At 71.3% G+C, this 57,319-nt stretch carries 50 protein-coding genes and 1 pseudogene; 20 read left to right on the top strand and 31 right to left on the bottom strand.

Annotated elements, in window-relative coordinates; translation table 11 throughout:
* The 3 genes and pseudogenes from ACFHW1_RS23435 to ACFHW1_RS23445 form a co-directional block, all read left to right on the top strand.
* A pseudogene (locus ACFHW1_RS23435) lies at positions 1–98 on the top strand (RidA family protein); the annotation flags it as partial.
* Between the two features lie 5 nt (positions 99–103).
* The gene (locus tag ACFHW1_RS23440; RefSeq protein WP_416616082.1) at positions 104–628 is read left to right on the top strand and encodes a 3-hydroxyanthranilate 3,4-dioxygenase; all 525 of its coding nucleotides are present in this window, start codon (positions 104–106) and stop codon (positions 626–628) included.
* Positions 598–1,653: an amidohydrolase family protein gene (locus ACFHW1_RS23445; protein ID WP_416568882.1), complete on the top strand. Its 1,056-nt coding sequence runs from the start codon at positions 598–600 to the stop codon at positions 1,651–1,653. Before ACFHW1_RS23440 ends, ACFHW1_RS23445 begins: the two co-directional genes overlap by 31 nt.
* Here ACFHW1_RS23445 and ACFHW1_RS23450 read toward each other — a convergent pair.
* The 4 genes from ACFHW1_RS23450 to ACFHW1_RS23465 form a co-directional block, all read right to left on the bottom strand.
* Complete coding sequence (locus ACFHW1_RS23450; RefSeq protein ID WP_416616084.1) at positions 1,583–2,170, bottom strand: hypothetical protein; 588 nt, start codon at positions 2,168–2,170, stop codon at positions 1,583–1,585. The genes ACFHW1_RS23445 and ACFHW1_RS23450 overlap by 71 nt on opposite strands.
* Before the next feature lie 86 nt (positions 2,171–2,256).
* A complete protein-coding gene (locus ACFHW1_RS23455) occupies positions 2,257–3,591 on the bottom strand; it encodes a hypothetical protein (RefSeq protein WP_416556742.1) in 1,335 nt (444 codons plus the stop codon).
* Positions 3,588–4,325, bottom strand: a complete 738-nt coding sequence (locus tag ACFHW1_RS23460; protein ID WP_416556741.1) for an ATP-binding cassette domain-containing protein — start codon at positions 4,323–4,325, stop codon at positions 3,588–3,590. Before ACFHW1_RS23460 ends, ACFHW1_RS23455 begins: the two co-directional genes overlap by 4 nt.
* Positions 4,326–4,394: 69 nt before the next feature.
* A complete protein-coding gene (locus ACFHW1_RS23465) occupies positions 4,395–4,829 on the bottom strand; it encodes a MarR family winged helix-turn-helix transcriptional regulator (RefSeq protein WP_416556740.1) in 435 nt (144 codons plus the stop codon).
* A gap of 97 nt (positions 4,830–4,926) precedes the next feature.
* Between ACFHW1_RS23465 and ACFHW1_RS23470 the strand changes: the two genes are divergently transcribed.
* Positions 4,927–6,186, top strand: a complete 1,260-nt coding sequence (locus ACFHW1_RS23470) for a hypothetical protein (protein ID WP_416591398.1) — start codon at positions 4,927–4,929, stop codon at positions 6,184–6,186.
* 72 nt (positions 6,187–6,258) lie between these two features.
* On the opposite strand, the gene ACFHW1_RS23475 is transcribed toward ACFHW1_RS23470, so the two are convergent.
* From ACFHW1_RS23475 to ACFHW1_RS23490, 4 genes are all read right to left on the bottom strand, one after another.
* Entirely contained in the window at positions 6,259–6,459 is a 201-nt protein-coding gene (locus tag ACFHW1_RS23475) for a DUF397 domain-containing protein (protein WP_289206738.1), read from the bottom strand.
* Entirely contained in the window at positions 6,450–7,214 is a 765-nt protein-coding gene (locus ACFHW1_RS23480; RefSeq protein WP_416556738.1) for a helix-turn-helix domain-containing protein, read from the bottom strand. The genes ACFHW1_RS23475 and ACFHW1_RS23480 overlap by 10 nt, the downstream gene beginning before the upstream one ends.
* Positions 7,215–7,394: 180 nt before the next feature.
* Positions 7,395–7,787: an MmcQ/YjbR family DNA-binding protein gene (locus ACFHW1_RS23485; protein ID WP_289206736.1), complete on the bottom strand. Its 393-nt coding sequence runs from the start codon at positions 7,785–7,787 to the stop codon at positions 7,395–7,397.
* 117 nt (positions 7,788–7,904) lie between these two features.
* Complete coding sequence (locus ACFHW1_RS23490; RefSeq protein ID WP_416616086.1) at positions 7,905–8,417, bottom strand: hypothetical protein; 513 nt, start codon at positions 8,415–8,417, stop codon at positions 7,905–7,907.
* A gap of 182 nt (positions 8,418–8,599) precedes the next feature.
* Between ACFHW1_RS23490 and ACFHW1_RS23495 the strand changes: the two genes are divergently transcribed.
* Entirely contained in the window at positions 8,600–9,130 is a 531-nt protein-coding gene (locus ACFHW1_RS23495) for an RNA 2'-phosphotransferase (RefSeq protein WP_416616118.1), read from the top strand.
* On the opposite strand, the gene ACFHW1_RS23500 is transcribed toward ACFHW1_RS23495, so the two are convergent.
* From ACFHW1_RS23500 to ACFHW1_RS23510, 3 genes are all read right to left on the bottom strand, one after another.
* Positions 9,115–10,083 carry an aldo/keto reductase gene (locus ACFHW1_RS23500; protein WP_416568886.1) on the bottom strand — a complete coding sequence of 323 codons (969 nt, stop codon included), beginning with the start codon at positions 10,081–10,083 and terminating at the stop codon, positions 9,115–9,117. The two genes, ACFHW1_RS23495 and ACFHW1_RS23500, sit on opposite strands and share 16 nt — an antisense overlap.
* Before the next feature lie 137 nt (positions 10,084–10,220).
* Positions 10,221–10,400, bottom strand: a complete 180-nt coding sequence (locus tag ACFHW1_RS23505; RefSeq protein ID WP_416568887.1) for a hypothetical protein — start codon at positions 10,398–10,400, stop codon at positions 10,221–10,223.
* A gap of 156 nt (positions 10,401–10,556) precedes the next feature.
* Entirely contained in the window at positions 10,557–10,706 is a 150-nt protein-coding gene (locus ACFHW1_RS23510) for a hypothetical protein (protein WP_416556733.1), read from the bottom strand.
* A gap of 146 nt (positions 10,707–10,852) precedes the next feature.
* On the opposite strand from ACFHW1_RS23510, the gene ACFHW1_RS23515 reads away from it, so the two are divergent.
* Complete coding sequence (locus tag ACFHW1_RS23515; RefSeq protein WP_416616088.1) at positions 10,853–11,968, top strand: cellulose binding domain-containing protein; 1,116 nt, start codon at positions 10,853–10,855, stop codon at positions 11,966–11,968.
* A gap of 399 nt (positions 11,969–12,367) precedes the next feature.
* On the opposite strand, the gene ACFHW1_RS23520 is transcribed toward ACFHW1_RS23515, so the two are convergent.
* Both ACFHW1_RS23520 and ACFHW1_RS23525 read right to left on the bottom strand, forming a co-directional pair.
* On the bottom strand, positions 12,368–16,975 hold the full coding sequence (locus ACFHW1_RS23520; protein WP_416568889.1) for a S8 family serine peptidase: 4,608 nt from the start codon (positions 16,973–16,975) through the stop codon (positions 12,368–12,370).
* 367 nt (positions 16,976–17,342) lie between these two features.
* On the bottom strand, positions 17,343–20,300 hold the full coding sequence (locus tag ACFHW1_RS23525) for an AAA family ATPase (RefSeq protein ID WP_416616090.1): 2,958 nt from the start codon (positions 20,298–20,300) through the stop codon (positions 17,343–17,345).
* 301 nt (positions 20,301–20,601) lie between these two features.
* Here ACFHW1_RS23525 and ACFHW1_RS23530 point away from each other — a divergent pair, with 301 nt between their 5' ends.
* The gene (locus tag ACFHW1_RS23530; RefSeq protein ID WP_416616092.1) at positions 20,602–21,117 is read left to right on the top strand and encodes a hypothetical protein; all 516 of its coding nucleotides are present in this window, start codon (positions 20,602–20,604) and stop codon (positions 21,115–21,117) included.
* A 151-nt stretch (positions 21,118–21,268) separates the two neighbouring features.
* Here ACFHW1_RS23530 and ACFHW1_RS23535 read toward each other — a convergent pair whose 3' ends face one another.
* The 3 genes from ACFHW1_RS23535 to ACFHW1_RS23545 all read right to left on the bottom strand — a co-directional run bounded on the left by ACFHW1_RS23535 (position 21,269) and on the right by ACFHW1_RS23545 (position 24,022).
* Positions 21,269–21,808 carry a hypothetical protein gene (locus tag ACFHW1_RS23535; protein ID WP_281554381.1) on the bottom strand — a complete coding sequence of 180 codons (540 nt, stop codon included), beginning with the start codon at positions 21,806–21,808 and terminating at the stop codon, positions 21,269–21,271.
* An 89-nt stretch (positions 21,809–21,897) separates the two neighbouring features.
* Positions 21,898–23,334: a sensor histidine kinase gene (locus ACFHW1_RS23540; protein WP_416556728.1), complete on the bottom strand. Its 1,437-nt coding sequence runs from the start codon at positions 23,332–23,334 to the stop codon at positions 21,898–21,900.
* The gene (locus tag ACFHW1_RS23545; RefSeq protein ID WP_282230290.1) at positions 23,327–24,022 is read right to left on the bottom strand and encodes a response regulator transcription factor; all 696 of its coding nucleotides are present in this window, start codon (positions 24,020–24,022) and stop codon (positions 23,327–23,329) included. Before ACFHW1_RS23545 ends, ACFHW1_RS23540 begins: the two co-directional genes overlap by 8 nt.
* A gap of 201 nt (positions 24,023–24,223) precedes the next feature.
* On the opposite strand from ACFHW1_RS23545, the gene ACFHW1_RS23550 reads away from it, so the two are divergent.
* Positions 24,224–25,342 (top strand): hypothetical protein, encoded by a 1,119-nt coding sequence (locus tag ACFHW1_RS23550; protein WP_282230291.1) that lies wholly within the window; start codon positions 24,224–24,226, stop codon positions 25,340–25,342.
* A gap of 55 nt (positions 25,343–25,397) precedes the next feature.
* On the opposite strand, the gene ACFHW1_RS23555 is transcribed toward ACFHW1_RS23550, so the two are convergent.
* Complete coding sequence (locus tag ACFHW1_RS23555) at positions 25,398–27,806, bottom strand: Tex family protein (RefSeq protein WP_416568890.1); 2,409 nt, start codon at positions 27,804–27,806, stop codon at positions 25,398–25,400.
* 181 nt (positions 27,807–27,987) lie between these two features.
* Complete coding sequence (locus ACFHW1_RS23560) at positions 27,988–28,674, bottom strand: GOLPH3/VPS74 family protein (protein ID WP_416556726.1); 687 nt, start codon at positions 28,672–28,674, stop codon at positions 27,988–27,990.
* A gap of 216 nt (positions 28,675–28,890) precedes the next feature.
* On the opposite strand from ACFHW1_RS23560, the gene ACFHW1_RS23565 reads away from it, so the two are divergent.
* A complete protein-coding gene (locus ACFHW1_RS23565) occupies positions 28,891–30,510 on the top strand; it encodes a deoxyguanosinetriphosphate triphosphohydrolase family protein (protein ID WP_416556725.1) in 1,620 nt (539 codons plus the stop codon).
* A gap of 39 nt (positions 30,511–30,549) precedes the next feature.
* Here ACFHW1_RS23565 and ACFHW1_RS23570 read toward each other — a convergent pair whose 3' ends face one another.
* From ACFHW1_RS23570 to ACFHW1_RS23580, 3 genes are all read right to left on the bottom strand, one after another.
* Positions 30,550–30,882, bottom strand: coding sequence for a zinc ribbon domain-containing protein (locus ACFHW1_RS23570; RefSeq protein WP_416556724.1), 333 nt, complete (start codon positions 30,880–30,882; stop codon positions 30,550–30,552).
* A 105-nt stretch (positions 30,883–30,987) separates the two neighbouring features.
* Complete coding sequence (locus tag ACFHW1_RS23575; protein WP_416556723.1) at positions 30,988–31,386, bottom strand: PaaI family thioesterase; 399 nt, start codon at positions 31,384–31,386, stop codon at positions 30,988–30,990.
* A gap of 45 nt (positions 31,387–31,431) precedes the next feature.
* Positions 31,432–32,604 carry an acyltransferase family protein gene (locus ACFHW1_RS23580; protein WP_416556722.1) on the bottom strand — a complete coding sequence of 391 codons (1,173 nt, stop codon included), beginning with the start codon at positions 32,602–32,604 and terminating at the stop codon, positions 31,432–31,434.
* A gap of 222 nt (positions 32,605–32,826) precedes the next feature.
* Between ACFHW1_RS23580 and ACFHW1_RS23585 the strand changes: the two genes are divergently transcribed.
* A complete protein-coding gene (locus tag ACFHW1_RS23585; RefSeq protein ID WP_416568892.1) occupies positions 32,827–35,184 on the top strand; it encodes a putative bifunctional diguanylate cyclase/phosphodiesterase in 2,358 nt (785 codons plus the stop codon).
* Here the strand turns inward: ACFHW1_RS23585 and ACFHW1_RS23590 are convergent.
* Positions 35,160–35,711: a hypothetical protein gene (locus ACFHW1_RS23590; protein WP_416568893.1), complete on the bottom strand. Its 552-nt coding sequence runs from the start codon at positions 35,709–35,711 to the stop codon at positions 35,160–35,162. The genes ACFHW1_RS23585 and ACFHW1_RS23590 overlap by 25 nt on opposite strands.
* Positions 35,712–35,914: 203 nt before the next feature.
* On the opposite strand from ACFHW1_RS23590, the gene ACFHW1_RS23595 reads away from it, so the two are divergent.
* On the top strand, positions 35,915–37,102 hold the full coding sequence (locus ACFHW1_RS23595; protein WP_416616094.1) for a hypothetical protein: 1,188 nt from the start codon (positions 35,915–35,917) through the stop codon (positions 37,100–37,102).
* Positions 37,103–37,107: 5 nt separating this feature from the next.
* Here ACFHW1_RS23595 and hrpA read toward each other — a convergent pair whose 3' ends face one another.
* From hrpA to ACFHW1_RS23610, 3 genes are all read right to left on the bottom strand, one after another.
* On the bottom strand, positions 37,108–41,082 hold the full coding sequence (gene hrpA, locus ACFHW1_RS23600; protein WP_416616096.1) for an ATP-dependent RNA helicase HrpA: 3,975 nt from the start codon (positions 41,080–41,082) through the stop codon (positions 37,108–37,110).
* A gap of 66 nt (positions 41,083–41,148) precedes the next feature.
* Positions 41,149–42,315: a phosphotransferase gene (locus tag ACFHW1_RS23605; protein WP_416616098.1), complete on the bottom strand. Its 1,167-nt coding sequence runs from the start codon at positions 42,313–42,315 to the stop codon at positions 41,149–41,151.
* 558 nt (positions 42,316–42,873) lie between these two features.
* Positions 42,874–43,314, bottom strand: a complete 441-nt coding sequence (locus tag ACFHW1_RS23610; RefSeq protein ID WP_416556716.1) for a hypothetical protein — start codon at positions 43,312–43,314, stop codon at positions 42,874–42,876.
* Between the two features lie 157 nt (positions 43,315–43,471).
* Here ACFHW1_RS23610 and ACFHW1_RS23615 point away from each other — a divergent pair, with 157 nt between their 5' ends.
* From ACFHW1_RS23615 to ACFHW1_RS23630, 4 genes are all read left to right on the top strand, one after another.
* Positions 43,472–44,290 (top strand): helix-turn-helix domain-containing protein, encoded by an 819-nt coding sequence (locus ACFHW1_RS23615; RefSeq protein WP_416616100.1) that lies wholly within the window; start codon positions 43,472–43,474, stop codon positions 44,288–44,290.
* On the top strand, positions 44,250–44,441 hold the full coding sequence (locus ACFHW1_RS23620; RefSeq protein ID WP_416556714.1) for a DUF397 domain-containing protein: 192 nt from the start codon (positions 44,250–44,252) through the stop codon (positions 44,439–44,441). The genes ACFHW1_RS23615 and ACFHW1_RS23620 overlap by 41 nt, the downstream gene beginning before the upstream one ends.
* A gap of 265 nt (positions 44,442–44,706) precedes the next feature.
* On the top strand, positions 44,707–44,985 hold the full coding sequence (locus ACFHW1_RS23625; protein WP_416556713.1) for an SDR family NAD(P)-dependent oxidoreductase: 279 nt from the start codon (positions 44,707–44,709) through the stop codon (positions 44,983–44,985).
* Positions 44,982–45,305: an SDR family oxidoreductase gene (locus tag ACFHW1_RS23630; RefSeq protein ID WP_416568909.1), complete on the top strand. Its 324-nt coding sequence runs from the start codon at positions 44,982–44,984 to the stop codon at positions 45,303–45,305. The genes ACFHW1_RS23625 and ACFHW1_RS23630 overlap by 4 nt, the downstream gene beginning before the upstream one ends.
* Positions 45,306–45,396: 91 nt before the next feature.
* Here the strand turns inward: ACFHW1_RS23630 and ACFHW1_RS23635 are convergent, their stop codons facing one another.
* Together ACFHW1_RS23635 and ACFHW1_RS23640 are read right to left on the bottom strand one after the other, a co-directional pair.
* Entirely contained in the window at positions 45,397–46,242 is an 846-nt protein-coding gene (locus ACFHW1_RS23635; RefSeq protein WP_416556712.1) for an RluA family pseudouridine synthase, read from the bottom strand.
* A gap of 82 nt (positions 46,243–46,324) precedes the next feature.
* A complete protein-coding gene (locus tag ACFHW1_RS23640; RefSeq protein ID WP_416616120.1) occupies positions 46,325–47,005 on the bottom strand; it encodes a hypothetical protein in 681 nt (226 codons plus the stop codon).
* A gap of 212 nt (positions 47,006–47,217) precedes the next feature.
* Between ACFHW1_RS23640 and ACFHW1_RS23645 the strand changes: the two genes are divergently transcribed.
* The gene (locus ACFHW1_RS23645; RefSeq protein WP_416616102.1) at positions 47,218–48,063 is read left to right on the top strand and encodes an alpha/beta fold hydrolase; all 846 of its coding nucleotides are present in this window, start codon (positions 47,218–47,220) and stop codon (positions 48,061–48,063) included.
* 40 nt (positions 48,064–48,103) lie between these two features.
* Positions 48,104–48,622, top strand: a complete 519-nt coding sequence (locus ACFHW1_RS23650) for a hypothetical protein (RefSeq protein WP_416616104.1) — start codon at positions 48,104–48,106, stop codon at positions 48,620–48,622.
* 113 nt (positions 48,623–48,735) lie between these two features.
* Here ACFHW1_RS23650 and ACFHW1_RS23655 read toward each other — a convergent pair whose 3' ends face one another.
* Positions 48,736–51,255 carry a DEAD/DEAH box helicase gene (locus ACFHW1_RS23655; protein WP_416616106.1) on the bottom strand — a complete coding sequence of 840 codons (2,520 nt, stop codon included), beginning with the start codon at positions 51,253–51,255 and terminating at the stop codon, positions 48,736–48,738.
* Positions 51,256–51,657: 402 nt separating this feature from the next.
* Positions 51,658–52,341 (bottom strand): tRNA (guanosine(46)-N7)-methyltransferase TrmB, encoded by a 684-nt coding sequence (trmB, locus tag ACFHW1_RS23660; RefSeq protein ID WP_416616108.1) that lies wholly within the window; start codon positions 52,339–52,341, stop codon positions 51,658–51,660.
* A gap of 99 nt (positions 52,342–52,440) precedes the next feature.
* Here trmB and ACFHW1_RS23665 point away from each other — a divergent pair, with 99 nt between their 5' ends.
* The 3 genes from ACFHW1_RS23665 to gndA all read left to right on the top strand — a co-directional run bounded on the left by ACFHW1_RS23665 (position 52,441) and on the right by gndA (position 55,227).
* Entirely contained in the window at positions 52,441–52,938 is a 498-nt protein-coding gene (locus tag ACFHW1_RS23665) for a hypothetical protein (RefSeq protein ID WP_416556707.1), read from the top strand.
* Positions 52,939–52,968: 30 nt separating this feature from the next.
* On the top strand, positions 52,969–53,586 hold the full coding sequence (locus tag ACFHW1_RS23670; RefSeq protein ID WP_416591415.1) for a class F sortase: 618 nt from the start codon (positions 52,969–52,971) through the stop codon (positions 53,584–53,586).
* Positions 53,587–53,793: 207 nt separating this feature from the next.
* Positions 53,794–55,227 carry an NADP-dependent phosphogluconate dehydrogenase gene (gene gndA, locus ACFHW1_RS23675; RefSeq protein WP_416556705.1) on the top strand — a complete coding sequence of 478 codons (1,434 nt, stop codon included), beginning with the start codon at positions 53,794–53,796 and terminating at the stop codon, positions 55,225–55,227.
* A gap of 85 nt (positions 55,228–55,312) precedes the next feature.
* Here gndA and ACFHW1_RS23680 read toward each other — a convergent pair whose 3' ends face one another.
* Both ACFHW1_RS23680 and ACFHW1_RS23685 read right to left on the bottom strand, forming a co-directional pair.
* Positions 55,313–56,080 carry an exodeoxyribonuclease III gene (locus ACFHW1_RS23680; RefSeq protein WP_416556704.1) on the bottom strand — a complete coding sequence of 256 codons (768 nt, stop codon included), beginning with the start codon at positions 56,078–56,080 and terminating at the stop codon, positions 55,313–55,315.
* 77 nt (positions 56,081–56,157) lie between these two features.
* Entirely contained in the window at positions 56,158–57,075 is a 918-nt protein-coding gene (locus ACFHW1_RS23685; RefSeq protein ID WP_416556703.1) for a proteasome assembly chaperone family protein, read from the bottom strand.
* Positions 57,076–57,319 lie beyond the last annotated feature (244 nt).

A 57,319-nucleotide genomic window follows, 5' to 3' on the forward strand; every position in this document is an offset into this window, starting at 1 on the left:
CCACCGTCGCCGTCCACCAACTGCCCCACCCGCACCTGCTCATCGAGATCCAGGCCGTCGCGGTCGTGCCCGCCGACGCCCCCACCCGGAAGGAGTGACACCCGTGAGCGACATCGCCGAACCGGTCAACTTTCCCAACTGGGTCAGTGAGAACGAGCATCTGCTCAAGCCGCCGGTGAACAACAAGCAGCTGTTCCCCACCGGCGACGATTTCATCGTGCAGGTCGTCGGCGGGCCGAACCAGCGCACCGACTTCCACGTCGACCCGTACGAGGAATTCTTCTACCAGGTCAAAGGCAACATGCACGTCAACCTGATGACCGACGACGGGCCGCAGACCGTACACATCCGGGAAGGCCAGATGTGGGTGCTGCCCGGCTACGTGCCGCACTCGCCGCAGCGCCCGGAGGCCGGTTCGATCGGGGTGGTCATCGAACGGGTCCGCGAGGAGGGCACCCTGGAGAAGTTTCAGTGGTACTGCCTCGACTGCGGCAACCTGGTGCACGAGGTGGAGCTGCAGGTGCGCGACATCGTCGCCGACCTGCCGCCGGTCTTCACCGCCTTCTACGGCGACGAAGCCGCGCGTACCTGCGACAAGTGCGGTGCCCTGCACCCGGGCAAGGGCTGATCGTCGCCGTGACCGACGCCGGGCAGACCATCGACGTCCACACCCACCTGGTGCCCAGGGGCTGGCCGGATCTCGCCGCCGCCTGCGGCGGAACCGGCTGGCCGTGGCTGCGGGTTGACTCCGAACGCGCCGCCATGATCATGGTGGGTCAGACGGAGTTCCGGCCGGTCGGCCCGCAGACCTGGGATCCGGCCACCCGGCTGTCCGACATGGATGTCGACGGGGTCGACGTGCAGGTGGTCTCGCCGACGCCGGTCTTCTTCGCCTACGACCGACCGGCCGACCAGGCGGTCAAGGTGGCCCGGATCTTCAACGACCTGACCCTTGAGGTCACCGCCGCCGGTGGTGGCCGGCTGGTGCCGTTCTGCCAGGTGCCGTTGCAGGACCCGGACGCCGCCTGCGCCGAGCTGGACCGTTGCCTGGCCGCCGGCCACGCCGGGGTGGAGATCGGCAACCACGTCGGCGACCGTGACCTCGACGACGCCGGCATCGTCGCCTTCCTGCGACACTGCGCCGACGTCGGCGCGCCGGTGTTCGTCCACCCGTGGGACATGCCGGACGGGCCACGGCTGGACCGGTGGATGGCCCGCTGGCTGTCCGGCATGCCCGCCGAGACCCACCTGTCGATCCTGGCGCTGATCCTCGGCGGCGGCTTCGACCAGCTGCCCCGTACGCTGCGGATCTGCTTCGCGCACGGCGGCGGCAGCTTCCCGTTCTGGCTGGGCCGCGCCGACAACGCCTGGCACCGCCGGGGCGACGTGGTACGGGGCCGGTCGGCGCACCCGCCGAGCCACTACCTGGACCGGTTCTACGTCGATTCGGTGGTGTTCGACCCGGCGGCGCTGCGGCTGCTGGTCGACACGATGGGTGCCGACCGGGTGCTGCTGGGCAGCGACTACCCGTACCCGCTGGGGGAGCGGCCGGTCGGCGCGGTGGTCGACAAGGCGGACTTCCTCACCGCCGACCAGCGGGTCGCCCTGCGCGGCGGCAACGCCCACCGCTTCCTCGAGTCGGGGGCGGGCTGAGTAGCGCCTGCAGGATCGTGCCTGAGCCGAGAGCGGTTGTGGCCACGAGCGCGGCGCTGCCGCCGATCTCCACGTTGTAGACGATGTTGAGGTGCCAGGGTACGAGTCCCGGTGTGCTGAATCCGGCGAGCACGATGAACGTACAGATTAGGGCGAGAACCGTCGGCCCGATACGGGTGATGGCCCACCAGAGGCCCAGTACGGTGCACCAGGTCGTGAAGAAGCCGACAATGTCGATGGACGGATGGATCAACGGGGAGGCGAGCCATGGGCTCAGCAGACCTACACCGGTGATGCCGACCACCCAGATCGCGTGTGCGGGCTGACTACTGCGGGACCGGGTCGCCTCCAGGTGCGGTGTCCGGGAGGTCAACGTGCCGGCGAGAACACCGGCTGGCAGGAGCAGGAGAATCACGGCGACCGTGTCCAACGCCGCGCTGCCCGGCGGGGCGAACTGCAGGCCGGTGGCCGAGACCGTGAACCGTGATGCGGTTGCGATGAACAGCCAGATCAGCACGTAGCTGACGAGCCCGCGGACGGTAACGCCCCGCGCCGTCGCAAATGCGCGGAGAGCGAACGCAGCTGAGGTTCGGTGCGGACGGCTCACCGGGCCGGAACGGCCGTGCAGGTCAGAACCGACTCGGTCGACTCGCTGAACCATTCCTGTCGTTCCTCCTCGACCAACCGGACGAAGCTGCCGGCGGTACGCGCCGCCTCCTCGTTCTCGATCAGGATCGAGTCGAGGCTCGGCTCGCCGGGAAAGTTCGTGCCGTCGGTCGGCAGACCGTGGCTGGTGAGCCACCAGTGGTAGAGCGCGGCGGCGGTGGTCAGCCCGACGTCTTCGGCTGCTGTCGGCCTCGCCATGCAGGGCGCAAGGAAAAGTGCGAACCCGACGTTGGCGGTGAGCGTCGCAGAGTCGATCTCATGCGCGGGCGAGGTGTTGCGCTTCACGATGGGCACGATGACCCGCCGCGCGTCGGGACCGGACCCGGGAAGGTCCGCCCCTGGGACGGCGAGGTGTTCGTCCATCACGACGACCATGGCGGACAGATCCAGACCTTGCACCGGCTGTACGGATGTGACGATCTCCCGTTGATACTCGGGCAGAATGTGGTCGTGTGCCCGGTCGACGCAGACCCGTGGCTGTTCACCCGAGCAGGCAGCGGCGTACGCCGCCGGCACTTCGATCCGCGTACCGACGGAGAGTAGCGCCACGGCGGCGGACAAGCTGGCTACGACGGCGCTGGCGTAGGCGAGGCGTAACGCGTGGAGCGACAAGCCGAGCAGAGCGACACCGAGCATCATCCAGAGCACTGCACGGGACACCAGAAGCTCAGCCGGAAGCCTGAGGTAGGTGCGATCCACCTGATCTGTCCACAAAAGATCCATGTACGCGATCTGGCCGCTGTACGCCTCGGCGTACACCACAGCCATGTAGATCAGGTACGGGGCCACGGCCGCCGCGACCGGAGCGATCCTCGGCGGGGCCAGCCGCCCGAGGAGGGCGCCGATTCCCACCGCCAGCGGCACCGACGCGGCAGTCGGGAGCAGTTCGACGATGTCGAGTCCACCGTGTGTCGCGCTCGTCGCGGTCGCTGCGGCAACGTATCCAGTCACCACGGTGTAGCCGGCCAAACTCCCGGCCGCGACCGTGGCCAGGCCGGCGAGGTGGATCCGAGCCTGGGATCGGGACGACGCACGCAGCAGGTCGTCGTACCCGCGGCTGCGGGGTGCCGCGAGGATCAGGGCGGTGGCTCCGGCAGCGATGCACGCGCCCCACACCCCTGCCCAGCCGATCACGACGCTGCTGTTCGCCCAATGGCCGGACCACCGTTGCGACTTCGACGCCACCGAGGCGATGCCCTGGATGATGGTGATCCCCGCGACGCCGAGGAAGAGGGCGATCCGTCCCGCTGCGAGACGGCGGGAGACGATCACGACACGGTCCGGTCGAGTATGATCTGAAACCCTTCGCGGAGCGCCGACAGGCCCTGCTGCTGCGACAGTCCGGCCAGATCGTCGATGGTGCCCGTCCACTGGACGCTACCCCGGTCGATGACGACGACCCGGTCAGCCAGCGCCTCCACGTCCTCCAGCAGGTGGGTAGCGATCACTACCACCCGCTCCGATCGAATGCGTCGGACCAGGCCGTGGAACGCGTCCCGCTGTTCGGGATCCAGGCCGGCCGTGGGCTCGTCGAGGACGAGAACCTCAGGCTCGGCGACGAGTGCCGCTGCCAGCCCGGCCCGACGTAGCTGTCCACCGGAGAGCGTCTGTAGAGGATTCCGTGCCTGCTCGCTGAGGCCCGTGGTCGCCAACGCGTCAGCCACCTGCCTGGTCAGCTGTCTGCCGGGTACCTCTTTCAGCCAGGCCGCGTACGCCACGAACTCTGCGGTGGCCATTCGGGGCGGGAATCCGAACGTCTGCGGGAGCCACCCGATGCGCCGCAGCGCGGCGCGGGTTGCCCGGCTGTGGCTGCCCTGAGCCGAGCCGTTCAGCCGGACCTGCCCGCCGCTGGGGGCGGCGGCGCCGGCCAGGATTCGGATCAGGGTCGTCTTGCCGGCGCCGTTCCTGCCGAGGAGCACAGTCGCCCCCGGCTCGAAGGTCGCGCTGACGCCCCTGAGTACTGGCTTGGAGCCGTACCGGAACCCGACCTGATCAACCTCGAGCATGCTGCCCCCGAATAGTGGTGCTGGCCGGATCTGTTTGAGCTGTGCGGAGACGTGGCGCCTCGGTCGGAGTCAGGTTGCTGCCGGCGGGTGCCCGGCGGCGACCTGCTGGAGCAGGGTGGCGAGTTCGTGCAGCAGCTGTGGCGGGCAGTCGGCGAAGGGGCTCGCCTCCAGCGTCGACGCGATGATCTCCTGGCGTACCTGTCGGCCCTTGTCGGTGAGGGCGAGCACCCGGCCGCGTCGGTCGATGGGGTCGACGCTGCGCTCGACCAGTCCGCGCTCGATCAGCTGGTTGGCGATGAAGCTGAGGTTGGGGGCGTTGCAGTACAGGCGCTCGGCGAGCGCCTTCATCGACGGGGCCGGTCCGGTCGGGTCGATCGCCCACAGCGCCTGCGCGGTCGCGTTGGTCAGCCCGTGGGCGGTCAGGGCGGGTTCGAGCCGGTCGCTGGTCGTCATGAAGATCTCGTGGTTGGCGCGGATGGCGTCGACGAGGTCCCGGTGGTCCACCGGCTGACGGTACCACTTGCGCTTCGAGTCTCGAACTATTACGGTCTGGAATGCTTCGAGTCTCGAAGTATGTCGTCGGAGCCGAGGAGCCCACAGCATGTCCCAACTGGCCGAACCGCTCGAACTGCCCAGCGGGCAGGGCCTGCCGAACCGGATCGCCAAGGCCGCCATGGAGGAGTTCCTGGCCGTCGACGGCCAGCTGCCCGGCACCGAGCTCGCCACGCTCTACCAGCGCTGGGGTGCCGGCGGAGCCGGGTTGCTGATCACCGGGCACGTCATGGTCGACGAGCGGGCCCTCGCCGACCCCTCCGACGTCGTGCTCGCGGACCGTACCCCGCTGGAGCCGTTCCGGCGCTGGACGGCGGCGGCGACCACCGGCGGTGCCCGCGTCTGGATGCAGATCAATCACCCGGGCCGGGTCGTCAACGCGGACATGCCGGGCGTGGCCTGGTCCGCATCGGACGTACCGGTCGACGCCGGGCGCTACTCCCGGTTCTTCGCCCGGCCCACCGCGATGACGCCCGAGCAGATCGACGAGGTCGTCGCCCGGTTCGGCCGTACGGCGTACCGGGCGGTCCAGGCCGGGTTCGACGGAGTGCAGATCCACGCAGCGCACGGCTACCTGCTCAGCCAGTTCCTCTCACCGCTGACCAACCGGCGTACCGACCGCTGGGGCGGCGACCTGGGCAACCGTGCCCGACTGCTGATCGACGTGGTCACCGAGGTCAGGCGCCGGCTACCCGACGGCTCGGCGGTGGCGGTCAAACTCAACACCGCCGACTTCCAGCGCGGCGGCTTCGACCCGGACGACGCCAGGCAGGTGGTCGGTATGCTCGCTGACGCCGGTGTCGACCTGGTCGAACTCTCCGGCGGCTCGGTGGAGAGCCTGGCGACCCACGGTCACTCCGCCGACGGGCGGACCCTCGCCCGCGAGGCGTACTTCCTCGACGCCGCCGCGACGATCATCCCGCAGGCCCCGGTGCCGGTCATGCTGACCGGGGGCGTGCGACGCCGCGCCGTCGCTGAGCGGGTACGTGCCCAGGGCGCGGGGGTCGTCGGAGTGGCGACGGCGCTCGCCGTGGATCCGGAGCTACCGCAGCGCTGGCTGCGCGGTGCGGAGGCGGCGGTGCCCGTGCCGGGCCCGCGCTGGAAGGACAAGCATCTGGCGGCGGCGGCTACCCAGTCCGTCGTCCGCTGCCGGCTCCGGCAGGTCGGCCGGGGTGCTACCAGTGCCGGCCGCGTACATCCGGTCGTCTCGCTCGCCAACGAGCGGCTGCGGCGAGGCCGGTCGCTGCGGCGCTACCGCCGGTGGCTGGCAGAACCAGCGACGATGGCGGGTGCGCCCGCCGCGCGATGACCCGCCGCGCGATGACGCGACCATCGACCGTGGATCGGAGCCGGCCCGACCTGGGCACGGTCGTGGCGCCGGTCAGCGTACGGACGTGGTCTTGGCCAGGGTGACGAACGCGGACCAGGCGGCGGGGGCGAAGGTCAGGGTGCCGCCGTCGCGGTCCTTGGTGTCGCGGACGTGGACCCGGCCGGGCACGTTGTCGGCGACCTCGACACAGTCGCCGCCAGCGGGGTTGCTGCGGGTCGACTTGCGCCAGCGAGGGGTGGTGCTCAGCTCCATGTCTGCACCGCTTTCAGGATCATGTCGTGGGATTCCTCGACAGGCAGAGCATAGCTGCGGACACCTTCCCAGGACCGCTCCAATGTCTGCACGTCGGCCGGGTTGCTCACCACGTCACCGCCGAAGTGGGAATCGACGTAGCCGAACACGTGGTCGTCCACGGTCGCCAACGCGAACGATCCGTTGAGCCCGTGGTAGGCGTCGGCGCTACCGGGCACCACGTGCACCCAGACGTTGGGGCGCGCCGCCACCTCGGCGAGACCGCGCAGCTGCTCGGCCATCTGCTCCGGGGTCCCCACCTGGCGGTGCAGCACGCTGCGGTCGATGACGGCGATGAACTCGGCCGGGTCGTCCGCGCGGGTGAGCACCTGCTGGCGGGTGAGCCGGTTAGCCAGCCGGGTCGGCACGTCGTCGACCGGGCCGACACGCAACAGTCGTTCGGCGTACTCCCGGGTCTGCAACAGGCCCGGGACGACCGCGAGCTGAAACGACCGCAGCAGGGTGGCCCGCTCCTCCAACTCGGCCCACGGGCGCAGGAAACCGGCGAAGGACATCCCGCGCGCCTCGGCGGAGGCGCGCTGCACGCGGTCGCCGCTGCCCAGCACATCGTCGAGGATCTTCGCGTTCTGCTGCACCGGGACCAGGCGGCCGTTCTCGTAACTGCCGATCGACGACGCGCTGAGCTGGATCAACGCGCCGAGCTGCTGCTGGGAAAGCCCGCGCTCGGTGCGCAGGGTGCGAATGATGCGGTGCACCTCGTGCATTGTCGGATCCCCGATCTGCTGATGGTGGGGCGGTGCGTCGAATGCCACCCCTACCTCTATCAGTACGACGGATCGGAGTCCATGATGGAGATAGGATAAATTCCGGATAGTTTGTGTGATCGATATCGGGTTCTGTCGGATGGGGTTCTGTCGACCTGTTGACCCGTCGACCTATCGGGCGTCGAGCCGAGCGACCCGACGGGGTCCGGCGGTCCGCCGGTAGCTGGCGTCGAGCAGCTCGCCGATCTCCGCCCAGTCGGTGTCGTCGGCCAGGTCCACCCCGACCCAGCCGGAGCTGGCCAGGTACGCCGGGGCGTAGCAGCGCGGCTCGGCCAGTAGCGCCGCCCGCTCGTCCGGGTCCACCAGCACCAGTACGGAGTGATCATGCTGCTGGTAGACCCCGTCGACCTTCACCGAGCCGCCGTAGTAGGCGAACACCTTGGTGGTGTAGAACGCCGGATGCCCATGCGAGATCTTCTCGGCGGCGTCGGGGAAGGCCAGCGCGAGCCGGCGTACCTCGGCGAGCAGCGGGTCGGCGTCGTCGAACATGATCGGATGCGGCATAGCGGTAGGTAATCACACCCGGCTGACACTTCGGCCCCTTGATCACCGATCCAGGCAGGCTCCGACGGAATCACGTACCACGTAGGTTCCTCCCCCGGAGCGGCAACGCGGGTCACTTCAGCTTGTCTTCTCCCGGATGATGAGGATGAGCAGACCGGCACCGGCGACTGCCGCGACCAGGCAGAGCGGGATCGTGGTCCAGGACATCAGGAACGACAACGAGCCGTCAGTGTGCCCGTTCTCAGCCAGGAACCTCTGCGGATCGGCGGGGTCCACCAGGACCGGCATCTCCCGCTCCGGCGTACTGCGACACCCGGTCACACCAGCACAGGGAATCCACGCGCCGTACTGCGCCCCGTCGTACAGGTAATGGACCTCGATCCGGTCGATTCCGGTACCGCGCCCGCCACCGGCCCGGTCGGTGATGTATGCGGTGACCGGAATACCCACACCACGCAACCGGTCCGCCTCGGCCGAGACCTGCCAACGGTAGGCAAGCGAACCACCGAACAGCCCCAGCCCGACCACGAGCAAGGCCACTGCGAGCGCGGCTATCTCCCGCCGGGCCCGACGGGCGTCAGCGGCCCTCGTGGCGCTACGGGCCTTCCGATTGCGCTTGCCCTTGCCCATCACAACCTCCATCGACGACGGAGAGCGAGGGCTGGGACAGCCCGGCAACGTCGCCGACCGATGGTAGGGCCGCTGGGCCAGTGAGCATCCGCAGCCGGGCATCGTGGCACACGGGCGTCGGGTGGCAGCAAACGCCGATGCGGGCGGGTGCGCCGTACGGCGACAATGCCGGTGTGAACGACATGGTATTGGTCAAATTGAGCAAACGGATGTCGCTGGCGCTGCGTCACGCGCCCGACCGGTTCGATCTCGAACTGGACCCGGCCGGGTGGGTCCCGGTGGCGGACCTGCTCGACGCGCTACGGATCACCCGACTGGAGTTGGACGCCGTCGTCAAGCGGGACAGCAAGCAACGGTTCGCGCTGCGCCGCGACCCCGACGGCACCGAGCAGATTCGGGCGAACCAGGGGCATTCGGTCCCGATCGACCTGGGGCTGGTCGCGCTGCCTCCGCCGGAGCGGCTCTACCACGGCACCACCGCCGCCGCGCTCGACTCGATCCGGGCCACCGGGCTGCACCGGGCCCGGCGGCACCACGTGCATCTGTCGGCGGACACCGACACGGCCCGCCGGGTCGGTGCCCGGCGAGCCGGTGGCGTCGTAATCCTCACCGTCGACGCGGCGGCGATGGCCCGCGATGGTCACCTGTTCTACCGCAGCGCCAACGGGGTGTGGCTGACCGACGCGGTGCCGTCCCGCTACCTGGATATCTGAGCGCCGACGCGGGCCTCGATGGTCGCCATCAGGTCGGCCGGAAGCAGACCGGCGGCTGCCGCCGCGAGGCATTCCCGCAGCTCGGTGCGGTTCTTCACGCCGAGGACAACGGTGTCGACGCCGGGCATCGACAGCGTGTACCGGTGGGCCAGCGAGGCGGCCGACTCACCCAGCTCGCCGGCCAGCTCGCGCAGCGGCGCGGCCCGCCGGAAGTCGACCATGGTCGGATGCTCCGGCGGCAGGTCCCGGTCGACGGCGTCGGTGAACGCGCCGGCCGCGACCGCGCGGATGCCCATCACTCCGACGCCGTGCCGGCCGGCGGCCGTCAGGATGTCGCGTGGCCGGGAGCCCCCGCTGCCGGGCATCAGCAGATCGCCGGGGGAGTCCAGCAGGTTCGTCACACACTGGGCGACCGCCGGGGACGGCTGATCGCCGAGTACGCGGATGATCACGTCCGGCTCCTCGACAGCGGTGATCCCCCAGGCGCCGATCCGGCCGCGCCGGACCAGGTCCTCGAACGCCGGCCGGACGGCTTCGGTGAACAGGTCGGCGGAGGTCACCCCGGTGGTGCCCGGCGCGGCCTGTGCCACGATCGGATTGTGCAGCAGTAGCGCGTCGACGAACGACAGTCGCATCCGCTGCAGGCTGTCGTCGAGGGACTTCTCCAGCAGGGCCGCGACGTCACCGGCGGCCGGGTTGCCCAGCCCGCATTTGGTGACGACCCGTACGCCGGCCGGCAGGTTGCCGTCGAAGGCCGCGCCGACCACCCGTTCCGCTTCGCCGTCGCCGTAGCCGGGAGCGACGTCGAGCAGGTCGATGCCGGCGTCGACCGCCTCCCGTACGGTCGCCACCGCCTCGTCCCGGTCGGTGACGCCCCACACCTGGCCCAGCCCGCCCCCACCGAGGGTGAGGACGCTGACCGGTCCGACGCTGCCGAGAGGTCGCTGTTCCATCGTCATGTGCTCCTTCCGATGATCCTGTTGCGACTCAGGATTGCACCTGGAGCGCGCTCGAGGTCAACCGTGGACCGGCTCGGTCACCTATGAGGTGATCGCGGCTCGGCGTACGTCTATGAGGCGACAGCCACCGGCTACTGCGTACCGGCCCCGGCGCCACCGTCGTACGCCGTTGCCCGCTCGGCTACCCGGCAGGGCAGCGGTGCCACCTCGACCAGCGCGATCCAGAACGGGGCCCAGGCTGCCCGCGCTGACATTCTCGCCGTCGGCGTCGCCTGCGCGAACTGGGCGACGAATGCCAGCGATGTGTTCACCGCGCCGGACGGATCCTGGCATGTCTACAACGTCACGGTCGGCGCGCTCTGCACGAACTGACAAGCCCCGGCATTCGGCAGGCTGGGATGCGACACCCGCAACGCACTCGGACAGTCGTCAGCCCGTCGCAGTCGACGTGACCGCCGGTCCGTAGATCAGCTCGCCCGCCGACGCCCGATCTGCGGGTTTAGCAGCGTACGGGCGAACGCGACGTCGGCGGTGGTGACCCGGAACCAGGCGTCGATGTGCGAGTTGCCGGTCGTGAACTCGGTCGTGTCGGTCAGGTCGTACCGATAGCGACCCACGGAAGTTAGTGCGACGTGTTGCTTGACTTAGTCGGGAAGCTAAACAAAACTGGGGGCGCGCTTCCATCGACGGTCCTCCCACGGCACCTGCGGTCACCACTCGGGCGGCCGGCAGGTCCAGTGTGACCTCGAAAGGAACGCAGACCATGCCACGAAGAGCCCTCGTGTGCTCGCTGTTCGCCGCCTTTGCCATGGCCCTGGGCCTGGCGGTGACGGCGGCGCCTGCGGCGTCGGCCGCCGACCCGGTCCGGATCATGCCGCTCGGTGACTCGATCACTGCCGGCCCCGGCTGCTGGCGGGCCCTCGTCTGGGACCAGTTGCGCAGCGCCGGGCACGCCGACATCGACTTCGTCGGCAGCGCCTCCGACGGCGGCAGCTGCAACTACGGCTTCTCCTACGACCCCGACCACGAGGGCCACGGCGGCTTCTCGGCGGTCGGCATCGCCGACAACAACCAACTGCCGCCGTGGTTGAGCGCGGCGGCCCCGGACATCGTCGTGATGCACCTGGGGACCAACGACCTGTGGGGCGGCTGGCAGTCGATGGACACCATCATGGCCGCGTTCACCAAACTGGTCGGGCAGATGCGGGCGAACAACCCGGACATGAAGCTTCTGGTCGCGCAGATCATCCCGCATCATGGCTGCACGACCTGCCCGGCCGACACGGTGACGCTCAACAACCGGATCGCCGCCTGGGCCACCGGCCTGACCACCGCCCGGTCGCCGATCGCCGTGGTAGACCAGTGGACCGGATTCGACGCCGCGACGGACACCGGCGACGGCGTACACCCCAACGACGCCGGGTTCCGCAAGATGGCCGACCGGTTCGCGCCGGCGATCGCGCGACTCCTCGGCACCGTGACCCCGACGCCGACGGTCGCGCCGACCACGCCACCGGTCACCCCGACGCCACCGGTCACCCCGACGCCGACGGTCGCGCCGACCACCCCGCCGCCCAGCGGGGACTGCACCGCCACCTACCGGGTGGTCAGCCAGTGGAACGGCGGCTTCCAGGGTGAGGTGAGTGTCCGCAACGCCGGGTCGGCGGCGACGTCGGCGTGGACCGCGACGCTCACCCTCGGCGGCGGTCAGCAGGTCAACCAGGCGTGGAACGCCACCGTCACCCAGACCGGGGCGACGGCCACCGCCCGCAACGTGAGCTGGAACGGCAGCCTTCCGGTCGGCGGCTCGGCCAGCTTCGGGTTCCTCGCCTCCGGTGTCGGCGACGCTGCGGTGTCGGCGGCCTGCACGCTCGGCTGAAGCCCCGGCCCGGGCGGGCCTGCACGGTTGGCAGGATGGGCCGATGATCGAGCAGCGTCGTCGGTCCGGCCCGTCGTCCACCTCGGGTGTCGGCCGGGCCCTGCGGGTGGAGGTCGCCGTACTGGTTGGATCGGCGGCGGTGGTCGGCTCGGTGCGCCTGACCCCGACCACCCGGCGGTACGCGTTCGGCCTGATGCCGATCGGTGATGCGTTCCTGGCCTGGTCGAAGTCCGCGCGATCGTGGGTCGTCGCCACAGATCCGCCGCCGGGCCGCGTGCGGGAAAGCGGTGAGTCGGTGAGTCGGCCGACAACGGCGTACGCCCCGAGGGGTCACCTCGGGGCGTACGCTCGGGGCGGCTCACCGTCGACGGGTCATCTACCGGTGAGCCGGGTCACGGGTCAGCTGGTCTCGAGCGCTCCCGCCGATCGGCCGCACACCTGGCGCAGCGCCCAGTCCTCGACCCGTACGTCACCGGCGGTGACCTGGGTCTGGCGGGTCTGCGGCATGTAGCCGTCCTTGGCCACGATCATCGTGACCGGGTTGTGCCGGTGGTCGAGCCAGTGGGCGTAGCCGCCGTCGGCGTCGGTGGTCAACGGCAGCTCCATCGTCCACGTGCTCAGCTGCACCGTCGCCCCGGTGATCGGGGTCAGGTCGCCGTCACAGCCCACGGCGGAGACCGTACCGGTGATCTTGCCCCAGGTGTCCGGCGGGGTGACGGTCATCGTCACCGGCACCGTGTCCACCGCGTACGGCGTGTCCTCGAAGACGGTGACGCCGGTGGTGTAGGTGCCCGGCTGGGCCACCTCGGCGGTCAGGGTCAGCGTCACCGTGAGGCTTTCGCCGGGGGCGATCGTGGCGGTGCCCGGGTCCACCGTCAACCATCCGGTGTCCGTCATCGACCCGCACTGGTCGAAGCCGGGCAGCAGTTCCACTGTGTTGGTCGGTTGGAATCCGGAGATCGCCGATCCGCCGACCCGGTAGAGCCCGCAGGCGCTGCCCGGCCGGAAGCCGGGGCTGTTCGCCGTCGGCAGGCTCGACCACGCGTCGGTCGCCGGGTCGTAGGCGTACCCCTCGTTGGTGATCGCCTGGGTGCCGGTGCCGCCACCGGAGATCAGCAGCTGGTTGTCGGCGGTGTGGTACGCCGAACCCCACAGGTTCACCGGCAGGTCCGCTACCTGCGTCCAGGAGTCGCTGGCCGGGTCGTAGGAGTAGCTGGCGGTCACCGGCTGGCTGTTGGACAGTCCACCGGCACAGACGATCCCGCCGCTGACCGCGCCGCAGGACTGCCAGGCAATCGGCATCGGGTAGCTGGCGACGGTGTCCCAGGCGTCGGCCCGGGGGTCGTAGCGGAACACCTGGTCGCTGTACGGGGCACAGCTGGTCGTGGTGCAGCCGCCGACCACGTACAACTCGCCGTCGAGCACCGCCGATCCGGCGGCGGCCGACGCGGCCGGCACGTCGGCACCCGTGCTCCACCCGCCGGTGGCCGGGTCGAAGATCAGCGTGTCGGTGTTCAACGTGCTCCACCCGCTGACCAGGTAGACCTTGTCGTCGATGACGCCTTCGGCGGCCTGGCTGCGGGCACCGTGCGGCATGTCGTCGAGCCGGGACCAGGCCTGGGTGGCCGGGTCGTAGACGTACCCTTCGGCCAGCGACGACGATCCGTTGGACCCGCCGAACGAGTACAACTTGCCGTCGACGGTGACCGCGCTGTTGTCCATCACCGTCCGGGGCAGCCCCGGCAGGCTGAGCCACGGCTCAGCCGCAGGGGTCGCCGCCGGTGCGGCACCCGGTCCGAACACCGTCGCCGACGCGGCCCCGGCGAGCTGCTCGATCGGCGCGTCCAGCGGAATCCGGCGGGTCGGTGCCCCGGCGGCCGCCGCGACCTGGCGCGACGCCGCTCGCGAACCGTCGGCGCGCTGGATCTCGAACTCGCCGGCTCGTTCGCTGAGCTCCACCTCGGCGGGCGCGCCGCCGGTGTTGGTGACCGTGACCTCGGCGGTCGTCGCTCCGCCGAGCTGCACGGTCGCCTCGACCGGCGAGCCGGTCACCGTCAGTCGTCCGGCCGCCAGCTTGTAGTTGTGCCGGGTGACCCAGTCCTCGGTGACCTCTGCCCATCGGGTCAGCTCCGCGTACTGGTTCACCGAGGCGGTGATCCGGTGCCGGCCGGCGGGGGAGAACAGGGCGTAGAAGCCGTCGTCGAGGTCCGGGTCCTGCGGCGTCGCGACGGTACGGGTGCCGACGGAGCCGTCCACCGGCGTCACCTCGGCGTCGGCCAGCCCGGCGCCGGTGTTGGCGTCCCGGACGAAGCCGACGGCCAGCCCACCTTCGACCTTGACACACTCGAACTCGGTCTCGGCGATCCAGTCCACCGCGTTGCTGAAGACCCGGGCGCTGTCGTCGTGCCAGGTCTGCGGCCCGGTGTTGTAGCTGGCGGCGTGCATCGACAGCAGCACGTGCCGGTTGTTCGTCCGCTGCTGCACTCCGATGCCGACCCCGACGGTGCCGACTTCCGAGGTGACGGCGTTGGCGACCACCATCCGACCCTCGCCGCCGTAGGCGTCGAAGAAGCCGTAGTACTTGGAGTAGTTGTCCGTCTCGTCGAAGGCGATCCGTCCGCCGAGCGGGAACCCTTCCACCACCGGGTGTTCCTGCATCACCTGGTACGACAGGTCGCCCTCGGTGTCGTAGACGATGCCGCTGCTGCGGGCCCCCGGGTTACCGGTGTACTGGCTGAGCAGGTAGATGCCGTTACCACCCACGTTGGACCAGGTGTCCAGGAACAGCACACCCACGCCGGCCGCGTCGGTGTCCGCCAGGAACCGCAGGAACGTCTCCTCGCCGGGGTTGCTCGGCCGGTTGACGATGATCGCGTCGTAGCCGGACACGTCCGTGTCCCAGCCGACCTCGGTGGTCGGGACGCCCTGGTCGTCAAGGAAGGAGCCGATTTGCCCGTTTTCGTCGCCGAGCACCCCGATCCCGGCGGAGAAGGCGTAGCCAGGTGCGGAGGCGCACCGCTGCACCGGCGCGGCAACATCCATGGTCCGGTTGCCGCCGTGTACCTGCACCGGCTGCTCGACGGTGCCGTAGCCGTCGTACTGCGGCTCCACCACCAGGGTGTACGTCGCGTGGGTCGGCAACACCAGCCGGTACCGGCCGTTGAACGGGTTGGTGAACGTACTGACCTCGGTGCCGGCCACGCTGACCTTGGCGTACAGCGGCCAGCCGTGCCCGGAGCCGTCCCGGACCAGTCCGCTGAGCGTCATCGTCGGCAGCGCGGTCAGCGCAACGTCCTCGACGGTCGTGGCGCCCAGGGTGATGGTCACCTCGGTGCTCTGCTCGGCGTAACCGAACGCGGTGACCGTCACCGGGTAGGTCCCGACGGTCAACCGGGCCGAGTAGGAGCCGTCCGCCGCGGTGACCCGCTCCCGGACCGTCTCGCCTTCGATGGTCACCGTCGCGCCCTCGACCGGCGCGCCGGTCGCCGCGTCGGTGACCGCACCGGACAGGGTGCCGGTGTCACCGACCGGAGCCGCCTCCAGCAGCGCCAGCGCGTCGAGGCGGCCCTCGCCGTACACGTTGTTGTCCGCGCCGGTGCCGCCGCACTGCGGGTCGGCGGTGTCGATCGCGGTGCGGTCGAACAGTTTCCGGGTCGCGTCGGTGTCACCGATCAGCGCCGGTGCCGCCGACCACAGCAGTGCCGCCGTGCCCGCGACGTGCGGCGCGGCCATCGAGGTGCCGTCGGTGGCGCGGTAGCCGCCTGGAACGGACGAACGCACGTCTACGCCAGGGGCCGAGATGTTTGGCTTGAACTCGCCGTCCTGGCCCGGACCGCGGCCGGAGAAGGAGCCGATCTCGTTGTCGACGTCGTACGCGCCGACCGAGTAGTTCACGGAGCGGCTACCGGGCGAGCCACTGGACTGGCAGCCCTGCGCGCCGCTGTTGCCGTTGGACCAGATGCCGAGGATGCCGGCGGCGTCCCAGGCCAGCGACACGTCCTCCATGAAGGGGTCCAGCGAGGGCTGCGTACTGCCCCACGAGTTGTTGATGATGTGCGGACGTTTGCCGGCGTCAGGGTTCTGCCCGTCGAGGTCGGTCGGTGCCAGCAGCCACTGGCCGGAGGCGACCAGCGCCGCGTCGGTCGGGCAGCAGCCGTTCGCCGCGATCCAGTTCGCCTCGGGCGCGACGCCGATCCGGTTGCCGGTGCCGCCGTCGCCGACCATCGTGCCCATCGTGTGGGTGCCGTGCGAGCCCCGGTCGCACGGGGCCGCGCCGCACCGGCTGTCCGCGTCGAACCAGTTGTAGTTGTGGTCGAACGTGCCGTCACCCAGGTTGCCCCGGTACTGGGCGACCAGCGCCGGGTGGTCGAACTGGACACCGGTGTCCAGGTTGGCGACGGTGATGCCGGCGCCCTTGGTGCCGAACTGGTCCCACACGTCGTCAGCGTTGATGTTGGCGATGCCCCACTCGACATCCTCGGCCTGGGTCCCACGCTCGTCCGCACCGTCGGCGTCGTCGCGGGCCGGCTCGCCCGGGGTCGGCTCGATCAGCTGGTACTCGACCGGCTGGTAGAGGCCTTCGACGTCGGGCCGGGTCGCCAACTCCTGGGCCAGCATCGACGATCCGTCCCGTACGTAGATCGCGTTGCTGGCCCAGAACGCCTGGTAAGTCACGCCCTCGGTGTCGAGCAGGTGTCGGACACTGGTCTGGCTGGTGGCAGCGGTGGTCCGCAGCGTCTCGGCGACCGCCTCGCCGCGCGCCGTCCAGTCGTCGATCTGCCGCGCCTGCGCCAGGTCAGCCCGCTCGGCGAACCGGATCCACAGATCGGTGGCGCCGTCGGACTCCAGCGACCGCTCCAACTCGGGCTGGATCTTGTCGGCGACGCCGCGCGCCGGGTCACCGCCCGGATCGGGGCCGGGCCGGGGTGCCGCCGCCGCCGGATTCGGCGCGGCCAACGCCACACCGGCCAGCAGCACCAGCGACATCGCTCGTGCGATAGGTCTCATTGGGGGTTCCTTCCGTGGGATCGGCCACGCGGGTGGGCACGCCGTGCCCCTCACAGGGGTTGGTACGGGTCACGGCGTTCCGCGCTGCAGGTCGCGCAGGTACCGGTGCCACCGTCGGGTGCCGCGTCCGCGCCCGCCTCGGGTCCGCCCGCCTCGGGTCCACCGGGAACGGGTCCACCGGGTACGGGTCGGTCGGATTCGGGGTCGGGTTCGGGCGCGGGTTCATCCGTTGACCGCCCTGGTGGCTCGTGCATGCAAGTCATGCTGCTGAGCCGGCGGATCGTTAGCTATCCAGTAGATACGTCAAAGAATCGACCGGTCGCGGTCGATGTGCCCGATCCGGTTTCGACCGGGTTGCCGGGCCGTTTCAGTCGTCCGCCGCAAGGACGCCGGCCTCCACGGCGGCGACCGCCAGCGCGGTACGGCTGGACACCCGCAGCTTGCGCATCGCCGATCGGAGCTGCTGATCCACTGTGGCCGACGACTTGGCGAGGATCCGGCCGATTTCCCGGTTGGTGTGCCCGGCTACCACCAACCGGACCACGTCCAGCTCGCGCGGGGACAGCCGGTCGCCGTACCCTTTGCGACCTCCCCGCCACCGGCGCGGCACCTCCCCGCCGTGTTCGCGCAGCCGTCGCGCCACCCGGTCGGCGGCACCGCGCGCGCCGAGGTCGGCCAGACCGTCGTACACCTCGACCAGCAGCGCCCGTCCCGGCTCGGCCCGCTCGGCGGCCAGCAACGCCAGCGCCTGCCGCTCCCGGGCGAGTAGCGCGTCGTACGGGCGGGGCAGCGCCGCCCACGCGCGGGCGGCCCGGTCGAAGCCGGCCGCCGCCCGGTCATGGTCACCGGCTGCGTCGGCCAGCGCGGCCCGGCACACCGCCAGCGCGGCCGCCGGGCCCGGCGCGGCCCGGCCGCGTAGCCCGCCGGCGAATCGACGCACGAGATCGGCCGCCTCGTCCGGCTGGCCGGCGGCGAGCAGCGCCGCCACCCGCGCCGGGGCGATGTCGGTGGCCCACACCCAGACCCGCTTGGCGGCGACCGCCCCGATCGGACCATCGGTGACCCGCACCGCCCGATCGGCCTGCCCGTCGTCGAGCCACAGCCGGGCCAGCATGGCGGCCGGCTCCACCGTGTCGTCGACCGCGCCGCGCCGGGCCGCCTCGTCCAGCACCACCTGGAACTGCTGCTCGGCGTGGCGTAGCTGACCGGTGGCTGCGGCCAGCCGTCCGGCCAGCCGCAGACTCCCCAGATAGACGCCCGGCCGGTCCCGGTCCACCTCGGCCAGTTGGGCGGCCCGGTCGGCCAGGCCGTCCCACCGGCCGGTGAGCCAGTCCAGGTTGGCCTGTTCCACCAGGACGTTGTAGCGCAGCCGGACCAGACCCTCGGCGTCGGCGAGAGCCAGCGCCACCGACAGGTGCCGCCCGGCGTCGGCGTACCGGCCCCAGATCAGCGCCCCGGTGCCGACATTGGCGTGGATCCGGGCGATGTCCCGCCGTTCGGCCGCCGCCGCGCCGTCGGTCGGCAGCCCGGCCACCACCTCCCAGGCCTGCGGCTCGCCGAGCATCAGCAGCGCCGCCGCCCGGTTACCGGCCAGCGACATCCGGTCGGCGGCGGACGGGATCCGCGGGATCAGCTCGGCGGCCCGGTGCAGCCACCGCAGATGGGTGGCGGCCGGCCACGGGCCGGCGTACGCCCAGCCGAGGTAGGTCATCGCACGGGCCGCCTCCACCGGGTCGGCCAGGTGCTCCACCGACCGGCCGAGTTCGGTGAGCGCGGCCTGTGCCTCACCGCCGATGATCAGCAGCCGGCCCAGCGGGTTGCGGATGTCGGCCTGCTGCCGCGCGGTCAGCTGGGTCGACTCCAGCACGGCCCGCAGGGTGGCGACCACCCGGTGATAGACGTCGTCGACCGGTTCGCGGCGGCCGAGCGCGGCGACGGCGGCGGTACGGGCGATCCGGGCCCGGTCCGGTGCCGCCAGTTCCGCCACGGTCAGCAGCTCGTCGAGGGCGACCGCGGCGGTGGTGTGGTCGCCGGAGGCGATCATCCGATCGGCGGCGGCCTCCGCGTACCGGGCCCAGCGCGCCACGTCACCCGCCTCGCGGAAGTGTCGGGCCAGCTGGGCGACCGGCGGCGGATCCAGACCCTCGACTGCCTGTCCGGCCCGCAGATGCAGCGTACGCCGCTCGGGGTGCGCGATGGCCTCGTAGACGGCGGTGGCGGCGAGGGCGTGCCGGAACCGCCACCGACCGCCGCCGGGGTGGTCACGCTCGTCGCTGTCCAGCAGACCGGCGGTGGCCGCCTCGGTCAACCCGGCCCGGCAGGCCCGGGTCAGCAGGCCGGCAGTGGCCGCCAGGGTGGCCTCGTCGGCGGGTTCGCCGAGTACGGCGGCGGCGCGCAGCACCCGCTGGGCGGCCTGGGTCAGCCGCCCGACCCGTTCCCGGGTCGAGTCCCGTACCGACGCCGGCACCTGCAGCTCACTCAGGCTCAACCGCACCCAGCGTCCGTCCCGGAACACCACGTCGGTCCGGTCACACAGCAGGCGTACCGACTCCTCGACCATCAGCGGTACGCCGCTCGTGCGCTGGTGCAGGAAGGTGGCGAACTCAGTCGACATGGGATTGCCGTCCAGCATCGACGAGACCATCGCCGCCGTGTCGGCCACGTCCAGCGGCGCCAGGGTGATCCGCAGCCGGGCGCCGCCGCCGGCCGCCGGCCGGGACAGCCGCAGCAGCAGCGAGCGGTCGTCGACTTCCTCGGGCCGGTAGGTGACCAGCAGGCTCGGCCCACCGGGGGCCGGTCGGGCGGTGAGGAACACCAGGAACTCCTGAGTGACCTCGTCGGCCCAGTGCGCATCCTCGACGACGAGCAGGTCGACGTCGAGCGCACGGATCAGCTCGTCCAACGCCCGGAACAGCCGGTGCCGGGCCGCGGTTGCGTCGTCCACCGGGTCCAGTGGCGGTGGCAGCTCGGCCGACCATTCCGGCAGGAGCGGGCGCAGTGCCCCGGCCAACGCGCTCAGCCCTACCCCGGTCAGCCGTGGCCGGACATCGCGCAGCGCGTCCACGATGGGCGCCAGGGTGAGCGATTCGCGTAGCGGTGGGCAGACCGCCAGCAGGGTGCCGGGGCGCAGACCGGCCCCGGCTGCCGACGTCTCCCGCACCAGCCGGCTCTTGCCGATCCCCGCCTCACCCTCCAGCAGGACCACCGCCGGGGGACGGGTGAGCGCTGTGGCCAGCGCCGCCACCTCACCGGACCGTCCCACCAGCCGTGGCGTGGCGATCGGCATCGCCGTGCCCGCCGCCGCAGCGTGCCCGTTCACCCGCATCGTCTGAGCGTATCCCGCACGTCGGATGCCGTAGCGAGCCGTCGATGTCGCCCTGGCCGGCGCTCTGGGCAGCCAGCCCTTGTCGTGATCCGGACCGTGACGACCCTGGTGACCACGGTCGCCGTTCGACTATTGTCGAGGCGGATTCAGGATTCGCCCGACGTCCGGGTCGACCGCTACTTGAATCCACCCGGTCTGTTCGCTCCGCACCAGATCCAGGCTCCTTGTCGATGCCCGTTGGGTGTTTGCTTCTCGTGCGCGGACCGGGTTGTCCATCCTGATCGAGACAGGAGTTCGGCACGTGATCAGTAACGCCACGCTGCAGCAGGCAGGTGCCATTTTGGGGCAGGTCGCCAACGGCGTGAACGTTGTCGTCGTTCCGCAGTCGATGTCCGTCGGTACGGCCGAGAACCCGGCCATCTGTCTGAAGTCGGCGATTCAGGTGAACTGGGTGAAGAAGCAGATGGCCGCGCCCGAGGTCCGCAAGTACGTCGAGGACGACGTGGACTGGGACGGGATCATCGGCACCGTCGCGCTCGACACGCTGGTGATCCAGGAAGGGGTTTTCGACGGAACCATGGCCTACCGCTCAGCGGTGATCTGGCACGAGCACGGGCATGTCCTGCACGGCAAGACCGAAAACGGGAACGTCTACCTGTACGAGGTCACAAGTCTGGCCAATGCCGTAGGTGTGCTGGACGACGAGGAAATCCGGAACGTTCTGGAAGCGAGGTCCGGAGCGTATCGGGCGGCGGTGGAACCGGGCGTCGCGGCGCTGCGTCAGTTCCTGCAGCAGAATTGGCAGATCACGCTGTAGGAGGGTCGGCGATCCGGGTGCCGGACCGGCGCGGCAAGGCACTCGACGCCCGGATCGACCGCGGCCCACGCGGCTGTCGTGGGACCGGAGTCCACCGCGCGGGCCGCGTGCCCGGCGGTGCGGGTCACTACAGGTCACTGCGACGTGCGGGTCAGTCCGTCTCGGGTCGCAGCACGATCCGGGCGAGCAGTTCCTCGCCGTCACGGAGGCCGCGGACGCCGACCTCGGCATCGACGTCGAGACTGGACAGCTTGACCTCGTCGCCGTCGTCGATCACCCGGCACTCGTCGGCGCAGGTCCAGTCGAGGACGAAGCCGTCCGCCGACTCGACGCTGATCGTGCTGCCGTCGATGGAGTCGACCGTGCCGCGCTGCACGACGAGCGTGCGCGGCCCGCCGTCGGTCTGTACGGTCATCTCGCCGTGCAGACCGGCACCGCCCGCCCCGAGGCCGCGTAGCCAGCCGACGCGTGGGCCGGGTCGCCCCCACGGGCCACGGCGGCCGTCCCACCAGCCGGGCCGGTCGTCGCTGGAGAGACCGAAGTCGCTGTAGTCGACGGTGTCGACCGCGGCGACCGGGAGTGGATCCGCAGCGGTGTGGGAGCCGCCGGACCCGCAGCCGGTGAGGGCCAGGATCGCGACCGCCCCCGCCGCAGCACCGGTGAATGCCTTCGTGCCAACTGAACTTCTCATGTGGTCAGCATCGGCCACCGACACGAAGCCACCGTCAGGTCGATGTTCGGATCAGGTAAGGCGCCGTCGGTCCGACGGAGGCAGCCGAGCTACCGGGCCGTCCTGCGCGGCAACCGTACGGTGAACACGGCACCGCCGCCGGGGGAGTGGCCGGCTCTGATCCGCCCGCCCAGACGGTGGGCCAGCCCGGCGGCCAGGGCCAGCCCGATCCCGGTGCCGACCGACCGTTCGCCCCGGTAGCGGCGGTGCAGCGCACCGCGTTCGAAGATCACCGCGAGGTCGTCGTCGGTGAACCCCGGGCCGTCGTCGTGCACCTGCACCGCGACGAAGTCCGGCTGCCCGGCGGCGGATCCAGCCTGCCCGGTCGCCGGTTCCGGCGGTACGCCGAGCCGCACGGTGCCGCCGGCCGGCACCACCCGCAGCGCGTTGTCCAGCAGGATGTCGACGACCTGCCGGAGCCGCCCCGGGTCGGTGTGGACGGTCACCGGCGCGGCCGGTGGGGTCAGGTCGACCGTCACCCCGTTGCCGGTGAACCGGGGCCGCCAGGCATCGACGGCGTCGGTGAGCAGCGCGTCGAGGTCGACGTCGACCAGTTCCAGGGCGAAGTCGGAGGCCTCCAGCCGGGCCAGCGCCAGCAGGTCGCCGACCAGGCGGTCCAGCCGCTGCGCCTCACCGAGCATGATCTGCCCGGTACGCACGGCTCCGTCGGGGTCCACCACGCCGTCGGCGATCGCCTCGGCGTACCCGCGCAGCGTGGTCAGCGGGGTGCGCAGCTCGTGCGAGATGGACAGCAGGAAGTCCCGTTGCCGTGCCTCGCTGACGGCGAGCGCGGCGGCGAGGTCGTTGAGCGCGCGGGCCAACTGCTCGGCCTCGACGGGCGGATCCAGCGGTACCCGGATGGTGCGGTCCCCAGCGCGCAGCCGCTGCGCCGCGTGTGCGGCGGCCCGGATCGGCCGGGACAGCCGGGCGGCGAGCAGCACCCCGGCGATCAGGCCGGCGGTGAGCCCGGCGGCCAACGCCAGCCACAGGTTGCTCCAGACCAGCCGGCCGACTCCTGGTCGTACCGGCTGGAGCAGCACCACCGCCGTGCCGTCGCCGGTGGGCCGTCCTTCGATCAGGGTCGGCTGGCCGTCGACGCGGGCCGGCCGGCGGCTGGTCACCGGCGCACCGGCGGCGAGCCGGCGGACCACCTGGCCGGGCAGCTGCCGAGGCACCGTCCCGCCGGGCCGGACGAGCAGCACTTCGATGCCCTGGTCGGTGAGTTCGCCGGTCAGCCGGCCGGCGAGAGCCGTCCGCGTGCCGGCCGGGGCGTCGGTGACGGCCGCCGCGACCAGGTCGGCCTTGGCGGCCAGCGAGGCGCGGGCGCCGCGTTCCGTGCCCCGGACCCCGAGCGGGATGGCGACCGCTGCGGTGACCAGCACCGACAGTAGGGCGACCGCGCAGGCGACCCCGACGGCACGGGCAGTGAGTGTGCCGGTGAGCTGGCGCCAGCCGGACCGCTGCCCGGTCTGGTCCGGTTCAACCATCGGCGGTGTAGCCGACGCCGCGTACCGTGCGGATCACGGTGGCGGCGGTGCCGAGCTTGGCCCGGACCTGGGCGACGTGCACGTCGACGGTGCGGGTGCCGGCGTGCGCGGCGTAACCCCAGACGGCGGAGAGCAGCTCCTCACGGGTGTAGACCCGTCCGGGCCGGCGCATCAAATGGTCCAGCAGGTCGAACTCGGTGGAGGTGAGGACGACCGGGTGGGAGTCGGCGGTGACGGTGCGCCGGGCCGGGTCGAGGGTGACGCCACCGACGGTACGGACCGGTCGACCGCCGGGCGGGCCGAGGCTGCGGCGGCGGATGGCCCGCACCCGGGCGACCAGTTCGCGGGGGCTGAACGGTTTGGTGACGTAGTCGTCGGCGCCCAGCTCGAGGCCGACGACCCGGTCGATCTCGTCGTCGCGGGCGGTGAGGAAGATGACCGGGGTCCAGTCGTCGTCGGCGCGCAGCCGCCGGCAGATCTCGGTGCCGGTGACGCCGGGCAGCGCGATGTCCAGCACGGCCAGCACCGGGCGCAGCCGTCGGGCGGCGGCCAGCCCGCTGTCACCGTCGGCGCACACATGTACGCCGAACCCGTCGCGGGTGAGGTAGAGCCGGATCAGGTCGGCGATCGGCTGTTCGTCCTCGACGACGAGCACCAGTCCCCGGTCCGGTTGCGGTGCTGCGGTCACCCGCCCATCTTGACGTGACCGGTAAACGACCGCATCAGTTTCCGGTACGGATCAGGTAAAAGTCGCTGCTGGCGGGTGATTCCCGGATTGTGAGCCGGACCGGATGCCGCATCAAATCAGATCACGGTCAATAACTGTACGGGCACGTGGTGTATTCATTAGGCTGACTGGATATCGCTCCTCGTGAATGGAGGTGGACCGGTGTCTGTCCGCACTGGATCCAACAACGGCCGCGGCTTGGTCCGCCGTGGCATCGCCCTGCTCGCCACCGGGCTACTGACCGCCACCGCCGCCGTGGTCGGAGCCGCCGCGCCGGCTCAGGCAGCCGTCGCTGACCGCTGGGGTTTCGCCTACCTGCACACGCCGACCCCGGCACCCGGCACCATCCTCGACACCACCCGGCAGTGGGGCAGCTGGAAGGCCACCGCACCCGCGCTCTGGGCGACCGTCGACCAGGTCGGTGTCGGGCGCTACCAGGTGCGGTTCCCGCTGGCCGCCTCACCCAACGGTGTCGTTCACGTCACCACGGTCGACAACGCACCACGATGGTGCCAGGTGGTCTCGAACGCCCCCGCCGGACCTGACCACATGGTGATCGTGCAGTGCTACCGGCCCGGTGGCGTACCGGACAACGCCCGGTTCGTCGTCGACTACACCTCCGCCTCCGGGATGCTGCCGCCGGGGTCGGACGCGTTCGGCTACGTCAGGGCGAACCCGGTCGGGGCGATGCTGTCGTCCTACAACTCGATGGGTGCCGGCAACACGGTCACCCAGCTCGGCACCGGCTTCTACGAGGTGAAGCTCAACGGACTCGGCACCGCCCTGCTGGACGGCAACCTGCAGGCCACCGCCGAGCACCCGTTCGGTCCGCGGCGGTGCAAGATCGCCCAGTGGTCCCCCAGCGGCGGCGCGATCCTGGCGTACGTGTTCTGCTTCGACCCAGCCGGGTCGTTCATCGACAGCTACTTCAACCTGACCTACCACCGGGAGCGGCCGATCTTCGGCTCGGTGCCGCCGACCCGGTTCGCCTACCTGCTGAGTTCGCCCTTCGGCGGGTCGACCAACTTCAACTCCGCCGGTGGGGCCAACAGCATCGCGGTCTCCGGCGTCGGGCAGTACCTGGTGACACTGCCGTCGGTGGGTGTTCCGGCGAGCACCGTGCAGGTCACCGCGCTCGGCACCAGCCCGGACTACTGCAACCTGCAGACACCGTGGGTGCTGTCCGCCAACACGGCGCTGGTTCGCAACGTGATCTGCTTCAACGCCGGAGGTTCGCAGGCACCGAACAACTTCTTCCTCACCTATTCGTCGAGCACCTGACCGGTGAGGGGTCGGGACGGCAACCGTCCCGACCCCTCGCGTGCAGACCGACCGGTCAGGCCAGACCCGCCCGGCGCAGCGCGTCGGCGAGCGCACCCTCGGGCTGGCCTCCGCCGCGCTGGCTGTCCCTGCCGCCTCTGCCGCCCCGGCCGTCCTTGCCGACCTGGCCGCTTCGGCCGCCTTTGCCGTCCCGGCCCTGCTGCCGGGGCTGCCCACCCCGGCCGGGGCCGCCGCCCCGGCTGCCGTCCGCGCCGTCGCGCTGACCCGGTGCGCGGCCGGCACCCGGCTCGTCGTCCAGCCGGAGCGTCAACGAGATCCGTTTGCGGGCGACGTCCACATCGAGCACCTTCACCCGGACGATGTCACCGGGCTTGGCCACGTCGCGCGGATCCTTGACGAACGTCTTCGACATCGCCGACACGTGCACCAGACCGTCCTGGTGCACCCCGACGTCGACGAACGCGCCGAACGCGGCCACGTTGGTCACCACGCCCTCCAGCACCATGCCGGGCCGCAGGTCGGCCAGGGTCTCCACACCGTCAGCGAAGGTGGCGGTACGGAACGCCGGACGCGGGTCGCGGCCCGGCTTCTCCAACTCGGCGAGGATGTCGGTGACCGTCGGCAGACCGAACACGGCGTCGACGAACTTCTCCGGCCGGATTCGGCGCAACGTCTTCGTGTCGCCGATCAGCGTCCGCAGGTCACTACCGGTGTCGGCGAGGATCCGACGGACCACCGGGTACGCCTCAGGGTGCACACTGGACGAGTCGAGCGGGTCGTCACCGTCGCGGATGCGCAGGAAGCCGGCGCACTGTTCGAACGCCTTCGGCCCCAGCCGGGCCACCGTTCGCAACGCCTCCCGGGACCGGAACGGCCCGTGCGTGTCGCGGTGCAGCACGATGTTCTCGGCCAACCCGGCACCGATGCCGGAGACCCGGGTCAGCAGCGGCGCCGACGCGGTATTCACGTCCACCCCGACCCCGTTGACGCAGTCCTCGACCACGGCGTCGAGCGAGCGGGACAGCTTCGTCTCGGAGATGTCGTGCTGGTACTGCCCGACGCCGATCGACCGAGGGTCGATCTTGACCAGCTCGGCGAGCGGGTCCTGCAACCGGCGGGCGATGGAGACCGCGCCGCGCAGCGACACGTCGAGGTCCGGCAGCTCCTGAGAGGCGTACGCCGAAGCCGAGTAGACCGACGCGCCGGCCTCGGAGACCATCACCTTGGTCAGCTTCAACCCGGGGTTCCGGGCCATCAGGTCGGCGACCAGCTTGTCGGTCTCCCGCGACGCGGTGCCGTTGCCGATCGCCACCAGGTCCACCCGGTGCGCGGCGGCCAACTTCGCCAGCGTGTCGATGGAGGCGTCCCACTGCCGGCGCGGCTCGTGCGGGTAAACCGTCTCGGTGGCCACCACCTTGCCGGTTGCGTCGACCACGGCCACCTTCACCCCGGTGCGTACGCCCGGGTCCAGACCCATCGTGGCCCGGCTGCCGGCCGGCGCGGCCAGCAGCAGGTCCCGCAGGTTGGCGGCGAACACCCGGACCGCCTCGTCCTCGGCCGCCTGCCACAACCGCATCCGCAGGTCGGCGCCGAGGTGGATCAGGATCCGGGTACGCCACGCCCAGCGGACGGTGTCGGCCAGCCACTTGTCCGCCGGCCGGCCCTGGTCGCTGATGCCGAACCGGCCGGCGATGATCGGTTCGTAGCTGCTCGGCCCGGCGACGGCGTCGGCCGGCACCTCCTCCGGCTCCATGGTCAGGTCGAGGACCTGTTCCTTCTCCCCCCGGAACATGGCCAGCACGCGGTGCGACGGCAGCCTGGTGAACGGCTCGGCGAAGTCGAAGTAGTCGGCGAACTTGGCCCCCTCGGTCTGCCGGCCCTCGCGTACCCGGGAGGTGAGCCGGCCCCGCGACCACATCCGCTCCCGCAGCCCACCGATCAGGTCGGCGTCCTCGGCGAAGCGTTCCACCAGGATCGCCCGCGCGCCGTCGAGCGCCGCCGCCGCGTCAGCCACACCTTTGTCTGCGTCGACGTAGCCGGCGGCCGCGGTCCGCGGGTCCTGACCCGGATCGCCGAGCAGCAGATCCGCGAGCGGCTCCAGGCCTGCCTCGCGGGCGATCTGCGCCTTGGTTCGCCGCTTCGGCTTGTACGGCAGGTAGATGTCCTCCAGCCGGGCCTTCGAGTCGGCCGCCATGATCTGCGCGGTCAGCGCCTCGTCGAGCTTGCCCTGGCTGCGGATCGACTCCAGAATCGCGTCGCGGCGCTCGTCGAGCTCGCGCAGGTAGCGCAGCCGTTCCTCCAAGGTACGCAGCTGCGCGTCGTCGAGCATCCCGGTGGCTTCCTTGCGGTACCGGGCGATGAACGGCACCGTCGCGCCGCCGTCGAGCAGTTCGACGGCGGACGCCACCTGCCCGGCCCGTACTCCCAGTTCTTCGGCGATCCGCTGATCAATCGCTGTGGTCACGTCGCGTGCCCCGCTCCAACTCCCGGCTGCCGGGCGGGGGTGCTCCCGCCCGGCCCGATGCCTGTGGCCGGCACCCGTCCTGCGGCCGGTGCCGGGGACCACGGTGGGTGGTCCGGGGAGCATTCTGCCGGCTACCGGCGGTCGGTGTCGCGCCACCACGCGACCCGGTCGACGGCGCAGGTCACCAGGCGATCGACGTGTCCCGCTGCGGCCACAGCCGCACCGGCAGCCGGGACCGTGGCGCCGGGTGGTTGATCGCGTCGACCACCACCGCCAGCTGCGGGTCGAGCCGGCTCGCGGTGGCCGCCAGCTGCCGCCGTACCGTCGCCCCGTACATGGTCACGAACCAGCCTTCGGTGCCGGTGGCGCGGACGATCTGGGCGAGCGCGGCGGTCCGGGCGTCGACCGCGACGACCCGGCCGAGGGCGTGGCCGAGCCGGACCCGGGGGCCGACCGCGCGGACCGGATCCATCGCCGGGAACCGGGTCGTCATCCGGCGGGTCACCGGATGGCGGACCTGTTCGGTGCGCAGCACGCCGAGGGTCTCCAGATCCTCAGCGACCACCCCGGGCAGCCCTGGTCGCATCAGGGCGATCCAGTCCGGCACCGGTTGGCGTTGTTCCAGCCGCAGTTCGGCCAGCAGCGGGTCGGCGACCGGGTCACCGAGCGGCTGCCCGTCAACCGGCACCAGCAGGTCGTCGCGGACCTCGGCACGACCGGCGAGGATCAGCGTGGCGATCGCGGCGCCGGCGAGCCCGGCACCGAGCAGATCCCGGCCGGCCATCGGCCGGCCGGTGCTGTCGTCGAGCGCAACCAGGAAGAACTCCTCGGTCAGCGTCAACTCCGTCGGAGTTCGAGCACGGCGCATCGAGTCGTCCCCTGCGGCGGTTTCTGGTGCGCGAGCCGAGCAGGGCCGCGGGAACGGCCCGGCAAGGACGGATGACCTTGCTGAAGCGGAACCTTACGACGCCGGACCAATCAGCTCAAGCCATTCCTTTGTTGGAAACCGGTAAATGTTCCTTCGACAGCGCCGAAATGCCACCCCGGACCAGGTATCGCACCGGCGCCGGGTTAGCGTCTGCTGGTGGACCTGGCACCAGCAGCAGTCCGGTCGGCCACCCCGCCGGCCGGGGACCTCCGTGCCCGCCGCCTGTCCGGCCGACGGGCCGCCGCCGCCAGCGATCTGGCGGCGAGTCCGTTCCGGGCCGACCGGGACCGGATCGTCTCCTCACCGTTCTTCGCCCGGCTCGGCGGCGTGACCCAGGTGATCAGCCCGGGCGGCTCCGGCCTGCTGGTGCACAACCGGCTCACCCACAGCCTCAAGGTGGCCCAGGTGGGCCGGGCCGTCGCCGAGCGGCTGACGGCCGACGAACGGCACCGGACCCTGCTCGACGAACTCGGCGGCTGCGATCCGGACGTGGTCGAGGCGGCGGCGCTTGCCCACGACCTGGGCCACCCACCGTTCGGGCACCTCGGTGAACGGGTGCTGGACCGGGTGGCCCGGCACCGGCTCGGTCTGCCGGACGGGTTCGAGGGAAACGCCCAGTCCTACCGGATCGTGACCAGCACCGAGATCCGGGGCGAGGCGGCCGTCGGTCTGGACCTGACCGCAGCGGTGCGGGCCGCGATGCTCAAGTACCCGTGGACCCGGCGCACCTATCCGCAGCCGCATCCGAGCCTGCTGCGTCCGGCGCCCCGTGGTGCCGCGGTCGCGCCCGACGATCCGGCGGTGGGGTCGGTCAAGTTCGGCGCCTACACCACCGAGGCGGCCGACCTGCGGCAGGCCCGCGCGCCGTTCGCCGGGGTGATCGAGCCGTGGCAACAGACCGTCGAAGCGTCGATAATGGATACCGCCGACGACATCGCGTACGCCATCCACGACGTGGAGGACTTCCACCGGGTCGGCGTACTGCAGCAGGGCCCGGTCGCCGGTGAACTCGTCACCTGGCAGCGCTCCGCCGCCGAGCTGCGGGAGCTCACCGACGCGGAGATCGCCGCCAGCGCGCACCGCCCCGGCCGGTCCATCGAGCGGCTCCGCCGCCAGCTGCACCGCAAGGACAGCTGGATCGCCTCCGACGAGGCGTTCGCCGCCGCCGTCGAACACGTCCGTCAGGAGCTGGTGGACGGCCTGCTGATGGTGCCGTTCGACGGGTCGATCGAAGCGGAGGAGAGCATCAGCACGTTCTCCGCGCGGTGGACCCGGCGACTGGTCGGCGCGATCGGCGTCACCGCCGACCCGCCGGTACGCTCCGGCCACGTGCTGCTGGCCACCGCCCAGTGGCACGAGGTGCAGGTGCTCAAGTTCGTGCACCACCGGTTCGTCCTCGCCCGGCCGGACCTGGCGCTGCACCAGCGTGGTCAGGCCGATCTGCTGGCCACCCTGGTCGACGCGCTGCACGCCTGGGTGACCGACCCGGACGAGCAGGGGCGGCTGCCCCGCCGGCTGCACGACCTGGTCGAGCTGGCCGAGGCCGAGCTGGCTGCGACCGTCGGCAGCGACACCCCGTCCGGGGCGGGCGGTGCCCCGCGCGACGGCCTGACCGGTGCCCCGGGCCGCAGTCGGGTGGACGGCCTGGCCGCCGCCGCTCAGGGCCGGGCGATCATCGACTACGTCGCCTCACTCACCGACGGCCAGGCGGTCGCGTTGCTGGGCGCGTTGACCGGCCGGTCCGGGCAGCTGTGGACCGATGCGTTCGTGCTGTGACCGGCCCGTCCCGGTAGCGAGTGGCGGTCCAGGCTGCGGTCAGTCCCGCCAGCCGTAGTCCAGCCCCACCAGGCTGGTGCCGACGGTGATCCGGGCCAGGACGCCGACCAGCGCCGCCCGCCGCTGGTCGCGACTGACCACGTCGGCGGCGTCGGCGTTCAACTGTACGTACCGCTGCCACACCTGCTGTTCGATCTCCTCGGCGTTGATCAGGGAACGGTCACATTCCGTGTCGGGGCAGGCGTAGTGGCGGGTGCCGTCGTCGGTGCTGGCCGGAATCAACAGGCGGTCGCCGCACCACAGCAGACCGCGCAGGATGTAGAGGTCGGAACCGGTCGTGTCACGGCGTGCAGGGTTTACCATGATGCCCATGTCTCATCGCCTCCTGCCAGTGTGTACGGGCCGGAGAGGTGTCCGGTTCGCCGGATCACCGGACCAATGGGCGGGCTGTCGTGGCTGGGCGGGCAGCGGGCGATGTCAGGAGCGGCGGCCGCCTCCCGGCCGGAGGTTCTGCAGCCGCACCTGACCCCGGGCGATCAGCTGATCGTCACCGTCGGTGATCTGGACCTGCCACAGTTGCTGGCTGTAGCCGCGGTGGACCGGCGTGCCGACGGCGATCAGTTCCCCGCCGGAGACCGCCTTCAGGAAGTCGGTCTGGTTGGCCACCCCCACCACTCGGCCCTCGTCACCGAGCCAGGTCGCCGCGCCGATGCTCGCCGCGCTCTCCACCAGCGCGCAGTACACCCCGCCGTGCACGATCCCGAACAGCTGGTGCAGCGCCGGGGTCACCGGCAGCCGCAGCTCCACCCGCTCCGCGGAGATCTCTTCGGCCCGAACGCCGAGCTGTGCGTCGAACCCACCCACTGGCCTGTCCATGGTGCCTCCCATCGGCGTGCGGTGCCGCCCCGTCGGCGAGCGTAGTCAACCGGTGAGAGCGTCCCGCCGGGGATCCGATCCGGTCTGCCGCCGGTCCCGCTCCTGCGGTCCGGGCGGCGGTCCGGCCCGGAGCCCGGGCGGAGTTGCCGGCGGAGTCGGCCTGAGTCGACGCATCGCCGGCAGCTCAACCCACCGGTGCAGCGGCACCGCCAACAGGTAGGACCCGACCAGGAACGCCAGCGTCAACCCGACCGCCTGCCAGGCGGTCCACTCCCGGTCCCGGCCGACGAGGTGCATCACGGTCACGATCACCACGAGATGGAGCAGGAAGAACGCGTACGACACCTCGCCCAGATGGACCGCGACCCGGTGCCGCCACCAGGACCGCCGGCCGTGCAGGTCGGCCAGTGCCGCCGCCGGGACCAGCAGACCGATCGTCACGATCGTCGCCGCGGTGTCGCGGGCCTGCGCCGGCAGCCACTCGACGGCGAGATAGTTCGCCACCCACAGGGCAGTGGCCACCGGCAGTCCCGGACCTCGCCAGGCGCTCCGCCGCACCAGCAGCGCCAGCACGATGCCGAGCAGGAACTCCAACATCCGTACCGGCGGGAAGATGTAGACGAACCAGCGGCGGTGTTCCGCCGCGATCAGCAGGTCGGCCACCACCGGCATCAGCCAGACGGCGGCCGGCAGGGCGACGGCGGTGGCCCGCAACGCCGTCGTGCCGAGCCGGCGCAGTCCCGCGTACAGCAGGGGGAACGCCAGGTAGAACGCCATTTCGCAGGAGAGCGACCAAGTGACCGGGTTGATCCCCAGGTAGTACACGTCCGACGGATGCCAGGCCTGGACCAGCGGTGCCGAGAAGGCCAGCAGCCGCGGCCAGATGTCCGGCAGTCGTGCCGTCAGCATCAGGCCGACGACGGCCGGCACCAGGGCGACCAGATGCGCCGGGTAGACGCGCGCCAGGCGTCCCCACCAGAACCGGCCCGGCCGGTAGCCGGGGCGGACCGACCAGGTGAGTACGAAGCCGGACAGCACAAAGAAGAACGAGACGCCCAGGTCACCGCCGTTGAACAGGATGCCGGCGACCTGGTCGGCCGGCGGGTCAGCCAACGGGATGAACGAGTAGGCGTGCACGCCGAAGACCAGCAGCGCTGCGGCGAACCGCAGCCCGGTCAGCGACGGCAGCCGGCCCGGCGAGGGAGGGGTGGCAGGCACCGGGCCAACATATCCACCGACTTCGCACGTCAAACCGGCGATATCCACCCGTGCGTATGCCAAGCGGACGATTGGTTGGCGGTGTGGCAGCGGCCATCAGCCGCGACCGATCGGCCCCGCCGTGGTGGCCCGGCCTGACCAGGCTGACCGCCCCGTCACCTTGGTATGGTGTCGGCCTGTTCGACGAATCAGCCGGTGAATGACATGTGCGCAGGGGCCATCGTGACGCGACCCGCAGCGCCGGGGACGGGACGGGCCTTGTCGTCGTCGTTGCCGGCACTGGTGTTCCTGGCCTTCGGCGTTGTCGCCGCCGCGCTCTACGCGGCGTTCGACACGCCGATGATCGCCGGACCGGCCTTCACCGTCGCCGGGGTCGGTGGCGCGCTCGCCGTGACCCTGGGCCCTCGTTGGCACCGAGCCCAGCCCCGCTGGGCCTGGCGGCTGCTCGCCGTCGCCTGCGTGTGCTTCCTCACCGGGGCGCTGGCCCGGCCGTGGGCGGTCGAGCAGGACGGGCCGTACGCATTGACCGCCGACGCCGCCACCGTGCCGGGCTACCTGTTCATGCTGCTCGGCCTGGCCGGGCTGCTGCGCACCCGGGGCCGGCTGCCGTCACACGCGGTGATCGACGGTCTGATCGTCTTCATCGGCGCGGCGCTGTGCTCCGTACTGCTGCTGGCGGTGCCGGCGGGCAGCATCACCGACCGGCCGGCCCTGGTCTCGGCGCTCGCCGCGCTGTATCCGATCTTCGACGTGATCCTGATCCTGCTGCTGGTCAGCCTGGCCTTCACCACCGCCGTACGGCGGCCGAGCTACCTGCTACTGGTCGCCTCCATGAGTCTGCTGGTGGTCGGCGACGTGCTGTACGCCATCATCGGAGTCTCCGGTCAGCTCACCGGATCCCGGCTGCTGGATCTGCCCTTCATGCTCGGCTTCCTGCTGATCGGCGCCGCCGCCCTGCACCCCTCCGTGGTCGACCTCGGCCAGGCGGCCCGACTGCCGGTGCAGGCCTGGTCCTGGCAGCGGCTGCTGCTGATCGGCCCGGCGCTGGCCGCGCCGTTCGTGCTCACCGTCTTCGTCTCTGGCCGGTCGACAGCCGACCGGCTGGCACTCGGCGTGGGCGGCGCCGCCATGGTAGTGCTGCTGATGATGCGGGCGGTCTCCGCCGTCCAGGGGTACGCCGCCGCGCAACGGCGCTACGAACACCGCGCCACCCACGACCCGCTGACCGGCCTGCCGAACCGGTTGATGCTCGCCGCCGAGGTGCGCCGGCTGCTCACCATCGGTCGGCCAGCGGATGCCGGGGTCTGGGTGTTCTTCCTCGACCTCGATGGCTTCAAGCTGGTCAACGACTCGTGGGGGCACCACGCTGGCGACCAGCTGATCGCGCAGATGGCGGCCCGCCTGCGGGCGGCGCTGCCGGCCGCGGCGACGGTCGCCCGGGTCGGTGGGGACGAGTTCGTCGTGGTCCAGTTGGGCAGCCGCGCGCAGGCCGTGGCGCTGGCCGACCGGATCATCGACTGTGTGCACGAACCGCTGCGGATCAGGCAGGTCGAGGCGGTGATCACCGTCTCGGTCGGGATCGCCGGGACCCACCTAGACGACGATGGCGCGGGCAACGATCCGCCGGTGACCGCCGACGCGTTGCTGCGCGACGCCGACACGGCCATGTACCAGGCGAAGGCCGACGGCCGCGGCCGCTGGGTGATGTTCGACGCGTCGATGCACGAGCGGGTCCGCGAGCGGGTGGAGATCGAACAGGCCCTGCGGATCGCCCTCAGCGAGGACGATCTGCGCATCGCCTTTCAACCGATCGTCGACCTGGAAAGCGGCAGCCTGATCGGCGCCGAGGCACTGCTGCGCTGGGAACATCCGGGCCGGGGCAGCATCTCACCGGCGGTGTTCATCCCGATCGCCGAGGACACCGGGCTGATTGGCCCGATCGGACGCTGGGTGCTCGACCGGTCGTTGCGGCAACTGGCGCAGTGGCGGGCGGACGGCACGGTGACGGCAGATTTCTGGATGTCGGTCAACGTGTCGCCCCGCCAGTTGCGTGACCCGGGTCTGATCCGGGCGTTGGACGATGCGCTCGACCGTCACCGGGTGCCGGCCTCCGCCGTCGTCCTGGAGATCACCGAGTCGGTGATGATCGACCCGACCAGCGCGACCGGCCAGGTGCTGGCTGACCTGCGGCAGCGGGGAATTCGGGTCGTCGTCGACGACTTCGGCACAGGGTTCTCCGCGTTGGGCTATCTACGCAAGCATCCGGTCACCGGGGTCAAGGTGGACCGGGCGTTCGTCGCCGGCCTCGGCCAGAGCGCCAAGGATGAGGAGATTGTCAGGGCGGTGGTGGCGATGAGCAGCGCCCTGCACCTGACCGTGGTCGCCGAGGGGGTGGAGACCCCGCTGCAGCAGGGCGTGCTGGCCGTCCTCGGCGTGCTGTTCGGGCAGGGCAGGCTCTGGGGAGAGCCGGTCGGCCCGGCTGAGTTCGCCCGACGGTGGGCAGACCGACCCGCCGACCCGGTGGACGGGCCAGTGGTGCCGGCTGCCGGACAGGTTCAGGGGCGCGGCGGCAACTCGTAGAGCCAGAACGTCTGCTCGTCCAGCCGGGTCGCCCGCGCTCCCTCGGTCAACGTCCCCAAGGTCTGATGGATGGCCCGGCCGAGCCCGATCTGGTCGTTGCGGCGGCAGATGTCCAACGCCGCGACCCCGTCGCTGTCCTGCACGCGTTGCCACATGTCGGCGATCACCGATTCGAAGATGCCGCTGCCTCGGTACCGCGGATGGACGGCGAAGAAGCCGATGTACCAGATCCGGCGTTGCGCGTACAGGTCCGGCCAGCGGTGGGCGAAGTAGTCCGGGGAGATCAGCGGCATGGACTCCAGCTCGTTGGTGAAGGTGGCGAGCGCGGTCAGCAGATCGGGGGACCGGTCGTCGCGCCCCAGATACTTCAGCACCCGGGTGTCGCTCAGCACCTGGTCGAACTCGACCCGGTACATCACGTGCCGTTGGACCGCGGTGACCCGGAGTTCGTCGAACGCCGTGGTGTACAACTGCCAGGTTGGTTCGGACAATTCGGGTGGGATGCTCGTTTCGACCTGAATGCGCATCACTGTCCTCCGGGCCCGCGCCGGTAGGCGGGGGTGGACGCGAGCCCTGCCACCGAGTATGAGTGACCGCTGAGCCCAAGGTCAGGTTGCGGCCGGCGGCCGGAACTTTCCGGCACCGGCATCGATCCGCGCAACGTCCGGCTGCGTACTGCTGTACGGGCACAACGGTGCGCCGCGCCCGCGAACGCCGAGGAGGGGCAGTCATGCAGCGACCGGCACAGGGGGGCGAACCAGCCGCGATCGAACTCGGCGAGGTGCAGGGTCCAGCGCCGGCACGGGAACCCAATCCGATGCGGCGACCCGATCCTGCCTGGCATGGTCCCACGGCCGGGTATCCACCTGAACCGGCCAACAACCCGCAGCGCCTCGACCTCGACGAGCCGGTGACCGTGCCGCCGCGCCTGGTGCCGCCGCCACCGTGGCTGGCCCGGGAACTGGACCGACCGGAACCGGTCACTCCGGCGGTACCGTCCTTCGACTCGGAACCAGACATGTCCGTGCCGACCGGTCGCGGTCCGCGCCGACTAGCGATGGTCGTCACCGGGCTGGTGGCGCTGTTCCTCGTCGCCGCGTTGGTCGGGGCCGGCGTCGTTGACACGCTGCGGACCGCCTCGGACACCGTCGCCGCCGATTCCCCGTTGCCGGCCGCCGATTCCCCGTCGCCAACCGCCGATTCCCCGTCGCCAACCGCCGATTCCCCGTCGCCGGCCGCCGACTCCCCGTCGCCAACCGCCGGCTCCGATGCGGTCGACCCGGCCACCGTCGCCCCGGAGCCCGCCACCGAACGCCTGGTGACCGGCCCGCTCGGCGAACTACAGCAGGCCGAATTCAACCTGGTCAGCGGTACCACGACGGTCAGCATCCGGGCCGCCGACCTCGGCGACGACCTGTACCGGATCCGAACCCCGATCGACGCCGACGTGCAACCACGGGTGATCGCCGACGGCGACCGGATCAAGCTGCACCTGGTGCCGAACGACCAGCCCGGGCCCGGTGTCGTCGACATCGAGCTGCACTCGTCGGTGCGCTGGCAGTTGCGGCTCACCGGCGGCGTCGCGGAACACTCGATCGACCTGACCGATGCTGAACTGAGCGGAGTGGACATCGTCGGCGGGGCGGCCCGCATCGAGCTGTCCCTGCCCGCGCCGGACGGCACCCTGCCGGTGCGGATGACCGGCGGTGCCAACCAGTTCGTGATCAACGCCCCGGACGGGCCGCCGGCCCAGGTCCGGTTCGGGTCCGGGGCGGCCAGTGCCACCATCGACACCCGCAGCCACGACGGCATCGCCCCCGGTGCGGTCTTCACCGGCCAGGGTTGGGCGGGCGCGACCGACCGGTACGACATCGACGCCGTCGCCGGGCTGTCTGTGCTCACCCTGCAACGGAACTGATTGACTCACTCGGCCTGCTCGGCCTCGTCCATCACCCGGTAGATCCGCTGTTCCGACACCGGGTACGGGGTACCCAACGCCTGCGCGAACACGTTGACCCGCAGCTCCTCGATCATCCAGCGGATCCGCCGGGCGGCTTCGGTGTTGTGCCGGGCCGGCGGCAACCCGTCGAGCATCTGCTGGTACTCCCGGCGTACCGTGTCGATCCTGGCCTGCTGGTCGCGGTCCCGGCGCGGATTCTGCGGCAGCTTTTCCAACCGGCGTTCGATCGCGGTCAGATAGCGCGGCAGGTCCGCCAGCCGGGCGTACCCGGTGGCGGTCACGAACCCCGGATAGACCAGGGCGGCGAGCTGCTCGCGGACGTCGGTGAGCGCGGCCACCAGCGCGAGATCGGTGGTACGGCCGAGCCGTTGCTGCACCGCGTACGCCGCCGCCAGCACCTGGCGTACCCGGGAAACGATCTCGACCGTGACGTCGACCAGCCCGGCGCGGACCTGCTCGCGTAGCGCGACGAAGCCTTCGGCGTCCCAGGCCGGCCCGCCCGCCTGCGTCATCAGCAGGTCCGCCGCCGCCCCGGCGCAGTCGTCCAGCAGCTCGACGACGTTGCGGTACGGGTTGCGGCTCAATGCCAGCTTGTCCTGGTTGGACAACCGGCCGGAGACGAACTTCGCCGGCGACGGCAGGGTGAGCAGCAGCAGCCGCCGGGTGCCGGCCCACATCGACCGGTCCCGCACGGCGGCGCTGTCGAACACCCGGACCGCGACGCTGGCACCCTCGTCGACCAGACCCGGGTACGCGGTGATCCGGTAGCCGACCCGGTCCTGCTCGACACTGCGCGGCAGCGTGCCGATGGTCCACTCGCGCAGCCCGCGCCGCTCCACGTCCGGCGCGGCGGCCGCCACCACCTTGCGTACCTCGGTGGTCAGCTCGCGGCGCAGCGTGGCCAGGTCCTTCCCCTCGGCCAGCGGCTTGTCGTTCTCGTCGACCACCCGGAAGGTGACCCGCAGGTGCGGCGGCACCTTTGTCAGGTCCCAGGCGTCGTGCGGCACCACGACGCCGGTCAGCCGCCGCAGTTCCCGGCCGAGCGCGTCCAGCAGCGGCTCGGCGCCGGGCTTGATGGCGGCCAGCACCGCGCGGGCGAAGTCGGGCACCGGCACGAAGTTGCGGCGCAGCTGCTTCGGTAGCGACCGGATCAGGGCCACCACCAGCTCCTCCCGCAACCCGGGCACGTGCCAGTCGAAACTGTCGTCCGGCACCTGGTTGAGCATCGCCAACGGCACGTCGACGGTCACCCCGTCGGTCCCGGTACCGGGCTCGAAGCGGTACGTCAGCGGCAGCGCCACCCCGTCGGAGTGCCACTCGTCCGGGAAGTCCGCCGGGTCGATGCGGCCCTTGCCCTGGTTGACCAGCATGTCCCGGTCGAAGGTGAGCAGGTCGGGCCGGTCCCGGCGGGCCTTCTTCCACCAACTGTCGAAGTGCCGGCCGGAGACCACTTCGGCCGGAAGCCGTTGGTCGTAGAACTCGAACAGGGTCTCGTCGTCGACCACGATGTCCCGGCGGCGGACCCGTTCCTCCAGCTCGCCGACCTCGTCGAGCAACGCCCGGTTGTCGTGGAAGAACCGGTGCGGGGTGTGCCAGTCGCCCTCGACGAGGGCGTGCCGGATGAACAGCTCCCGGCTCAGCGCCGGATCGACCCGGCCGAAGGTCACCTTACGTCCGGCGACCAGCGGTACGCCGTACAGAGTGACCTTCTCATAGGCCATCACCGCCGCCTGCTTCTTCTCCCAGTGCGGCTCGCTGTACGAGCGTTTCACCAGGTGACCGGCGAGCGCCTCGACCCACCCGGGTTCGATCCTGGCGACCGTACGGGCCCACAGCCGGGACGTCTCGACCAGCTCGGCGGCCATCACCCAACGGGGCGGTCGGCGGGCCAGCGCCGAGCCGGGGAAGACCGCGAACTTGGCTCCCCGGGCACCCAGGTACTCCGGCTTGGCCGGATCCTTCACCCCGACGTGCGACAGCAGGCCGGCCAGCAGCGACTGGTGTACGGCGGTCGGCGCGGCCGGCTCACCGCCCCGGTCGACCGGTACGTTCATCCCGCGCAGCACCTGCCGGATCTGGCTGTGGATGTCCTGCCACTCCCGTACCCGCAGGTAGTTGAGGAACTCGGCCCGGCACATCCGCCGGAACGCGCTGCCGGACCGCTCCCGCTGCTGCTCCCGCAGGTAGCGCCACAGGTTGAGCAGCGCGACGAAGTCGGACTCGGGATCGGCGAACCGGGCGTGTGCCTGGTCGGCCTGGGGTTTCTGCTCCGCCGGCCGCTCCCGGGGGTCCTGGATGGACAGCGCGGCGGCGATCACCGCGACCTCGTCGACGCAGCCGTTGCCCTCGGCCGCGAGCACCATCCGGCCCAGCCGGGGATCCACCGGCAGCTGCGCCAGCCGTCGGCCCACCTGGGTCAACCGGGGCGGCAGGCCCGGCGCGGGCGGCTCGATCGCGCCCAGCTCGTGCAGCAGCGCGACGCCATCGGTGATCTGTCGGCGATCCGGCGGCTCGACGAACGGGAACGCGGCGATGTCGCCCAGCCCGATCGACGTCATCTGCAGGATCACCGAGGCCAGGTTGGTCCGCAGGATTTCCGGATCGGTGAACTCCGGTCTCGACTCGAAGTCGGCCTCGTCGTACAGCCGGATGCAGATGCCGTCGGAGGTGCGCCCGCAGCGGCCCTTTCGCTGGTTGGCCGACGCCTGCGACACCGGTTCGATCGGCAGCCGCTGCACCTTGAGCCGGTTGCTGTAGCGGGAGATCCGCGCCGTACCCGGGTCGATCACGTATTTGATGCCCGGCACGGTCAGCGACGTCTCGGCGACATTCGTCGCCAGCACCACCCGCCGGCCCGGATGCGGCTGGAAGATCCGGTGTTGTTCGGCGGCGGACAACCGGGCGTACAGCGGCAGGATCTCCGTATCGCGCAGCCGGGGCCGGTTGGCGACCAGCTTGCCCAGCGCGTCGGCGGCGTCGCGGATCTCCCGCTCGCCGCTGAGGAAGACCAGGATGTCACCGGGGCCTTCGCCGGCCAGCTCCTCGACCGCCGCGCCGATCCCGTCGACCTGGTCGAGCGTCACGGTGCCCGGGGTGGCGTCGGGGTCGTCCGGGTCGACGGTCTCGCGCAGCAGCGGCCGGTAGCGGACCTCCACCGGATAGGTACGCCCGGACACCTCGACCACCGGCACCGGTGGCCGGCCCGGCTCGCTGAAATGGTCGGCGAAGCGCTGCGGGTCGATCGTCGCCGAGGTGATGACCACTTTCAGGTCGGGGCGGCGGGGCAGCAGTTGCTTGAGGTAGCCGAGGATGAAGTCGATGTTCAGGCTGCGCTCGTGGGCCTCGTCGATGATCAACGTGTCGTACTGGCGCAGCATCTTGTCGTGCTGCAGCTCGGCCAGCAGGATCCCGTCGGTCATCAACTTCACCAGGGTCTGGCCGCCGACCTGATCGTTGAACCGGACCTTGTAGCCGACCACGTCGCCCAGCGTGGTGCCGAGCTCGTCGGCGATCCGGTCGGCGACGGTACGGGCGGCCAGCCGACGCGGCTGGGTGTGCCCGATCAGCCCGCGCACCCCACGACCCAGCTCCAGGCAGATCTTCGGGATCTGGGTGGTCTTGCCCGAGCCGGTCTCGCCGGCCACGATCACCACCTGGTGGTCGCGGATCGCCGCTGCGATGTCCCTGGCGCGTTCGCTGACCGGCAGCCCGGCGGGGTAGCTGACCTGCGGCACCGCGTCCCGCCGCCGCTGCACCGCCTGCCGGGCCGACGCTACCGCGCTGGCGATCTCGTCGATTGCCGACTGCCGGGCCTGCGGATCCCGGACCTTGCGCACTCCGTCGAGGCGTCGCCGCAGCCGCCGCTCGTCACGAAGCGTCAGCTCGGGGAGGAGTTTCAGCAGTTCAGGGGCGGAGCGCGCGGCGGAGGGCGGGTTCATGGCGTTGCCCACGATACCCGCCGCCCCTCGCCCGGTCGCCTGGGTTTCCGGCCACCCGTCCCTGGCTCAGGCCACCGCGTCGAGCAGGCGCTCCAAGGTGGTACGGGTCGGCAGGTGCGTCAGCAGGTGGCGGACGCCGCGGTCGGCGTACCGCCGATCCTCGGTCGTCTCCGCCGCCAACGCCGCCTCGACCTGCTCGTACACGTAGTTGACCAGACCGGTCGCCGCGCCCCGGAAATCGGCCAGGCACCGTGTCGGCACGCCACCGGCCCGCCGACGGTAGCCGTCGACCAGCGCCCGCGCACCGACGGCGTCGACCCGACCGTGCGGGGCGACCGCCCAGTCCAGCAGTGCGTTCGCCACCTCCCATGCCGGCGGCTGGCCACCGGCGTGCTCCCAGCCGACGACGACGAGGCGACCGTCGGGGGCGAGCCGGGTCTGCGCCGGCCCGAGCGTGTTGTGGGTCAGCACCGGATCCGGCACCGGCACGTCGCGGCCGACCGCCGCCAGGTCCTCCAGGGCCGGCACCGCCGCCGCCAGCAGCCCGGCCCAGGGTGCCTGCCGGGCGGTCGCGGTGGCCGCCAGCCCGGCCCAACTGGCCGGACCGAGCCGTCTGGCGTGCCACGGGCTGACCCGGTCGACCGGCAACGCCAGGCCGTGCAGCGTGGCGAGTACGTCGCCGACCGCACCGGCGACCGCCGCACTCACCGGGGCCGCGAGCGGCGGCCCGGCTGGCAGCTGGTGGTACGCCCGCCACCGGTGACCACCTACGGACTCGACGACCTCGCCGTCGCGGCTGCGTACCGGGGTCGGCAGCAGCACACCGGCCGCTGCGGCGGCCAGCTGCAGGGCGACGTCGGTGTCGGCGTCGACGATCGGCAGCCAGGTGTCCATCGTACGGATGGTGAAGCGGCCCCGGTCGGTGGTGATCGACCAGCGGCGACCGATGTCGTCCGGGCGGGCCAGCGAGCGCATCGGGCCGGCGACGCTGCCCAGGTCGAAGCGGTCCGCGACCGCCCGGGCAAGCGACGGGTCGGCGGTGTCGGCCTGCCCGTGCATCCGGTCGACCTCGGCCTTGAGCTCCGGCCAGGTATGGAAGCCGTACTGACCGGCCAGCGCCGCCTGCGCGTCGGCCAGGGTCGCGGTCGGATCGACGTCACGCAGCCCGGCCAGCAGTTCCTTGGCCTGTTGCCGCAGGTGATCCAGGTGCGGATTGTCGGGGAGCGTCTTCACGGGAAACCTCGCTCTGCGTCCGGACTCGCACGGGCGGATTCAGAGCTCCGGCGTCCGTCGCTCGAACCTCGGACCTGGGGTGGCTTCGAGCCTTCCGGCGAGTCTCGGCGCGATCCCCGACGCGCTGCCGGTGAGCTTAACCGGCCACGGCGCTGCCGTCGACTGCCCCGCGCGCTGTCCGTCGCTCCCCGCTTCCCGCCCCCGCCGCTTCCCGCCCCCGCCGCTTCCCGCCCCCGCCGCTTCCCCGCCCGGCCGCTCCGCGATGTGAGGCTGAGATACGTTATCTGGCGCGGAATAGGTATCTCAGCCTCACATCGATGCGCCAGGATCCCGTGCGGATCGATGCGCCAGGATCCCGTGCGGACGTCGGGAATGGCCCGGGGTGCTCCGTCGCCCGCCCATTCGGTGGTGCCTCCCGGGCAGGGAACGCGGCCGGTCGGCCGCGCTGGACCGGCCGTCGTGGCGGACCCTCCCGGACGGGGGCTGGGGAGAGGACCGCCATGGGACCGGTCGCGGCGAGCGGGGGAGCGGAGCACCCCGGGTGTCTACGGGGGCTGGTCACTCGTCGTTGACGTCGTCACCCTGGTCGTTGCCTGCGTTGTCGTGCGGATAGCCGGCCGGCATCAGGCCGGAGAGGTGCAGCACCGCTCGGACCCGTCGCGCCGAGCTCGGGTCCCACCGGTCCAGGATGGCGAGGGCGCGCAGCGACGGCCGGCACGGCGCGACCACCCCGCCGCACCGGTGGCACTCGCCGGTGGTCCGGTTCGGGATATGCGTACGAGCCGTCTCGTTCGCCTGCCGGATCGCCGCTTCCAGCGCGGCGGAGCGTGGCTGAGCGCCGTTGAGCTGGAACGGCCAGTCGCGGTCCGGGTCGATCTGCCCAGGGGTTCGCTTCGGCAGCGGAGGCCGGTTCGGTGTCAAGTCGACATTGCGTGGCGTACCGATCGAGGTGTACCGGGCGAGCCGGGGCGTCCCGCCGATTCCATCGTTCCTGGGCACTGTTCCCCCTACGTGGAGAGTGCGATTCGGGTGCCCCGGAGGGAACGCTTGCCGGTCATTCCCTCCGGGTCTGACTTCCACCCTGGACTATCCGTGTCCCGGCCAGGAAGATGTGTGGCGGTAATAGGGTCACTACTTCATCGTCGTGGGGGAACAGATGGCGAATGTGAATGAGTTTCGGCATATCCTGCGGTTGCGGCGGACCGAGAAAGGGTTGTCGCAGGACGCGCTCGGCTCACAGGTGCACGTGACCGGTTCGCAGATCGGCCACTACGAGACGGGGCGCTCACTGCCGCCCGACGACCTGGCGGTCAACCTGGACCGGGTGCTCGGCACCGGCGACGAGCTGCGCCGGCTGGCCGAGCAGGCGCGCGGCGAGGCGGTCGCTCCGTGGATGCGTCCGTGGAAGCTGAACGAGTCCCGGGCGGTGCAGCTGCGTTGGTTCGAGCACTCGCTCATCCCGGGGCTGCTGCAGACCGAGGCGTACGCCCGGGAGGTCATCTCCGCCGGCACGCACACCGAGGTGCAGATCGAGGAGATGACCCGGGAGCGGCTGGAACGGCAGACGGCGGCGCTGGAGCGGGCACATCCGCACCCGGTGCCGCTGACCGCGATCATCGGCGAGGCGGCGCTGCGGGTCGGTCCGTCGGCGCTGATGAAGGACCAGCTGGAGCATCTGGTCGACATCGGCCACCGGCAGACCGTGCACGTGCGCGTCCTGCCGTTCTCCGCCGGGCTGCATCCGGGACTGGCCGGGGCGTTCGTGTTGGCGACCCTGCCGGACGGCGGAACGGCGGCGTACATTGACGACCAGATGGCCGGGCGGGTCTGCGAGACCGCCGACAAGCTCCGGCATCTGGTGCTCGCCTGGGAGATGATCTGCGCGCGGGCACTGCCCTGTAACCAGTCCCGTGACCTGATCCTGAGAGTGATCGATGAGCATGAGCGAGCCGGTGTGGCGCACGTCCACCCGTAGCAGCAGCAACGGCGGTGCCTGTGTCGAGGTCGCCGACAACCTGCCCGGCCGGGTGCTGGTCCGGGACAGCAAGGACCGCGCCGGCGGGACGTTGACCTTCGCCCCGTCGGCCTGGTCCCGCTTTGTCGCCTCGACCAAGCATGCCATTTAACTGATCTTGGCGGTGGTCGTGGCAGCGCGAGCCTGCGTCGAGTGGCCACGGTCGAGGGCACCCACATGGTTGTCTCCGGGCCGGTTTGACGACAATGACGGTTCCCTCGACTACGTGGATCAACGTTCCGAAGGCCGGGGCTGATCCGGTCGGCCCGAAAGGTCGTGACCTTGGGCCTGGCTGGCCGGGATCCCACCGGGAAAGGGTGGACGTGGGCGGGTCCGGGCGACCGGTCCGGACCGCGCCGCCACAGGAGGTGGAACCCATGTCCGAGCAGCGGTACGCGGGTAAGGTCGCGCTAGTCACCGGCGCCGGCTCCGGCATCGGCCGGGCGGTGGCGCTGCGGCTGGCCGCAGAGGGAGCGACGGTGGTCGGCTGCGACGTCGACACCGATGGGCTGGACGGCACCGGCAAGCTGCTTGCCGCCGCCGGACACGCCGCCGACCTGGTCACCGCCGATGTGACCGTGCAGGCCGACATCGACGAACTGGTCACCCGGCTGCCCGGGGGGCGATCGTCAACATCGCCTCGATCGGTGGGCTGACCGGTTCGGTCGCCGGGTCCGCGTACGTGGCGTCGAAGCACGGCCTGATCGGACTGACCCGTTCGACGGCGTTCCTGTACGGCGCGGACGGCATCCGGACCAACGCTGTCTGCCCCGGCGGGGTGGAGACGAACATCGGCCGCAGCGCCCAACCGAAGGTCGAATGGGCGTACGAGCGACTGTCGAAGTCCTTCGCCGGTCACGTGACCCGGACCGCCGCACCGGACGAGGTCGCGACCCTGGTCGCCTGGCTCGGCAGCGACGAGGCGGTCAACGTCAACGGCGCCGTCATCACCTCGGACGGCGGCTGGACCAGCTGACCCGCCACCGGAGAGGCAGCGCCCCACCGGACGGTTTCGCCGCAGCCGCCGGACGCGCTGCCGGGCCAGTGGGGCGCGGATGTCCGCCAGGTCAGCCGGACCCGCGCAACCGCTGGTACGCCCGGTCCAGCTCGGTCCGGGCGGGTGCGCCGCCGGACACCGGCTGCCAGAAGTCGGGGTCCGGCGGCGCTGTCACGTCGACCCGCTTGCCGGCTGTGGTGTCGAAGCCGAGTCGCCAGGCGTGCAGATGGGTCCGCATGCCGTTGGCAGCGGCGGCCCGGTCGAACAGCGGGTCACCGACGATCGGGTGGCCGATCCAGGCCAGGTGCACCCGGATCTGATGCCGGCGGCCGGTCAGCGGCGCGACGGCGAGCAGCCGGTGCGTGGCGTCGGCTGCCGCCGTACCGGATCCGGTGGTGCCCCCGTCGGACCCGGCGGTGACGGCGGTGATCCGGCTCTGCGACGGATAGGTCTTGACGTGGTCGAACTCGGCCCCGGCGGCGAGCGACCAGCGCGCGGCGGCGGCGTCGAAGCCGATGTCGGCGCGGTTACCGGCGACCCGGACCCGGTTCTTGCGGCCCACGCTCAGCGGCAGGTCGACGACGCCGACGTCGGGCAGCGGCGCGCGAGCGGCATCGGCATCGGTGGCGGCGGCCGACACCACGGCCAGATAGACCTTCTCCACGGTACGGCGGTTGAACTGCCGGGTCAGGTCGCCGTGGTGGCGCAGCTGTTTGGCGAACAGGATCGCCCCGGAGGTGTTCTTGTCGATGCGGTGCACCGGGAAGACCGGCTCACCGGCCTCCTCGGCGAGGCGGGCCAGGTCGGTGCCGTGCCGTTCGCCCATCACCGACACACCGGAAGGCTTGTTCAACACCAGGGCGGTGTCGTCCTCGAACAGGACGGCACCGGCTCGAAGTTCGGTCCACAGGTTCACCGGTGGCCGAGGATACGCCGCACGTGGCGGCGTACCCCCGGCGCACCCTGCGCTCGCATCGAGAGGCGATGCGCCGGACGGCTCAGCCGGCGGTGGACCAGATGGCGGTGAAGGCGGCGGCCTCACCGGCCAGCCAGCGCTCCACCTGGTCGGGGCGGGAGGTGACGTCCGGACGCCGGAAGGTGGTGCCGCGCCGTAGGTCGACCAGGACCGGCTCGGCGTGCGGCAGCACCTGGTCCATGTGCCGGGCCATCAGGTGCAGGGCCGCGGTGTACGCGTCGGGGCTGGGTGGCTGGTCGTCGAAGTGGATCCGGACCGCTTCGGCGTGCCCGTCGGCGTACCGCAGGCCGAAGTGGGGGTTGACCTTGACGGGAAGGTTGCCGACCATGCCGAGTGCGTCGTGGGTCTGCGCCAGCTCCACCTGGCTCAGGTCTCCCAGCGACTCCAGGTAGCGCTGGGCACCCGGGACGAGGGTCGCGTACAGCGGCTGCCAGCGCTGGGCGACCTGCCCGACCACGGCGGCGAGGTGGCTGCCGCCGGTGCGGAACCGGATGTCGGCCTTGAGCGCCTTGACCAGCTGCCCGTGCGGGTTGAACCCGGAGCGGCTGGCCCGCTGCCGGCGCAGCCCGCCGACGAAGGAGGCCTTCGCCGGCCCGGACTGCCCGACATAGCGGGTGAAACCGAGCAGGGTCGCGTACGGGACCGGGGCGGGGTTGGTCGGTGCTGCGGTGGGGGTCGAAGCGGTGGCAGGAGGGGGTGCGATCACGGCGTTCCTTCCCAGGTCAGGAGCCGGATTAGTACACCCATTCTAATCGAGAGGTGACGCTGCGCCCAGTGTTTGATCACGCTGCGCCGCGTTTGTGGGTTGTCGGTTGGCCTCGGTGCGGCACCGTGTGGGGTGGTGCTGGTTGACATGGCTGGCTAATGCCGTTAGCTTTAGGGCTATCAAATTTAGCTGTCAGCCTGGAGGTTGCGATGACCGCGTACCTGTCCCTCGACGGCGGGCGCATCGCCTACGAGGTCGCCGGCGACGGCCCACTCGTGGTCCTCGCGCCCGGCATGGGTGAGAGCCGCACGGCGTACCGGTTCGTCGTCGCGCAGCTGGTCGCGGCCGGCTACCGGGTCGCCGCCACCGACCTGCGAGGCACCGGCGAGTCCAGCGTCGGCTGGCCGTCGTACTCCCGTACCGACATCGCCGGTGACCTGGTCGCGCTGATCCGGCACCTGGGCGGTCCGGCCGTGCTGGTCGGGCACTCGATCTCCGGCGGGGCGGCCACCATCGCCGCCGCCACCGCACCCGAGCTGGTCACCGCCGTGGTCGAGCTCGCGCCGTTCACCCGCAAACAGTCGATCAGCCTCGGTGACCTGCGCGTTAAGCGGTACCGACAGGGCATGAGCCGGCTGCTGGGCGCCGGCGTGTTCGGAAGCGTCAGGCAGTGGCTGCGCTACCTCGACGTCGCCTTCCCCGGGCAGCGGCCGGCCGACTGGGCCGAGCAGCTGGCTAGGACCGAGGCACGCCTGCGCGAGCCCGGCCGGATGAAGGTGCTGCAGAAGATGGGCCAGTCCAGCCCGGCCGACGCCGGTGCGCAGCTCGGCAACGTCCGCTGCCGGGTACTGATCATCGAAGGGACGATTGACCCGGACTGGGCCGACCCGCGTGCCGAGGGCGAGGCGATCGTCGCGGCGCTGCCTGCCGGCCTGGGTACGGTGGCGATGATCGACGGAGCCGGCCACTACCCGCACACCCAGTTCCCCGACGAGGTGGTCGCGCTGATGCTCCCGTTCCTGGCCGAGACGGCCGGTGCCGAGGGCCGGCCCTGACGGGTCTTCACCAGCCAGTGCCGGATGACAGTATCGACAGATGGACAGCTCGGCGACCCGGGGCAACATCCGTACCGTCGCCGGTCTCGCCGGTGTCGCGCTGGCGCTGGCTGTGGTCGTCAGCCTGGTGCCGCGCGACGAGCCGGGGCCGGCTGAGTCGTGGCGGCCACCCGCCGGTCACGTCGTCGTCGACACCGTCGACCTCGGTGACGACCGCACGATGCGGCTCTGGGTGCAACCGGGCAGCTGGTACGTGCAGCGCCTGGTCGACGGCGAGCACGAGGCATTTATCGGCGCCGGGAGCGGGGGTGATCAGTTCACCGTCGCCGAGGTGTTCGAGGCGTACGTGGGGACGGTTCCCCTGCCGGACGCGCGTGCGGTCCTGGTGCGGTCGTCGGGAGGTGCGGCCGTCCGCGTCGGGGTCCACAACGGGGTGTTCATCGTCGCGGATTCAGTGGCAACGCCGGACGATAGGGGGTTGCTGGTGACCTCACTGGGCCCGGCCGACGCCGTTCTTGCCGCCGAGGCGTCCGTCCCGATCGCCGGGCGGGCCCGGTGAGGTCACCGCCATGATCACTTGACGTGCTGCAGGGCAGCTACCGGCGTGTCGGCCGAATTTCGCGCAAGTGATCACTCAGCTCTGGTCGCGGGCCGGGATAGCGACGCTGACCGTCAGAGCTGACCGACGGCGGTGACGTGCAGCACCGCGCTGCCCGCCTCGTCCGAGGCGGCGAGGTCGACCTCCGCGCTGATTCCCCAGTCGTGGTCCTCGGCCGGGTCGGCGAAGATCTGCCGGACCAGCCAACGCTCCCGCTCCTGCGTGATCAGCAGCAGCGCCGGTCCACGGGCGTCCGGTCCGGTGCCGATCTCGTCGTACTCGTCGAAGTAGGGCTCCAGCGCGTCGGCCCAGGCGTCGGCGTCCCAGCCGGAGTCGGCGTCCAGCTCGCCGAGCTCGTCGTAGCGGCGCAACGCGGCCAGCTCCACCCGGCGGAACAGCGCGTTGCGGACTAGCACCCGGAAGGCCCGGGGGTTGCCGGTGACCGCCGGCGGCCGGTCGTCGGCAACCACTGCGGCCTCGGGGTCGTCGGTCGGGTTGCGCAGCCGCTCCCACTCGTCGATCAGACTGGAGTCGACCTGGCGGACCAGCTCACCCAGCCACTCGATGAGGTCGACCAGCTCCTCGGTCTTGGCGTCGTCGGGCACCGTCTGGCGCAGGGCCCGGTACGCGTCGGCCAGGTACCGCAGCACCAGACCTTCCGACCGGGACAGCCCGTAGAAGTTGACGTACTCGACGAAGGTCATCGCCCGCTCGTACAGGTCGCGGACCACCGACTTGGGCGCCAGCTCGTAGTCGGCCACCCACGGATGCCCCTGCCGGTACGTCTCGTACGCCATCTCCAGCAGCTCGGCCAGCGGCTTCGGGTGGGTGACCTCGTCGAGCAGTTCCAGGCGGGCCTCGTACTCGATGCCGTCGGCCTTCATCTGCGCGACCGCCTCGCCGCGGGCCTTGTGCTGCTGCGCGGAGAGGATCTGCCGGGGGTCGTCCAACGTCGCCTCGATGATCGACAGCACGTCGAGTGGGTACGTCGGCGACTCCACGTCGAGCAGTTCGATCGCGGCCAGCGCGAACGGCGACAGCGGCTGGTTGAGCGCGAAGTCGAGTTGCAGGTCCACGGTGAGTCGGACCCGCCGGCCCTCGGCGTCCGGCTCGGGTAGCTGCTCGACCACCCCGCCGGCGCGCAGCGCCCGGTAGATGGCGATCGCCCGGCGGATGTGCCGGCGCTGCGCCGCCCGGTCCTCGTGGTTGTCGGTGAGCAGATGCCGCATCGCGGTGAACGCGTCGCCGGGCCGGCTGATCACGTTGAGCAGCATCGCGTGGCTGACCCGGAAGCTGGAGGTCAACGGCTCCGGCTCGGCCTCGACCAGCCGCTCAAAGGTCGGTTTCCCCCAGCCGATCGACCCCTCCGGCGGCTTCTTACGGACCACCTTGCGCCGCTTCTTCGGGTCGTCACCGGCCTTGGCGAGCGCCTTTTCGTTCTCGATGACGTGCTCCGGGGCCTGCACCACCACGGTGCCGAGGGTGTCAAACCCGGCCCGCCCGGCCCGCCCGGCGATCTGGTGGAATTCGCGGGCCTTGAGCAGTCGGGTGCGTACCCCGTCGTACTTGGACAGGCCGGTGAACAGCACCGTGCGGATCGGCACGTTGATCCCGACGCCGAGGGTGTCGGTGCCGCAGATGACCTTGAGTAGCCCGGCCTGGGCGAGGGTCTCCACCAGTCGGCGGTACTTGGGCAGCATGCCGGCGTGGTGCACCCCGATGCCGTGGCGGACCAGCCGGGACAGGGTGCGTCCGAAGCCGGAGGAGAACCGGAAGTTGCCGATCGCCGCGGCGATCGCGTCCTTCTCCGCCCGGGTGCACACGTTGATGCTCATCAGCGCCTGGGCCCGCTCCAGCGCCGCCGCCTGGGTGAAGTGGACCACGTACACCGGGGCCTGGTGGGTACTGAGCAGCTCTTCCAGGGTCTCGTGCAGCGGTGTCGTCGCGTAGGTGAACATCAGCGGCACCGGCCGCTGCGCCGAGGAGACCACGGCGGTGGCCCGCCCGGTCCGCCGGGTCAGGTCGTCGACGAACCGGGTCACGTCACCGAGCGTCGCCGACATCAGCACGAACTGGGCCTGCGGCAGCTCGATCAGCGGCACCTGCCACGCCCAGCCCCGGTCCGGCTCGGCGTAGAAGTGAAACTCGTCCATCACCACCTGGCCGACGTCGGCGGCGGAACCGTCGCGCAACGCCAGGTTGGCCAGGATCTCGGCGGTGCAGCAGATGATCGGCGCGTCGGCGTTGACGCTGGCGTCACCGGTGAGCATCCCCACCTCGGACGCGCCGAAGATCTCGCAGAGCGCGAAGAACTTCTCCGACACCAGCGCCTTGATCGGCGCGGTGTAGAAGGAGACCCGGTCGTCGGCCAGGGCCGCGAAGTGCGCGCCGGTGGCGACCAGGCTCTTGCCCGAGCCGGTCGGGGTGTTCAGGATGACGTTCGCCCCGGAGACGATCTCGATCAGCGCCTCGTCCTGGTGCGGGTACAGCTCCAGGCCACGGCCGGCCGCCCAGCCGGCGAACGCCTCGTAGACGGCGTCCGGGTCCGCGCCGCGCGGCAGCAGGTCGGTCAGAGTCGGGGCGGTCTGCGTCATCAGATGCCTTCCGTGGATACTCCGGCGTTGCGGCCGGGGAGGAAACGGACTCCTGTGGAGCATGGCAGGGAAAGTCGATTCGCCGCCGGGGCGGATCGACGTCCACTACCCGCACACCGGGACATCCGGCATGCGAACAAGTGTGCTAACGTGGTGTTGCCTTTCCGGTGACAACCAAGCCGGTCGGGCCTACCGCCGGGCTGGTGGGAAGTAACGTCTGTGGAGACTGTGTAAGACCGATGGGCGGTACCCCGTCCCTCGCCGTTGATTCGGGTCGGCTGTGGTCGGCGAAGCAGAAAACTCGATCCGTGAGGGTTGAATCTCCCTGCCTCAGCAGGGGGAGATGTCAAGTCTGTCCATCCTGCCTGCCGCCGCCGTCCGCCGCCAACATGGGTACGCCCGTCAGTCGTCGGGCGTACCCATGACGCGTTCGAAGACCAGGTCCAGCGCAGGTCGGCCGGCGCGGACCCCGCGCCGTTCAAACTTTGTCTCCGGCCGGTACGCCGGCCGGGGCGCGTACCCGTCGTGCAGGTTGCGCAGCTGCGGGTCGGCGGTCAGGGTGGCCAGCATCGCCTCGGCGTACGGCGCCCAGTCGGTGGCGCAGTGCAGCCGCCCACCGGGCCGCAGCCGGGAGCGCAGCAGCGCCACATGCTCGGGTCGGACCAGTCGCCGCTTGTGGTGGCGGGCCTTCGGCCACGGGTCGGGGAAGAACGCGTGCACCGCGTCCAGGCTGCGTTCGGGCAGGCAGCGGCGGGCCAGGTCGAGGGCGTCGCCGGTGGCAACCCGGACGTTGGTCAGCGCGTGCTGTTCGATCAGCGCCAGCAGGTTCGCGATGCCCGGGGTGTGCACCTCGACGGCCAGGTAGTCGCGGTCGCGGTCGGCCGCCGCCATCGTCGCGGTGGCGTCGCCCATGCCGAAACCGATGTCGAGCACCACCGGTGCCGTCCGGCCGAACAACGCCGCCGGGTCCAGCGGCGCCGGCAGCTCGGCGACCACGGTCCGGTACGCGTCGGACAGCCGGTCGAGCGCGTCGTGGTGTCGGCTGCTGAGCCGTCCCCGGCGCGGGTGGTAGGTGCGGATGCTCACGTGGCGACAGCCTATCTCCGACACCGAGCGTGTCCGGGGTGTCATCCAGGGCTGCGTGGTGAGAGGATCCCGGCAGCGTCGCGGAGAGGATGGTGACCGATGTCCGTACGCCGTTCACTGGCCACCGTGGGGCTGGGCGTGACTCTCGCGGTCATCGGCGGGCTGCTCGGCGCGGCCCCGGCCCGGGCCGCCGACGTGTTCGTCGATCTCAATCCGAGCACGGTGGAGTCCGGTTACCTGGTGGGCATCCGGGCCAGCTGTACCGACAACACCGCGCCGGCCACCGTCGAGTCCGACGCGTTCGGCAGCGTCGAGGTGCGTCCGCAGTTCGAGGAGCTCACCGCGGCGGTGACCGTGCCGGCCGAGACCGAGGCGGGCAGCTACCGGGTGCGGTTGACCTGCCCGGACGACCGGTCGGCGGCCACCACGCTGTACGTGCTGGATCCGACCCGGCCCAGTCGTGGCCCGGCCACCGGCTTCGGTGGCACCGCCGGTGACGACGGTGCCGGCGGCCTGCTGACCGGGGTAGGTGTGGTCGCGCTGGCCGCCGGTGCGGTGCTCGGCGTACTGACCCTGCGTCGGCGCCGGTCGGCCTGACCGGGCGCGCGGCAGGGGAGGGGACGGGCCGTGGCGAAGGGCGGTGGCCGGGGCTGGACCGGGCCGGCCGCGATCGTGCTGGTGCTGGTCGGGCTCTTCGCGATCGGTTCCGGCGGCGACGGCAACTGGCGGGACATCCTGGCCGGCGGCAACAATCCGCCGCCCCGGGAGTTCCCGGTGCTGGAGCCGAGCCGGCCGATCCGCATCGCCGTCCCGTCGCTCGACATCCGCGCCCCGGTGCACTCGGTCGGGCTCGCCGACGACGGGTCGATCGCCGTACCGGCGCTGCACCGGCACAACCAGGCCGGCTGGTACGACGGGGGGCCGACGCCCGGTCAGTTCGGGCCGGCGATCATCGTCGGGCATGCCGACACCCGGGACGGGCCGTCGGTCTTCCATGATCTGGCCGACATCGAGCCGGGGGCGACCGTCGAGGTGACCCGGCGGGACCGGGTGGTGGCCGTCTTCGAGGTCAACTCGGTCGATTACTTCGGCAAGGACGAGTTGCCGATCGAGCAGGTGTACGGCGACTACGCTCGGCCCGGCCTGCGGCTGATCACCTGCGGTGGCGAGTGGTTGGGTGACGGCATCGGGTACGCGGACAACATCGTGGTGTTCGCCTCCCTGGTGCAGACCAGGGACAGTTGAGGCGTCAGCCGGGCCTGTGACAGCTGCCTGCGGGTCGGCCGGTGAACCGTTGCCGGACGGACGCCGTACCTCTGGTCGTGCCCGCTGCGGTCCCACTCCGGGGCGGGCGTGCGGACGGGCCTCCACCACCGCCGGCCGCCCCGGAGTGTCCCGCCATCCGGAAGGCGGAAAGATAGCCAGCACATCCAGCAGCACCGAGGAGGATTCATGAGCCAGACGGCGCAGATCGGGGTCACCGGTCTGGGGGTGATGGGCCGTAACCTGGCCCGTAACCTCGCGCGGCACGGCCATGTGGTGGCGGTCCACAACCGGTCGGTCGGCCGGACCAAGGAGATGATGGCCGAGTTCGGCCACGAGGGCACCTTCCTGCCGGCGGAGAGCCCCGCCGATTTCGTGGCCTCGTTGGAACGGCCCCGCCGTGTGGTGATCATGGTCAACGCGGGGGCCGCCACCGACGCGGTGATCAACGAGTTCGCGCCCCTGCTGGAGCCGGACGACATGATCATCGATGGCGGCAACGCCCACTTCCTGGACACCCGCCGGCGGGAGGCGGAGCTGCGCGAACGCGGCCTGCACTTCGTCGGCACCGGCGTCTCCGGTGGCGAGGAGGGCGCCCTGCACGGGCCGAGCATCATGCCCGGCGGTTCGGTCGAGTCGTACGCCGCGCTCGGTCCGCTGCTGGAGGACATCTCGGCCAAGGTCGACGGCACGCCGTGCTGCGTGCGGATCGGCCCGGACGGCGCCGGCCACTTCGTCAAGATGGTCCACAACGGCATCGAGTACGCCGACATGCAGCTCATCGGTGAGGCGTACGACCTGCTGCGCCGCGCCGGTGGGCTCACCCCGGTGCAGATCGCCGACGTGTTCCGCAGCTGGAACTCCGGTCGGCTCTCCTCGTACCTGATCGAGATCACCGCCGAGGTGCTCGGCCACAACGATGCCGTCACCGGCAAGCCGTTCGTCGACGTCGTGCTGGACCAGGCCGGCCAGAAGGGCACCGGCCGGTGGACCGTGCAGGGTGCCCTCGACCTCGGGGTGCCGGTGAGCGGCATCTCCGAGGCGGTCTTCGCCCGGTCGCTGTCCGGCCACGCCGACATCCGGGCCGCCGCCGCCGACCTGCCGGGCCCGGTGGAGAGCTGGGCCGGTTCGGCCGACGAGCTGATCGCCGACGTCGAGCAGGCGCTGTACGCGTCGAAGATTGTCGCGTACGCGCAGGGCTTCCACCAGATCCAGGCGGGCAGCGCCGAGTACGACTGGGACATCGACCTCGGCGCGGTGGCCCGGATCTGGCGCGGCGGCTGCATCATCCGGGCCGCGTTCCTGGACAAGATCCGGGCGGCCTACGCCACAGCGCCGCAGCTACCGACGCTGCTGACCGACGGGTACTTCGCCGAGGCGCTGGCCGGTGCCCAGCAGGGCTGGCGCCGGGTGGTGGCGACCGCCGCGCAGATCGGGGTGCCGGCTCCCGGGTTCGCCTCCGCGCTGGCCTACTACGACGGGCTGCGCGCGCCCCGGCTGCCGGCCGCCCTGATCCAGGGGCAGCGGGACTTCTTCGGCGCGCACACCTACCGCCGGGTCGACGCCGAGGGCAGCTTCCACGTGCTGTGGGCCGACGACCGCAGCCAGGTCGAGTCTCGCTGACCCGACCCGGCCGACTGACCCGGTCCGGCCGTACGGTCGCCGTGGCTGGCGTACCCCGTCAGCCACGGCGATCGGCAGCGGTGGCTCAGGCCAGGTCGACGACGACCGGGGCGTGGTCGGACGGGGTCGGGCCCTTGCGGGCGTCGCGGTCCACGTAGGCCGCCCGGACCCGCCGGTTGACGGTGCCGCTGGCGTAGACAAGGTCGATCCGCATGCCCATGTTCTTCGGAAACATCCCGGCCCGGTAGTCCCAGTAGGTGTACGGGTGCGGGCCCTTCATCGGTTGTGGCACCACGTCGACCAGGCCGAGGGCGAGCAGGTCGGCCAGCGCGGCCCGTTCGGCCGGGGTGACGTGGGTGGATCCGGCGAACACCGTCGGGTCCCACACGTCCACGTCGGTGGGCGCGACGTTGAAGTCGCCGCAGACCAGCAGATCGGTGGCGGCCTCCGCAGCGAGCGCGCGGCGCAGCCCGGCCAGCCAGTCCAGCTTGTACGTGTAGTGCGCCGAGTCGGGGCTGCGCCCGTTCGGCACGTACACCGACCAGACCCGGACCCCGGCGCAGGTCGCCGCGACGGATCTGGCCTCCGGCAGCGGAAAGCCGGGCTCGGCGTCGAACCCGGTCCGTACGTCGTCGAGCCCGACCCGGGACAGCACCGCGACGCCGTTCCAGCGACCGTCACCGTGCGCCGCGACCTCGTAGTCGAGGTCACCGACCTCGGCGGCCGGAAACGCGGCCGCCGAGCACTTGGTCTCCTGAAGACACACGACGTCCGGGGCGGTGTCGGCCAGCCAGCCGAGTAGCCGGTTAAGCCGGGCCTTGACCGAGTTGACGTTCCAGGTGGCGATCCGCACCCGGCCAGCGTGCCACAACACCGGCCGGTTTCGCCGGACCGGGCAGGTCACCCGGGGGAGGGCCGCCTCTGAGCCGGTCAGCCGGGCAGGTCACCGGGCCGGGTCTGCTCGGCGAGGAAGCGCTCCAGCTCCGCGCCCAGCTCGTCGGCGGTCGGCAGCGGCCCGCTGGACTCGGCGAGCAGGTTGGTGCCGGACCGACCCCGGGTAAAGCTGTCGTACTGCTCCTCCAGCGCACTGACCAGGGAGCCGGCCTCTTCGGTCTGGGCGACCTGCCGGTCGATGTCCTCCCGGACCGCCTCGGCGGCGCTGTGCAGCTGCTCGGTGGGCAGCAGCAGACCAGTGGTCCGCGAGACGGAGTTGAGCAGTAGCTCGGCGGCGGCCGGGTACTCGGCCTGGGCCACGTAGTGCGGGACGTGCACGGCGAAGCCCACCGCGTCGTGGCCCTGCTGACCGAGGCGGTACTCCAGCAGGTGCCCGGCGCTGCCCGGCACCTGGACCCGCTGCAGCCAGGGTTCGTAGCCGCTGATCAGCTCGCGGCGGCTGGCGTGCGCGGTGACCCCGGTCGGCCGGGTGTGCGGCACCGCCATCGGGATGGCGTTCAGCCCGATCGTGGTGCCGACGTTGAACTGGCGGTTCACCGCGATCGCCGCAGCGGTGAACCGTTCCCACTGCAGGTCAGGCTCGGGGCCACCGAGCAGCAGGAACGGCGTGCCGGCGTCGTCACGCATCAGGTGGACTTCGAGCCGGGGCTCCTCGTAGTTCTCCCAGTGGTCCTCGACGAAGAGCATCACCGGCCGGCGGGACCGGTAGTCGAGCAGCTGGTCGATGTCGAAGGTGGCCACGACCTCGTGCTCGAGGGAGGCGAGCAGGTGCTCACGGGCGAGTCGGGTCGCGTTGCCGGCGTCGACGAAACCCGTCATCGCCTGGATCAGCACCGGCTGACCGAGCTCGGGCACCTCGTCGACGACGTCGTAGAGCTCGTGTGGGTCGAGCACCGGGCGCAACCTCCTCAGAACGGTACGGCGGGTACGGCATCTCCAATTGCGGCAACGCTAGTCCCATGCCGGCGCATTCCGCTTTCCGGGTCAACAATTACTGATCGGCTCCTGCCTGTCCGGGGGATGCCGCATCCGGCGGGACGGGTGATGCCCGCCGGCCGGACGGGGGAGTGGTGGGGTGGTGGCGGGAGGTAGTCGGTTAACAGGCGATAAATGCTGTAGTAAACAGTGAAGAGCGAAA

The sequence above is a fragment of the Micromonospora sp. LOL_014 genome, from assembly GCF_048060245.1.
Lineage (GTDB): Bacteria > Actinomycetota > Actinomycetes > Mycobacteriales > Micromonosporaceae > Micromonospora_E.

Bases quoted from the DNA above. Each gene is read 5' to 3' on its own strand.
- ACFHW1_RS23615 (WP_416616100.1), top strand. From the start codon at position 43,472: ATGGCGAATGTGAATGAGTTTCGGCATATCCTGCGGTTGCGGCGGACC.
- ACFHW1_RS23485 (WP_289206736.1), bottom strand. From the start codon at position 7,787: ATGCCGCATCCGATCATGTTCGACGACGCCGACCCGCTGCTCGCCGAG.
- ACFHW1_RS23595 (WP_416616094.1), top strand. From the start codon at position 35,915: ATGCAGCGACCGGCACAGGGGGGCGAACCAGCCGCGATCGAACTCGGC.
- ACFHW1_RS23540 (WP_416556728.1), bottom strand. From the start codon at position 23,334: ATGGTTGAACCGGACCAGACCGGGCAGCGGTCCGGCTGGCGCCAGCTC.
- ACFHW1_RS23475 (WP_289206738.1), bottom strand. From the start codon at position 6,459: ATGGAGCTGAGCACCACCCCTCGCTGGCGCAAGTCGACCCGCAGCAAC.
- ACFHW1_RS23560 (WP_416556726.1), bottom strand. From the start codon at position 28,674: ATGCGCCGTGCTCGAACTCCGACGGAGTTGACGCTGACCGAGGAGTTC.
- ACFHW1_RS23515 (WP_416616088.1), top strand. From the start codon at position 10,853: ATGCCACGAAGAGCCCTCGTGTGCTCGCTGTTCGCCGCCTTTGCCATG.
- ACFHW1_RS23490 (WP_416616086.1), bottom strand. From the start codon at position 8,417: ATGGGCAAGGGCAAGCGCAATCGGAAGGCCCGTAGCGCCACGAGGGCC.
- ACFHW1_RS23625 (WP_416556713.1), top strand. From the start codon at position 44,707: ATGTCCGAGCAGCGGTACGCGGGTAAGGTCGCGCTAGTCACCGGCGCC.
- ACFHW1_RS23470 (WP_416591398.1), top strand. From the start codon at position 4,927: ATGTCCCAACTGGCCGAACCGCTCGAACTGCCCAGCGGGCAGGGCCTG.
- ACFHW1_RS23645 (WP_416616102.1), top strand. From the start codon at position 47,218: ATGACCGCGTACCTGTCCCTCGACGGCGGGCGCATCGCCTACGAGGTC.
- ACFHW1_RS23535 (WP_281554381.1), bottom strand. From the start codon at position 21,808: ATGAGAAGTTCAGTTGGCACGAAGGCATTCACCGGTGCTGCGGCGGGG.
- ACFHW1_RS23620 (WP_416556714.1), top strand. From the start codon at position 44,250: ATGAGCATGAGCGAGCCGGTGTGGCGCACGTCCACCCGTAGCAGCAGC.
- ACFHW1_RS23575 (WP_416556723.1), bottom strand. From the start codon at position 31,386: ATGGACAGGCCAGTGGGTGGGTTCGACGCACAGCTCGGCGTTCGGGCC.
- ACFHW1_RS23655 (WP_416616106.1), bottom strand. From the start codon at position 51,255: ATGACGCAGACCGCCCCGACTCTGACCGACCTGCTGCCGCGCGGCGCG.
- ACFHW1_RS23570 (WP_416556724.1), bottom strand. From the start codon at position 30,882: ATGGGCATCATGGTAAACCCTGCACGCCGTGACACGACCGGTTCCGAC.
- ACFHW1_RS23520 (WP_416568889.1), bottom strand. From the start codon at position 16,975: ATGAGACCTATCGCACGAGCGATGTCGCTGGTGCTGCTGGCCGGTGTG.
- gndA (WP_416556705.1), top strand. From the start codon at position 53,794: ATGAGCCAGACGGCGCAGATCGGGGTCACCGGTCTGGGGGTGATGGGC.
- ACFHW1_RS23500 (WP_416568886.1), bottom strand. From the start codon at position 10,083: ATGGAACAGCGACCTCTCGGCAGCGTCGGACCGGTCAGCGTCCTCACC.
- hrpA (WP_416616096.1), bottom strand. From the start codon at position 41,082: ATGAACCCGCCCTCCGCCGCGCGCTCCGCCCCTGAACTGCTGAAACTC.
- ACFHW1_RS23665 (WP_416556707.1), top strand. From the start codon at position 52,441: ATGTCCGTACGCCGTTCACTGGCCACCGTGGGGCTGGGCGTGACTCTC.
- ACFHW1_RS23460 (WP_416556741.1), bottom strand. From the start codon at position 4,325: ATGCTCGAGGTTGATCAGGTCGGGTTCCGGTACGGCTCCAAGCCAGTA.
- ACFHW1_RS23495 (WP_416616118.1), top strand. From the start codon at position 8,600: ATGGTATTGGTCAAATTGAGCAAACGGATGTCGCTGGCGCTGCGTCAC.
- ACFHW1_RS23525 (WP_416616090.1), bottom strand. From the start codon at position 20,300: ATGCGGGTGAACGGGCACGCTGCGGCGGCGGGCACGGCGATGCCGATC.
- ACFHW1_RS23650 (WP_416616104.1), top strand. From the start codon at position 48,104: ATGGACAGCTCGGCGACCCGGGGCAACATCCGTACCGTCGCCGGTCTC.
- ACFHW1_RS23590 (WP_416568893.1), bottom strand. From the start codon at position 35,711: ATGCGCATTCAGGTCGAAACGAGCATCCCACCCGAATTGTCCGAACCA.